Origin of the sequence: Thioalkalivibrio sulfidiphilus HL-EbGr7 (assembly GCF_000021985.1) — a bacterium.
Taxonomy (GTDB): Bacteria; Pseudomonadota; Gammaproteobacteria; order Ectothiorhodospirales; family Ectothiorhodospiraceae; genus Thioalkalivibrio_A; species Thioalkalivibrio_A sulfidiphilus.
The window spans coordinates 736,515-792,651 of record NC_011901.1 but is presented as its reverse complement, the minus strand read 5'-3'; the positions used below and the strand labels follow the sequence as shown (position 1 = coordinate 792,651).

Below are 56,137 nucleotides of genomic sequence, written 5' to 3'. Positions count from 1 at the left end.
GCCGGCCCACGGCGCCGCAGGGGCAGGGACCGTCCACGCCGGTCCAGAGCCATTGCGCACCGGCCTTCGGTATGGTCGAAAAGACCGGCGCGCCCGGCAGGCCGTCCGCCAGCGCCGTCTCACACCCCGCCGCCATCGGTTCGATCACGAAACCGCCCAGACGTTCACCGAGCTGCGCGCCCAGATCCAGCAGCTGTGCCAGGGTCGCGGCATCCGGCGCGCTCTCCACCCGCAGGTAGAACCAGAACTGGGACGGCAGGGACTCCAGCCAGGCCGAGGCCACGGCGCCCCGCCAGTCCGACTCGGGCACCAGCACCGTGTCGAAATGACTGGCGTAGCAGGACAGCCACCATTCCGGCGGGGCATCCTCGGGGTAGAGGGCCTGTACCAGGCGGGGATCGGTCCAGCTGAGGGCGCCGACGGTAAGGGTGCGGGTGGGGGTGTTTGTCATGGGTTCGTTTTTATCGGTTGATCAATCAGGTGTCTGGGATTCGTTAAAAGTAAAAAAATCAAAGGCTTCCGATCCCCGTTGCACGGGGCTCGGGTTACTTTCTTTGCTTGTCCAAAGAAAGTAACCAAAGAAAGGACACCGGTACGGGTTATAGACATCGGTAACACATCAGTCCAAGGACATAGGTAACAGATTACCTATGCTCGGGTCACCGACAGACAGGAGGTGGCCCATGCCTTGGAGAGACCTAAGACCGATGGATGAGAAGATCCTGTTTATTGGCGATCACTTGCGCGGTTTGTACAGCCACAGCGAGCTGTGTGAGCACTACGGCATCAGCCGCAAGACCGGCTACAAGTGGCTGGGCCGCTACCGGGCGCAGCAGCTTGAGGGGCTTCAAGAGCGCAGCCGTCGCCCCTTGTGCAGTCCTGAAGCCACTCCTTACACCGTGCGCAAGGCCATCATCGAGCTACGGCTGCGGGGCCGTGATGCGCCAGGAGCCAAGAAGCTCCAAGCCCTGCTGGCGGAGCGTTTCCCCAGCGAGAAGGTGCCGTCAAAGAGCACCATCTACAACATTCTCAAGGCCGAAGGCCTGACCGAGCCCCGCAGGCGACGCCGGCGAGTCAGTCCCTACCCCCAGCCGTTTGGCCCGGTCCATGAGCCCAACGAGCTCTGGAGCGCTGACTACAAGGGCCAGTTTCGCCTAGGTAACGGTCAGTGGTGTTATCCACTGACCGTGATGGATCACCACAGCCGCTATCTGCTGGGCTGCAGGGGCGAGCAGGCAACCGATACCGCCTCGGCCAGGCGCTATTTCAGGCATCTGTTCCAAGAACATGGCCTCCCCAAACGGATCCGTACCGACAATGGCGTGCCCTTTGCCAGCACCTGTGCGGCAGGGTTGAGTCGTCTGTCGATCTGGTGGATTCGACTGGGTATCGTCCCTGAGCGTATCGAGGCGGGCAAGCCGCAGCAGAATGGGCGTCACGAGCGCATGCACCGCACCCTCAAGCGAGCCGCCACCCGTCCGGCGAGCGCCAGCCTCAGGGGGCAGCAGCGCCGCTTTGACCAGTTTCAGGATCAATACAACCAGCAACGTCCCCATGAAGCCCTGGGCCAGGAGGTGCCTGCGAGCCACTACCGCGACTCACCCCGCGCCTATCCCGAGCGCCTGCCGGATCTACTCTACCCGGGGCATATCCAGGTCAAGGTGGTGAGCCACAGCGGCGTGATCTATGTCCACGGTGGGCAAATCTACCTCTCGCATCTGCTTGAAAGTGAAAGGGTGGGCCTGGAGGAGATCGATGATGGGGTCTGGGAGGTCCACTTTGGTCCTGTGCGCCTGGGGGCAGTGGATCTGCGCAACAAACAAGGCGGCAAAACGCCTTATTGGACGCTGAGACTGTAACCCATGTCCTTGGACTGATGTGTTACCAATGTCCTTGACTCGTACAACCCGGCTATCTCGCCCCTTCGGGGTGCCCTGCGCGCGGGGGCGTTCCGGGGAGGTCGGCTGACAGGCCGTCCATGGCCTGACAGCCGACGCGCCGCGTCCTTGCGGCGCCCCTGTCGGGCTTTAAACCCCGGAACACCCCCGTGCTCGGCGAGAAAACGGTGGGACTTCAAAGACAGCAACCCTTTGACCTGGGTGTGGTTGTTGTCTTTTGTAGGAGCCCCGACCCCGGGGCGATTCTCACCGTTCGCCCCGGGGTCGGGGCTCCTACATTGATAATCCCGGCTCATCAAAGCGGTTTTGATCTACCTCCCCCCCTTTGCCGCACCGAGTAGCGCAGGCTTCGAGGGAAAAAGCCCAAAGGGGCGCCGCAGGGATGCGGCGCGTCGCCTGTCAGGCCATGGACGGCCTGTCAGGCGACCCCCTCGAAGCCGAGCAACGCAGGGCACCCGCGAATAGCGGGGGCGGCAGCGGGGTGTCCTTCTTTTGGTTACTTTTCTTGGACAAGCAAGAAAAGTAACTCGAGCCGGCTGCAAGCCGGATCGAAACGCCTTTGAATTTAGCCTTCGAATTTAGCCTTCGAATTTAGCCTTCGAATTTAGCCTTCGAATTCAGCCTTTGACTTCGCCTTCGATACCGCCTTAGAAACGAACCACACCACCCGCCGAACACCCCACCCCGGAACCATCAGCCTCAACACAAGTCCCAAAGCTTGCAGCCCACCCGCCCAGCCTGCAAGCTTTGCACCCCATGAAATGCGATCTGTTCTACGAGCTGTCCGTGCCTCCGTTCGCCCAGCGAACGGAGGCACAGGTATTCACCGACACCCTGGATGAGCTGGCCCTGGCGGACACCCTGGACTTTGCCACCGCCTGGGTGGTGGAACACCACTTCATGCCCGAATACTCCCACAGCAGCGCCCCGGAGATGTTCCTGGCGGCAGCCACCCAGCGCACCAACAGACTGCGCCTGGGTCACGCCATCGTACCCCTGCCCTATCACCACCCGGTCAGGGTGGCCGAACGCCTGGCCACCCTGGACATCCTCTCCGGAGGACGGGCCGAGTTCGGCTTTGGGCGGGGGTTCTCGCCGGCAGAATACGCAACCTTCAACGTGGACATGGCCGACAGCCGAAGCCTCACCGAGGAGGCCCTGGCGGTGGTGCGCCAGAGTTTCCAGGCCGGCCCGCTGAGTTTCCAGGGCAGGCATTTCAACTACGACACACTGGACCTGGTCCCCCGGGTACTGCAGCGCCCCCACCCGCCCCTGTGGAGCGCGGCGGTCAGCCCGGAGAGCTTTGAACTGGCCGCCCGTCTGGGTGTGGGCGCCCTGGTGGGGCCCTTCAAACCCTGGTTCATGGTGCGCGAGGACATCCGCCACTACCGCGAGGCCTGGCGCACACACCAGGGCGAGAACCCCCCGGCCCCCGGACAGAACAACCGGGTGGCCATGACCGTGGGCATCCTGTGTCTGGAGGACGGCGCCCGCGCCCGGCGCGAGGCCAAGGAACCCTTCGAGTGGTTCTACCGGCGCCTGCTGGGACAGACCCGGCCGGTGCTGGAGAAACTCTACGACAGCTACGAGTACTACCGGCGCATGGGGCGGTTCCGTGGTCTCATGGACCACGCCATCAACCTCAAATTGCTGGACACCCTGGGCATGGCCGTGGTGGGCGATCCGGAACACTGCACCAAACGCCTGCTGGCCCTGAAAGAGGCCGGTGTGGACCATGTGCTGTGCGCCTTTGGCGCCGGCGCCATGGAGACCGGGACCGTGCGCGAGTCCATGGAACTGTTCTCCCGCGAAGTCCTGCCCCGGGTCGCTGGCAGCGACCCGGAACCCTGAGAACCCCATCGTGAACGTACTGCTTACCGGCGCCGCCGGGCGTCTGGCCCGGGTCGTGATCCCCCGACTGCTTGCGGACCCGCGCATCCACCGCATCTACGGGGTGGACCTCAACCCGATCCCCCTGGAACACGAACGGCTGACCGGCATACAGGCGGACATCCGGGATGCCCAGTGCCTGGAGTTGCTGGAGCGCTGTGATGTGCTGATTCACATGGCCTTCGTGCTCATGGGGGGCGGCCTGGGTCGCGCGCGCCATGACCGGGCCACGGTACGATCCCTGAACGTGTCGGGCAGCCAGCTGCTCATGGAGGCGGCGGTGGAGGCAGGGGTGGAACGCATCGTGTTCGTTTCCAGCGCCGCCGTCTACGGTACCTGGCCGGACCTGCCTGATCCCGTGCCCGAGCACCAGCCCCTGCGCCCCCTGCCCGGTTTCGCCTATGGCGAGGACAAGGCGGCGGTGGAGACCTGGCTGGACGGCCTTGAGGCCTCGCATCCCTATCTGCACCTGATCCGGCTGAGGCCCCACGCCATCCTGGGGCCCAATGCCCATCCCATGCTCAATCGCCTGCTGCACCAGCCCCTGGTTCCGGCCCTGGCCAAGCCCCTGCCCCGCACCCAGTGTGTCTGGGAAGACGATGTGGCAGAGGCCATCTACCTGAGCCTTCACAGCGCCGCCCGAGGCGCCTTCAACCTGGCGGCCGATCCGCCCATGAGCCTGCGGGAGATGATTCGTCTGAACCGGGGCTTCACCCTGCCCCTGCCCCTGAGCCTGCTCTCCGGCCTGCATCGACTGGCCTGGCGGCTGACACCCGCCGTGGGCGAACCGGGCTGGGTGACCGGCCTGCGCCACAGCCTGGTGCTGGACACCCGCCGCGCCTGGGATGAACTGGGATGGCAGGCACGTCGGGACACGGCGAGCTGCGCGGCGCAGAAGCATGAAGGCTCAAGGATGAAGGCGGAATAAAAAACATCCCAGGTGTCTCAACCGCTACAATTCCGCCTTCATCCTTCATCCTTCATCCTCCAAAACATGCTCACTTCCCTGTCCGCCATCATCCTGGGCTTTGCCGTACTCATCTGGAGCGCGGACCGCTTCATCTACGGGGCGGCGGCGCTGTCGCGCAACCTGGGCATCTCGCCACTGATCATCGGCCTCACCATCGTCGGTTTCGGCACCTCGGCGCCCGAGATGCTGGTGTCCGCCTTTGCCGCCGCCCAGGGCAATCCGGGCCTGGCCATCGGCAACGCGGTAGGCTCCAACATCGCCAACATTGCCCTGATCCTCGGGGTCACGGCCCTGGTCACACCCCTGGTGGTGGGCTCGCGCATCCTGCGCCGGGAGATGCCCGTGCTGCTGCTGGTCATGGTGTTTGCCGGTCTGCTGCTGCTGAACGGCCACCTGGAGCGGCTGGACGGTGCCCTGCTGCTGCTGGGGCTGGTCATTGTGCTGGCCTGGATCGTCTACGACGGTCTGCGCAGCCGAACCGATGTCTCGGATCCCATGGGCGCCGAATTCGACGCGGAGATTCCCAACGAGGTACCCACCACGCGCGCCCTGATCTGGCTGGCGCTTGGACTGGTGCTGCTCCTGATCAGCGCCCGGATCCTTGTCTGGGGTGCAGTGAACGTGGCCGAGGCCCTGGGGGTCAGCGACCTGATCATCGGTCTGACCATCATCGCCATCGGCACCAGCCTGCCGGAACTGGCCGCCTCGGTCGTCAGTGCCCGGCGTGGCGAACCGGACATTGCCATCGGTAACGTGATCGGCTCCAACATGTTCAATCTGCTGGGTGTACTGGCCCTCCCGGGTCTGATTCATCCCGCCGCGGTGCCCGGCGACGTGCTCACCCGGGATTTCCCCGTCATGCTGGGTCTGACCCTGCTGTTCCTGGTCATGGCCTTCGGCCTGCGGGGCCGGGCCGGGCGCATCGGCCGTCCCGGCGGCCTGCTGCTGGTGGCCTGCTTTGTGGGCTATCTGGTCTGGTTGGGATACAGTATGTAGGTGGGGCTTTGCCCCACCAGTGGCTAGTGACAAGTGGCTAGTGGCAAGGAAACCCGGCTGCGGTTAACGTCATTGCACTCATTAAAATCAGCAAGAAACCTCCTCGATGAAACTACATCCCGATCAAACCCGTCAGCTTGCCATTGCCGTCCTCGATACCGAGGCGCAGGCCATTCTGGATCTCAAGGAACGTATCGACGATCAGTTCATCCGCGCCTGCAAGTTCCTGCTGGGCTGTACCGGGCGGATCGTGGTCACGGGCATGGGCAAGTCGGGGCACATCGGCAGCAAGATCGCCGCCACCCTGGCCAGCACCGGCTCACCGGCGTTTTTTGTTCATCCCGGTGAGGCCAGCCACGGCGATCTCGGCATGATCACCGCCGGCGACGTGGTGCTGGCCATGTCCAACTCCGGCGAGACCGACGAACTGCTCACCATCCTGCCCATCATCCGACGCCTGGGCGTGCCACTGATTGCCATGACCGGCAACAAGGGCTCCACCCTGGCCCGGGAGGCCACGGTGAGCCTGGATATCAGCGTGGCGAAAGAGGCCTGTCCCCTGGGCCTTGCCCCCACCTCCAGCACCACCGCCACCCTCGCCCTGGGCGATGCCCTGGCCGTGTCCCTGCTGGAGGCCCGGGGCTTTACCGCCGATGACTTCGCCCGCTCTCATCCGGGCGGACGGCTCGGTCGCCGCCTGCTGCTGCACGTGGCCGACATCATGCACACCGGCGAGCGCATCCCCCGGGTGGGCGCCGATGCCCCCCTGCGCGAAGCCCTGCTGGAGATCACCCGCCAGGGCCTGGGCATGACCGTGGTGGTGGACGCCGAGGACCAGGTCATGGGCGTCTACACCGACGGCGATCTGCGCCGAACCCTGGATAAGGGTATCGACGTGCACAACACCACCATCGGCGAGATCATGACCCGGCAGTTCAAGCAGGCCCGTCCCGCCATGCTGGCCGTGGAGGCCCTCAAGCTCATGGAAGACCACAAGATCAGCGCCCTGCCGGTGATGGACGATGAGGGCAAACTGATGGGCGCCCTCAACATGCACGACCTGCTGCGCTCGGGCGTGGTTTAAAACCAGTAGCAAGTGGCGAGTGGCAAGTAGCAAGGAAGAACCTCATACTCCTGACCCTATCCACCAGCCACCAGCAACTGCCCTCATGAGCGACCCCTTCGAACTTGCCAGAAACATCAAGCTTGTCCTCTTCGACGTGGATGGCGTGCTCACCGACGGCAGCCTGTTTCTGGGCGACGGCGGCGAGCAATACAAGGCCTTCAACTCCAAGGACGGTCACGGCATGCGCATGCTGGCAGACAGTGGCGTGCAAGTGGGCATTCTGACCGGGCGCAATTCCGATGTGGTGGCCCATCGCATGCGCGATCTGGGCATTGACCTGGTGGTGCAGGGCCGGCGCGATAAACTCAACGCCCTGGACGGTCTGCTCGAGCAGGCCGGAGTGAGCACCGAGCACACCGCCTATGTGGGCGATGATGTACTGGACCTGCCGGTGATGCGCCGGGTGGCCTTCGCCATCGCCGTGGCCGACGCCCATCCACTGGTGCAACAGCATGCCCACTGGGTCACCGCCCTGCCCGGCGGCCGGGGTGCGGCCCGGGAGGTCTGCGAATTCATCCTGCAGTCCCAGGGGAACCTGGAACGCATGCTGGCCCCCTACCTGGCATGAGCCTGCGGCGCGCAAGCATCGTACTCGTTGCCACCACCGTGACGGCCCTGGGCTTCTGGCTGGGCCGGGATGTGGAGCAGCGCCTGGAGGTATTCATCTCCCCGGCCCCGGACACCCCGGAGCTGTACATGGAACAGTTCACCCTCACGGTCACCGGCGCCGACGGCCTGCCCCGTCACAGCATTCGCGGTGAACGCATGGAGCAGTATCAGCTGGACGGATCCAGCCTGGTGGAGACACCGGTCATGGTGATGAACCAGCCCGACGCCCCCGACTGGACCCTGAACGCGGAGCAGGCCTGGGTTTCTCCTGATGGTGAAGAGGTGCGTTTGTACGGGGCCGTGCACATGTCCCGCCCCGAAGGCCCCGCCCACGCCACCGTGGACATTCACACCCGGGACGTGACCGTCTGGCCCGAGCCCCAGCGGGCCGAATCCGAGGCCCCGGTGCAGGTGCGCAGCCCCCAGTATCAGGTGGACGGCACCGGCCTGCGCGCCGATCTACAAACCAGCATCCTGGAGTTGCTGCATGATGCAGATGCCACGTATTTCCCTTAAACGCCCGCTGGTCGCCACCCTGTTCGCAGGCCTGATGCTCGCCCTGATCACGGCCCTGGCCTCGGCCTCTGAACGGGATCTGCCCATCCGCATCCAGTCCGACAGCGCCGAACTGGACGACCAGCGAGGCGTCAGCGTCTACCGGGGCAACGTGGAAGTCACCCAGGGGGACCTGGTGATCCACGCGGACACGCTCACCGTGCACTCACCGAGCCGTGTGCTGCAGCGCATGGAGGCCGAAGGCAACCTGGCCAGGCTGCGCACCCTCACCGAGGACGGCCGCGAGGTGCGCGCCGAGGCGCGGCACATGGAATACCTGGCCGCTGAACGTCGCATGGTGCTGACCCGCGATGCCCGCATCTGGCAGGCACAGGACGAGTTTCGTGGCGCACGGATTGTCTATGACATGGACCGGGAGACACTGGACGCAGCCTCCGGCGACAGCGGTCGCGTGGAGGTCATCCTGACCCCGGCCGAAAACACCCGTGGCGGCGGCAGCGGTTCGAGCCAGTGAGTCGTCTGAGCGCCCAGGACCTGATCAAGCGCTACCGCGGCCGCACCCCGGTCAACGGCGTCTCGGTCCATGTGGACAGCGGCGAGGTGGTGGGCCTGCTGGGGCCCAACGGCGCCGGCAAGACCACCTGTTTCTACATGATCGTCGGCCTGGTGCCCGCCGACGAGGGCCAGATCCTGCTCAACGAACGGGACATCACCGCCTTTCCCATGCACGCCCGGGCACGCATGGGCGTGGGCTACCTGCCCCAGGAAGCCTCGGTATTCCGCAAGCTCTCCGCCGCAGACAACATCCTCGCCGTGCTGGAGACCCGCAGAGACCTCTCGGCCACCGAGCGCCAGCAACACCTGGAATCCCTCCTGGAAGAACTGCAGATCACCCATATCCGCGACAATCTGGGCATCAGCCTGTCCGGTGGTGAGCGGCGCCGGGTGGAGATCGCACGGGCACTGGCCACGGAGCCGGCCTTCATCCTGCTGGATGAACCCTTCGCCGGCGTGGATCCCATTTCAGTGATCGAGATCCAGCGCATCATCACCCACCTCAAGGACCGGGGCATCGGCGTACTCATCACCGATCACAACGTGCGCGAGACCCTGGGCATCTGCGACCGCGCCTATATCCTCAGCGAAGGGCGTATCATCAGCGAAGGCCCGCCCGATCACCTGCTGGCCGACGAAATGGTGCGCAAGGTGTATCTCGGCGAGCATTTCCGACTGTAAGCCTGGGACATCATCTCGCACATCCCGTGCCAAATTTAACCCGGCCTACCCTATAATCGGCCTATGAACCGCCGGGCCATGACAACGCTCCCGCCAGCAAGGGCCGCCATCGGGCCCGGACCTGCCACACACACGCCGGATGCTTTAGAATCTGCGCCCTTTCGGCTGCCAGCCACATTCAAACACTGAATCATGCTTAAACCTTCCGTCCAGCTGCGTCTCGGCCAGAGCCTCACCATGACGCCCCAGCTGCAGCAGGCCATCCGCCTGTTGCAGCTCTCCACGCTGGAACTCCAGACCCAGATCCAGGAAACCCTGGAGACCAATCCGATGCTGGAGGCCCTGGAGGCCGGTGAGGCAGAGGGGGAGGGTGAATCCGCCGAGGCGGATGCCGTGGACCTGGGGACCGGCAACGACTCGGTCACCAATCAGGCCGAGAACAATCGCAACGAAACCACCAACACCCCGGAAGATGCCGACGACCGCGCCCGCGGCGAGGACATCCCCGACGAACTGCCCGTGGACAGCAACTGGGATGAGATCTACGACGTAGCCCCGCCGGGCGCCACCGGCGGTATGCCGGAATACGACGGCCGGGACATGTTCGAGAACCAGAGTGGCGCCGGCGAGTCCCTCCATGAACATCTCATGTGGCAGCTCAATCTCACCCCCATGAGCCCGGAGGACCGGGTCATCGCCATGACCCTGGTGGACGCCATCAACGAGGACGGCTATCTCAGCGAATCCCTGGAGGCCATCCAGGCCAGCCTGTCCAACGACCTGGAGATCGACCTGCCCCTGGAGGAGATCGAGGCGGTACTGCACCTGGTGCAGCAGCTCGACCCGGTGGGCAGTGGCGCGCGGGATCTGTCCGAATGCCTGCTCATCCAGCTCCAGCAGATGCCCGCCGACACCCCCTGGCTGGACAAGGCCCGGGAGCTGGTGCGCTCCCACCTGGATTGCCTGGGCGCCCGGGACTACAAGCAGTTGCTGCGCAGCCTGCATGTCAGCGAGGCAGACCTGCAGGAGATCATCGGCCTGATCCAGGGGCTCAATCCACGCCCTGGCAGCCTGGTGAGCAACATCAACCCCGAGTACATCGTCCCCGATGTGTTCGTGCGCAAGCATGAAGGTCGCTGGCAGGTGGAGCTGAACCCGGACATCGCACCGCGGCTGCGGGTCAATCCGCTCTACGCCAGTTTCGTGCGCCGCGCCGACACCAGCCAGGATAATGTCTACATGCGCAACCAGCTGCAGGAGGCACGCTGGTTCATCAAGAGCCTGCAAAGCCGCAACGAGACCCTGCTGCGGGTGGCCATCGCCATCGTCGAACAGCAGCGCGCCTTCCTGGAACAGGGCGAAGAGGCCATGAAACCCCTGGTGCTGCGCGATATTGCCGAGCAACTGGACATGCATGAGTCCACCATCTCCCGGGTGACCACGCAGAAATTCATGCACACCCCCCGGGGCATTTTCGAATTCAAATATTTCTTTTCAAGCCACGTGGGCACCGCCGACGGTGGCGAGTGCTCCGCCACGGCGATCCGCGCCATGATCAAGAAGCTCATCGCCGAGGAGCCCCAGGGCAAGCCCATGAGTGACAGCAAGATCGCCTCGATCCTGGTGGACCGGGGCATCCATGTGGCGCGGCGCACCGTGGCCAAGTACCGTGAGGCCATGTCCATACCACCTTCCAACGAGCGCAAGCGGCTCATCTGAACGTCCACTGAACATATTCACTTAACGAAAGGAGTCTTCCATGCAAATCAATCTCACCGGCCACCACGTGGATCTCACCCCTGCCCTGCGCGACTATGTGAACGAAAAGTTCGATCGCCTGGAGCGGCACTTCGACAATGTCATCGACGTGCACGTGATCCTTACCGTAGAGAAGCTGCAGCAGAAGGCAGAGGCCACCATGCTGGTGAGCGGCAACAACCTGTTCGCCGACGCAACCGATCAGGACATGTATGCCGCCATCGACGCCCTGGTGGACAAGCTCGACCGCCAGGTGGTCAAGCACAAGGAAAAGCTCAAGGATCACCACCGCGCAGAAGGCTCACACCGCAACCACAGCGAGTAAGCTCATCCCATGAATATCGGTCAACTCCTCGCGCCGGAACGGGTCTCCCGTACCGGGGAAATCAGCAGCAAGAAGCGCGTGCTGGAAACCCTGAGCGAGATGCTCTCAACCAGCCAGCCGGATCTGAGCAGCGGCGAGATCTTCGAAAGTCTGATCTCCCGTGAACGTCTGGGCAGCACCGGTCTGGGCCATGGAGTGGCCATCCCCCACGGTCGCGTGGCGGGAGTGAAAAACGCCGTGGCCGCACTCATCAAGCTGGAGCGGGGCGTGGACTACGACGCTCCCGACCGGGAGCCCGTGGACCTGCTGTTCGCGCTGCTGGTGCCCCAGGAGTCCACCGACGAGCACCTGGAGATCCTGGCCACCCTGGCGCGCATGTTCGCAGACCCCTCCACCCTGGCGAGCCTGCGCTCGGCCGATGACGGCGAGACCCTGCTCGACCAGGTTCGCCATTGGGACGGCAACGGAGACGGCGCCACCCCATGAGCGACTGGCTCAGCGTTCGCTCTCTGGTCGAGGCCATGGACGAACGCCTGGGCCTGCAGTGGGTGGCCGGCCTGCGCGGCAGCGAACGCCGGCTGTCCCGCCACCCCAGCGCCGACGCCGCCCCCTCCCTGGTGGGACATCTCAACCTGATCCACCCCAACCAGATCCAGGTGCTCGGCAACGAGGAGATGCACTATCTCCTGGGGCTGCGCAAGAATTCCCAGCGTGACCTGGTGGAACAGATCACCGACGGCCACGCCGCCATGATCATCGTCACCGACGCCCTGGAGCCACCCCTCGCCCTGCAGGCCCAGGCCGAGACCCGTAACGTGGCCCTGCTGCGCACGCCCCTGCCGGGGCACGAGCTGATCAACATCCTGCGCTACTTCTTCAGTAACAAACTGGCCGAAACCATCACGGTCCATGGCGTGTTCCTGGAGGTACTGGGCATCGGACTGCTGCTCACCGGCAACAGCAGCGTGGGCAAGAGCGAACTGGCCCTGGAACTGATCACCCGCGGCCACCGGCTGGTGGCCGACGATGCCCCTGAATTCGCCCGCATCACCCCGGACACCCTGCGCGGCGCCTGCCCGGCGGTGCTGCAGGATTTTCTTGAGGTGCGTGGCCTGGGGGTACTCAACATTCGCTCCATGTACGGGGACAGCGCCATCAAGGACAGCAAGTACCTGAAACTCATCATCCGCCTGTTCGATCTGGGCAATGGCGAGGAGCAGGAGTTGGACCGGCTGCACGGTGGCCGCCAGAGTCGCACCATCCTGGGTCTGGAGATCCCGGTCATCAGTCTGCCCGTGGCGCCGGGGCGCAACCTGGCCGTGATGGTGGAAGCCGCGGTGCGCAATCATCTGCTGCGCACCAAGGGTTACTATGCAGGCGACGACCTGTCCGAGCGCCAGCGTCGCGCCATGGGAGACAGCGAGACATGAAACTGATCATCGTCAGCGGTCTGTCCGGTTCGGGAAAATCCGTGGCACTCAACGCCCTGGAAGACGCAGGCTATTACTGCGTGGACAATCTGCATCTGGGCCTGCTGTCCGCCTTCGTTCGCCAGCTCATGGCCCCGCGCATGCCCCTCTACGAGCTGGCCGCCGTGGGTGTGGACGTGCGCAGCGGCCTGGAGGAGCTGGATCACTTTGACGACATCATGGCGGAGATCCGGGCCCAGGGTGTGGAGGCGCAAATCCTGTTCCTGCGCGCCGACGAAGACATCCTGCTGCGCCGTTTCAGCGAGACCCGGCGCAAGCACCCCCTGGCCCGCAAGGGCATGCCCCTGGTGGAGGCCCTGCGCCTGGAACGCAGCCTGCTGGCCCGCATCGCCGTACGCGCCGACCTCACCCTGGACACTACCCGCACCAACGTCCACCAGCTCACCCACCTGATCCGCGACCGGGTGGAGCAGGCCGGCGGCGACGCCCTGTCCCTGCTGTTCCAGTCATTCGGATTCAAACACGGCTCGCCTGTGGACTCTGATTTCGTCTTCGATGTACGCTGTCTCCCCAATCCCTACTGGGAACCGCGACTGCGGTCCCTGACCGGGCGAGATCCGGACGTGGGGGCCTATCTCGATGAACACGCGGTGGTACAGGAGATGTTCGACAGCCTGCGGGATTTCCTGGAACGCTGGATACCCTGTTTTGAAGCGGAGCATCGCAGTTACATGACCGTGTCACTGGGTTGTACCGGGGGCCAGCACCGCTCCGTCTATCTGGCCGAACGCCTGGCCGCGCACTTCCGTCAAACCCGAGGCCTGAACGTCAGCACACGCCACCGGGAACTGTCCTGAAATCCGCACATAACGGATCGATCATCCCATGACCGTAGGTTTGCTTATCATCACCCACAACCGCATCGGAGAGGATCTGATCAGCACCGCGCGCTCCATGCTCGGCAAGCTGCCCATGGAGGTGAAATCCCTCGCGGTCTCCCAAGCGGGCGACCCCGATGAGCTGCTGGCCCGGGCCCGGGACTATCACGGCCAGCTTCACCAGGGCGAGGGCGTGCTGGTGCTCACGGACATGTACGGCTCCACCCCCAGCAACATCGCCGCACGCCTGCTGGAGCTGCCCAAGACCCAGGTGATCGCCGGGCTCAACCTGCCCATGCTGGTACGGGTGCTGAACTACCCCAACCTGCGTTTGCATGAACTGGTGAACAAGGCCATCAGCGGCGGACACGACGGTATCGTCCTGTGCGAGACCCAGTGCTGATGATCGAGCGCGAGGTCACCATCATCAACCGCTTGGGCATGCACGCCCGGGCGGCCGCCAAGTTCGTCAGCCTGGCCAGTCAATTCGGCGCCGAGATCGAGTTGGAGAAAGGCACCCGGCGGGTCAACGGCAAGAGCATTATGGGTGTCATGATGCTGGCCGCCAGCCGGGGTTCAACGGTACGCCTGTTCGCTGACGGCGAGGACGCCGAGGATGCCGTGCATGCACTCACCGAGCTGATCGCCTCGCGCTTCGGAGAAGCGGAGTAGTTGAGAAGCAGTGGCAAGTGGCAAGTGGCAAGTGGCAAGTGGCAAGTGGCAAGTGGCAAGTGGCAAGTGGCAAGTGGCAAGTGGCAAGTGGCAAGTGGCAAGTGGCCAAGATGTTGCGCCACCCTCCCCGACCGATCCACTCGCGACGGCCTAATCACTAACCCGAGCCAGGCCGACTATCCCCCGATACGTCCGAACAGTCCGGTGCGTGCTGCGGCCATGACCACCCGGTTGCGTCCCGACTGCTTGGCCTCCAGCAAGGCCAGATCCGCAGCCTCCATGAGCCGCCGCCCGGTCTGTTCGGGCTCATCCCGTGAATCCCAGCGGGCACACACTGCACCGCCCAGGGACACGCTCAGCTCCAGCTCCGGTCCGTCCGCCAGACTTACCGGCCGCTGGGCCACCGCCTGACGCACCCGCTCGGCCACCTCCCGGGTAGCCGCCGCATCCAGTCGGGAGAGCAGGATCACGAACTCTTCGCCGCCGTAGCGCGCCAGCAGGTCAAAGGGACGCACATGGGCTGAAATGCGCTGGGCCACCTCGCGGATGGCCTGGTCACCGGCGGGATGGCCATGGACATCATTGATGGACTTGAATCGATCGATGTCCACAAAAAGGCAGGCCAACGGCCCCTGCTCACGCCGGGCCCGCTGACATTCCATGGGCAACTGCTCGTCGAAGTAACGCCGGTTGCGCAGGCCCGTGAGCGGGTCGGTCAGACCCAGTTCACGCAAGCGGCGCAGGTTCAGGGCATTCTCGATACACACCGCCGTGATGGCCGCCATGCGCTCCAGAAAGAAGCTGTCTACCCCCAGGCCGTAGCGCCCCGGATCCCGGCTGCCGAACACCAGGGTGCCCAGGGGCTCGGACTGCATGTCGGCACTGCGGCGCAGGGGCAGCATGGCGATACTGCCAAGGTCCGTGCGCCCGGCACAGTAGCGGCCATGGCGTTGCGGCTCATAGGGGCCCAGGTAGACCCCCGTGGGCAGACGCACGGGGGGGTTGAGTTCCAGCTGCCCGGGCACCGGGATGATGCCCGCCTCGGCCAGTTCCAGGCCGATCTCGCCGCTGATATCACTGAGCAGGAGCCCCATGTGATCGAGACGCGAGGCGCGCGGCAGGGCACTGGACAACAGACTGATGATCTCCGCCAGACCGGTGGCGGCCACCAATCTGAGTTCCAGGGCCTGGAAACGGTCCAGCTTGCGCTCGTTCTCCCGCGCCTCGCTCAGCAATTCACGCAGCTGCCGGCGCAGCTCGCGATTTTCATTTTGCAGATCCAGCGTCAAGCCACCCTCCCCATGCGGCCTGGCCGCTCAGTCCAGTTCCCGCAACACCCGAAAACCCAGATTGGTATCCAGTTCATCCAGCAGACGCATACGACGTGCGGCGCTGCGGGCCGCCACGGCCGGATCGAACCAGGAACCACCGCGCACCGCGATGCGCGGGTTGTCCCCATCACCGGGTACCTCGCCCCAGGCATCCATCCTGCCATGATTTTCCTGCCATGGCGTAGCAGTCATCTCCTGCACGTTGCCATGCATCTCGTGCAGCCCCCACCGATTGGCCGGCAGGCTGCCCACCTCCACCGCCCAGGGCATCGGTATGCAACGGGGCAGATACCAGCGGCGCTTGTCCCGTTGTTCCTGGTAGGGAAACAGGGCATTGAAGTGCACCTCCCGGCAGGAGACGCTGTCACCAAAGGCAAACGGGCTGACACTGCCGGCCCGGGCGGCGTGCTCCCACTGGGCCTCCGTGGGCAGGCGGTACCGCTGGCCAGTCTCCTGGCTCAGCCATTGGAGGTAGGCGCGGGCATCGGCCGGTCGGATGTTGATCACGGGATAGCGGCCCCGCGCCCAGATCAGATCCCGCCGGGGACGCCAGCCGCTGGCCTGCTGAAAACGGGCGAACTCCTCGGCAGTCACCGCATAGCGGCCCAGGGCGTAGGCACGGGTCAGGGTCACATAACGCTGGGGGGCTTCTGCGGACTGATGGCCGAACTCCCGGGGACTGGACCCCATGAGGAACTGGCCCGCCGGGATGACCTGCAGGGCCGGTCCATGACCGCCACTGCGCAGGGGGTCGGAAAAACCCGTCGCCACGCCGGCGCTGCGGGCAGCCTCGGCCTGGAGTGCCTCCAGGGCCTGGTGATCCAGCTCGTTGACGCAGGGAAACTGGCCTGCTCCGTAACGGGCAGAGGGGTCAAGGGACATGGAACCTGGCCTCGATGAAAACCGCAGGTCTCCATAACAGCTCATCGGGGCCGGCGGTTCAAGTCCCTGTGTGGAAAAATGCCTGTCTCCCGGTGGCTTCACTGGTCATCCCCCGACCCCTGGACTACAAGATAACTGAACACCCCATGTCACGGAGGTGACCCATGAAGGTGGAACGACGGGATGACGAACACCTGAGTCTAAGCTTTGATGTGGAGGAAGGCTTACGCCTGGCCCGGCTCATCAATGCCCGGGCCAGCGGCATGCGCACGGGTTGCCTGGAGCTCTCCAGCCTGCTGGAACAGGCCTGGTACGGTTCCCGCAACCATTTCCGCCAACCACCCCATGCCTTCGATCAGCATGCCCCGAAGGCCCCTTCATCGGGGGGCTGAAGGCTGCGTCGGCCACCGGGACGGGGCAAGCCCGCCCAAGCTAACAACCCGGGTAGCAGCGAGGAGGCAGGCACATGCACATTGAACGGCAAGACAGGGACCAGGTGGTGATCAGCACGCGCCTGGCCAAGGCCCGGGACCTGCTGGACGGGCTCATCGCCTACCGCTCGGAACTGGGCGACCTGGGGCGGGAACTGGAGGAAATGCTGCGCGCCGCGGGTGTGGAACCCTCGGCGCAGGCCGGGCATATCCGCTACGAATACATGCCGCCGACGGATCTTGACCGACACTGAGCCCTTGCCCCGGGAGGCAGGCACCCGCGGTCTCCCGCCCCCTGCCCTATACTGGCGCCATGGCCAAGCCACGCGTCAGCCCAGACCCCCCCCACGCCATCCCGGGCCTGTGGGACTTTGCCTGCGCGACCTATGCCCGACCCGGCATCCGGGAGATCTGCCTGGACTGGCAGACCCGCTACGATGCAGACATCCCCCTGGTACTCGCTCTGTGCTGGCAGGCAGCCCGTGGCGGCCCCATCCCCGACATCCCTGCACTGGACGACCTGCGCCAGTCCCTGGAGCCCTGGCGCAAGGGTGCTGTCATGCCCCTGCGTGCACTGCGGGGTCGTCTCAAACCCATGAGCCCGGCGCACAGTCGGGCCGCCCGGCTGCGCGGGGCGATACTCACCGCGGAGCTGGCCGCGGAGCGGGTTCAACTGGAATATATGGCCCGGCTGCTGCCTGACGCCGTCAGGCAGACCCAGGGTGCGGCCCAGGCTACGACTCTGGCACACCAGGCACTGGATACCTATCTGGCACTGCTCAAGGTCAGTCCCGGGGACCGCCACCTGGGCATCGGCGCGTGGGACAAGGCCATGGGCGGGACACCCCCGGGTTCCTGAAACACCGCAGCGCGCGGCCTGCATGGCCCCGGGCTTTGGCGCTCATGTGGACTGTTACTTACTCCAGGCTGCGACTGGCGATTTCGTAAACATCCCGGGACAGGCCGTGGGTCTCAACGATGCGCTTGAGCGCCTGCTTCATGCGTTTCTGGCGGGCATTGTCGTAGCGTTTGAATCGGCTCAATGCCTTGACCAGCCGGGCGGCCACCTGGGGGTTGAGCGAATCCAGGGCCAGCACCTGTTCGGCCAGGTAGTCATAGCCCGATCCATCCAGGGCATGGAAATGCACCGGGTTGGCGCTGGCAAAGGCGCCGATCAGGGCCCGCACCCGGTTGGGATTGCGCAGATTGAAGCCCGGGTGGTCCATGAGCCGCTTCACCCGGTCAAGGGCACCGGGCAGGCTGGAGGCCGCCTGCAGACTGAACCACTTGTCCAGCACCAGGGGCTCCTCCTTCCAGCGTGTCTCGAAGGCGCCCAGGGCCGCCTCGCGCTCCTCGCAGGGGCAGTCCATGAGGGCGCGCAGGGCGGCCATGGATTCGGTCATATTGCGGGCCTCCCGGAAGCGGGCATAGGCCAGGGCCCGGCCCTCGCTGCGTCCCGCAGCCACCAGGTAGCCCAGGGCCAGGCCGGCCAGGCGGCGGCGTCCCATGGCACCGGCGCCCAGGTCCGCGGGATCGGTGTCCCGGTACCGGTCGTAGATGGCCCGCCAGCCGTCGGCCAGTTGTTCCCCGAGACTGCGACGCAGAAAGTTTCGGGCTTCGTGAATGGCATCCACGTCCACGGCGTCCATCTGTTCCGCCAGGTAGCTCTCCCCGGGCAGGCTCAGGGCCTCGGCCACCAGGGCAGGATCCAGATCCGGGTCCCGCAGCACCCTGGCCGCGGAGGCCACGAAACGTTCGTCCGCCTCAAGGGCACGCCCGGCCTGGATTTCCCTGACCAGGCCCAGGAGGATGCGCACTGCATACTGCTGGCCCGCCTCCCAGCGGTTGAAGTCGTCACCGTCGTGGGCCATGAGGAAGGCCAGCTGCTCGTCGGTGTACGCAAAGCGCAGCTTCACCGGCGCGGAGAAGTTGCGCAGCAGCGAGGGCACCGGCGCCTCGGGCACATTCTCGAACACGAACACGTGATCCGGCGCGGTCAGCTCCAGGACCCTTTCCCCGGACTGCCCGCCAGCCGTCTTCGCCTCGCCCTCCAGGCGCAGGGGGATCTCGCGCCCCTGGCTGTCCAGCACGGCCATGGCCAGGGGGATGTGCAGGGGCAGTTTGTCCGGCTGCCCGGGGGTGGCCGGGGTGGACTGGCGCAGGGTGAGCCGATAGCGGTGATTGGCGGCGTCGTAGTCCCCGGCCGCCTCGATCACCGGCGTACCGGCCTGGTCGTACCAGCGGCGGAACTGGGAGAGGTCCCGGGCGGTGGCGTCCTCCATGGCGCGCACGAAGTCATCGGTGGTCACCGCCTGGCCGTCGTGGCGCTCGAAGTACAGGTCCATGCCCCGGCGAAAGCCCTCCCGGCCCAGCAGGGTCTGGATCATGCGCACCACTTCGGCGCCCTTCTCGTAGACCGTCATGGTGTAGAAATTGTTGATCTCCATGTAGGACTGGGGCCGCACCGGATGGGCCATGGGGCTGGCGTCCTCGGGGAACTGCAGGCTGCGCAGACGCTGTACGTCATCGATGCGCTTGACCGCCCGCAGGCTCTGATCCGCGGTGAATTCCTGATCCCTGAACACCGTGAGACCTTCCTTGAGGGAGAGCTGGAACCAGTCGCGACAGGTGATGCGGTTGCCCGACCAGTTGTGGAAATACTCGTGGGCAATGACGCTCTCGATGGCCACGAAGTCCTCGTCGGTGGCCGTATCCTGGCGCGCCAGCACGTACTTGGAATTAAAGACGTTGAGCCCCTTGTTCTCCATGGCGCCCATGTTGAAGTCATCCACCGCCACGATCATGTAGACGTCCAGGTCGTATTCCCGGCCGAACACCTGCTCGTCCCAGCGCATGGACTTGATCAGCGAACCCATGGCGTGGTCACACTTGTCCAGGTTGTGGCGCTGCACGTAGATGCGCAGGTCCACCTCGCGCCCGGAGGCTGTGGTGAAACGGTCCTCCTGGCAGGCGAGATCGCCGGCCACCAGGGCGAACAGATAACTGGGCTTGGGGTAGGGGTCGTGCCAGACGGCATAGTGCAGGCCATCGGACAGGTCGCCGGAGTCAATGAGATTGCCGTTGGACAGCAGCACCGGGAAGGCGGCCCTGTCCGCCTCCAGGCGCACCGTGTACTCGGCCATCACATCGGGACGGTCCGGGAACCAGGTGATGCGCCGAAAACCCTCCGCCTCGCACTGGGTACAGAAGTTGCCGCCGGAGACGTACAGGCCTTCCAGGGCGGTGTTCTGATCCGGGTGGATGAGGGTCTGAATCTCCAACTCGCAGCGGTCGGGCAGGCCCTGGATCCACAGCTGCTCACCCTCGATGCGCCAGGCCCGGGCGTCCAGGGGGCGGCCGTCCACGGCCAGGGACAGCAATTTCACGTCCTGACCGTTGAGCATCAGGGGCTGCCCGGCACTCCCGCCGGCCCGCTCCAGGGACAGACGCGAACGCACCCGGGTCTGGGCCGGATCCAGATGAAAATCCAGGGCCACCGCGCTCACCCGCCAGACAGGGGCGGCATAGTCCTTGAGGTGAATGGTGCGGGGGGCAGCGTCTTTCATGGAGGGTGATCCTGACGGGGGCGCGGGCATAGACACACGCACCGGGTTGGCGGCCCCCGATCATAGCGCCCGGAGCATGGGCTGGCCAATACGGCCCTCAATCACAAGGAGGACCGTCTATCGGCGTTTACGCACCGCGGACAGGACATCCCTGACAAACGGTAGAAAACACGCCTCTAACCGTGCATGGATCACATTTCCAAGCCAATCCCATTCAACTAGTCTTGTTACCAAGGCCGCAGAGGTCTTGTAGATAAGCCGCATGAAAAGGGTGATTGACTGACAATTCCCTGAACGCACCACAAAAAATAATAATTACCCGTACAACCGATTGGAGAACACCCATGAAACTGATGTCCCGACTGAGCCTGATGCTCCTGTGCCTGCTGCCCTTCGCCGCCCTGGCCAACTACGCCTCCCCCGAGACGGTGCCCGGCACCACCTACGTCAGCCCCGCTGACGCCAAGGCCCTGTTCGACCGCGGCGTGATCTTCGTGGACGTGCGCACCAGCTCCGACTTCGAGGCAGGCCGTATCCCCGGCGCCGAGAACCTGACCGTGGAACGCGACCAGTCCAAGAGCAAGATCACCGAGCAGTCCCTGCTGGAACTCATCGGTGCCAAGGACACCGAGGTGGTGTTCTACTGCAACAGCACCAGCTGCTGGCGCACCGCTGCCGCCTCCGAGCGTGCCGTGGAATGGGGTTTCACCAATGTCCACTACTACCGCCTGGGCTTCCCCTCCTGGCGTGACGCCGGCTACCCGGTGGAGTAAGACCTGCGAGGGTCTTGTCGGGTCGCCCGCCGGGTGATCCGGTCTTACCCGGGGCGCGCACGGCCGAAGCAATACACGGTCCCTGCGCGCCCTTTTTTATGCCTGTTATGATTTTTCATGGCCCAGGCCCTGGAACGCTCAAGTTTTCAGGCCACCAGCCGACTCTTTAGCCAGGATAACGATAAAAAAACCAGGCCGGCCGCCACGGACCGAGCTGCCCGACCGGATTTCTCAGAGGAGTAGATCATGTCTCTCAAGATGCGACTGACGTTGCTGGCCCTGGGTGCCCTGCTGTTTGCCTCCATCGCCCTGATCAGCACCGCCCGCATGGCCCAGAACGAGGCGGAGCAGCGTTTCGAATCACTGGTGATGAGCAGCAAATCCCAGCTCTGGGAGAAGATCATCCGTACCGAGATGGAACGCATGCGCACCGGCATGCAGGGCCTGACCCGGGACCGCAACACCCTGGCGGCCATGGCCTCCGGCGACCGCGCCGCCCTGGCCGACAACGCCCGGCCCACCTTCAACCGCCTGAGCGCCTCCGAGACCATCTCCCGCCTGCAGCTCACCGACACCCGGGGCCAGATCCTGTTCTCCGCCCCCGGCGAGTTCAGTGGCGAGACCCGCAAATCCCTGGTTGCACAGGCCCTCGAAGAACGCGCCGTGGTACAGGGGGTCCAGCGGGACGAGGACGGCACCCTGGTCTCGGTGCTGGCCTTCCCCATGTACCAGCGCGGCCAGCTGGCGGGCGCCGGTGTATTCATGCGCACCCTGGACACGGCCCTGGCCGACCTGTCTGCCGCCGATGAATCCCACAACTACGTGGTCAGCCCCCGTCAGGGCACGGAATACTCCACCGACGAGGACGAACAGTTCTATGGGAGCCTGGGCCTTGAGCTGCCGGCCCTGGGCAGCGAACTGGTCACCCGGGCCCACCACGACGGATTCGGCTACTCGGTGTTGGTGCGCCCCATCAACGCCCCGGACGGCCAGCCCCTGGCCCACCTGGTGAGTGTCAACGACTTCACCGAAAGCTTCTCTCAGCAATCGCGCATCAATCTCATGGCCATCGTCATCACCGTGGTGGTGATCCTGGTCCTGGGTCTGCTCATCTACTGGTACACCCACCGGGCCTTCGCCCCCCTGCTGGCCGCCGTGGACACCCTGGACGCCATCGCACAGGGCGATCTGACCCACGACCTGCCCGAAGTGAACCGGCGCGATGAGACCGGGCGCCTGATGACCGCCATGCGCACCATGCTCCTGCGCCTGCGGGACATGATCAACGAGGTCAATGCGGCCACCGGCCAGGTGGCGGCGGCGGCGGAACAGATGTCCGCCACCACCCAGGAGACCAGTGCCGGCATCCAGCGCCAGCGCAGTGAAATCGAACTGCTGGCCACCGCCATGACCGAGATGAGCCAGACCACCCAGGATGTGGCCCGCAACGCCAACGAGGCCGCCGACTCAGCCAACTCAGCCAAGGACGAATCATCCAGCGGCGAGAAGGTCGTGCGCCAGACCATCGGTGCCATCGAGGACCTGGCCAGTTCCGTGGAGGAGACCGCCCAGGTCATTCACCGCCTGGAGAGCGACACCGACAACATCCGCGTGGTGCTGGACGTGATCCGCGGCATCGCCGAACAGACCAACCTGCTGGCCCTCAATGCCGCCATCGAGGCGGCCCGGGCCGGCGAACAGGGCCGCGGCTTCGCCGTAGTGGCCGACGAGGTGCGCACCCTGGCCACCCGCACCCAGGATTCCACCCAGGAGATCCAGCGCATCATCGAACAGCTCCAGGGGGGTGCCGGGGAGGCGGTCAAGGCCATGGAAGGTGGACGCAGCAAGGCCCAGAAGACGGTGGAAGAGGCCGCCCTGGCCGGAGAATCACTCACGCGGATCCGTGCCGCCGTGGACACCATCACCGACATGAACCACCAGATCGCCAGCGCCGCAGAGGAACAAAGCGCCGTGGCCGACAACATGAACCAGAGCGTGGTTACCATCAACCACGTGGCCGAGGAGACCAGCGCAGGCGCCCTGCAGACCGCCAACGCCTCCGAAGAACTGGCCCAGCTGGCCCTCAGGTTGCAGCAGCTCGCCGGACATTTCCGCACCTGATGTCCTGTTGAAAAATACCTGCTGGGGACCATACTCCGGGTAGACACACCGAATCCGGGGAGGTCCCCATGTTCGTCAAAGACCGCAATAACGGCCATCTGGTAGAAGTGATCGACAGCGCGTCCCTGATGGACCCCGCCCAGGCCCGCTTCAAGGGCCGCTACAACTGGGGCGAAGAACTCCCGGAACCCGAGGCCTTCGCCAAGGCCGACATGATCTTCCCCTCCGGCGAATCTCTGCCCCGCTGCTGGCTGGACGTCCACTACCGCGACAACGAACTGCGCCGCTGACACAACCCCGCGAGTCGTGTGCTTGAAACCACGGCCTGCGGCGGCGAAGATGGCTGTGCGACTTCTGCCGTGCAGGCACAGAGGAAAAGCAATCGGACAGGATGAACAGGGGTTTTTCGGATGTACAGGATTCAATCCTTGAAAGAACGGAATCTTTTCTTCTCATCCTGTTAATCCAAAAAAATCCTGTTCATCCTGTCGATTGCTATCAGTTCTCTGCGGACAATTAAGGAATCCAGCCAAGCATGAACATCCAGACCGACATCGAGCGCAAGCTGCGCGAGGCCTTCGACCCCGTTCACCTGGAAGTGGAGAACGAGAGTGCCAATCACAACGTGCCGCCCGGCTCGGAATCCCACTTCAAGGTCACCATCGCCAGCCAGGCCTTCGAGGGCGAACGGCTGGTGGGGCGCCACCGCAAGGTGAACACCGTGCTGGCCGAAGAGCTGGCCGGACGCATCCACGCCCTGGCCCTGCACACCCTCACGCCGGATGAATGGTTCGCGCGCGCCGGCAAGGTCCCCGACTCGCCCCCCTGCCTGGGCGGATCCAAGGGCGGCTGAACCCCATGGGAGACGTGGTCCGCTTCAAGCGACCCAAGGCCTCGGACAAGCACAAGGGCAAGACCCTGTGCCGCTCCAACTTTCACAAATGGGAAGTGCTCACGGAAAACCGATTCGACGTCAAACAGGGACGCCTGGTGACCATCGAGCGTTGCGCCCGCTGCGGCGAGACGCGTAGCCGGCGCACCTGACCTGAATACATTAACCACGAAGCTCACGAAGGCCACGAAGGTATTTTTCAACAAGAAGCTTCGTGCTCTTCGTGAGCTTCGTGGTTAACAGGCTTTAAACGTTATTCACCCGGCACGTCGCATTTGCCGAAGAAGTCAAAGTGATCCATTCCCTCGCTGATGCCGCCCGCATGGCCGCTTTCGGCGAAGTAGATACGCTGGAAACCCTTCAGACGCCGCAGTTCCGGATGGTGGTTGCCCACCACCACGCCCAGCGTGCTGCCGCGCAGCATGTCCTCGTCGTTGCCTGAGTCCCCCGCCACCAGGATGCGCTGCAGCTCGATGCCCCACTTGTCGGCGAAGTAGCGCACGGCGAAGCCCTTGGAGGCACGGGAAGGCAGCAGGTCCAGGAAGCGATCGTGGGAGTAGATGATGTTGGCATGCAGGTCCTGCTGATGCAGCAGGCGTTCAATCTCCTGCATGGAGGGCGCCTTCTCCGGGTCCACGAAGAAACTGAGCTTGTGGCGCCGCTGATCCACCTTGGGCTGCAGCTCGACGCCCGGAAGATCCAGCAACTGCTCCCTGAGCCCGTCCGGGTCCCAGCGATGGTCGATGTGCTGTTCCCAGCCCCGATCCTGGGTGATCTCGGGACCATAATGAATCTCCGAACCCACCGAGGTAATGAGCAGGTCGGGTGTTGGCACGCCCCATTCCTTGAGCACCTGCAAGGCGGAATCCAGACGCCGGCCGGTGGCGATGCCGAAGGCGACCCCCTGACCTTCGTCCTTGATGCGCTGCACCAGGGCACGCAGGCTGTTGCGATCACCCAGCAGGGTGTTGTCGATATCCGAGATGATGGCCCGGTCCGCCTTGGCCAGCTTGCCTGACAGGCGCTGCTGACCACGCCGGATGCGGCTTGCCTCCCGACGCAGGGACTTCACCTGTTTGACGTACTTCTGCGCATGCCCCTCCCAGGCGTAGTGCTTGCGCACGCCCTTGAGGCCACTGTCGGAGAGTTTCTTCCATTTCTCCCGGTCGTTGACGATGGCCCAGATGGCCTCGCCCATGGCCCTGGCGTCCAGGGGGTCCACGAGGGTGCCGTTATGGCAATGCCGAACGATGTCATGGGGACCGCCGTCCCGGGTGGCGACGATGGGGGCGCCACAGGCGGCGGCCTCGATCAGGGTCAGCCCAAAGGGTTCGGTGAGTGCCGGGTTGACGAATACGCCCCGGGTGCGTGCCACCAGGCGGTAGAAGTCCGGCACATCATCGGCGTTGTGGTGTTTGGGGTAGGCCACCTGTCCATAAAGATCGAACTCATCGATGCGCATGAGCACCTCGGTGAGCACCTCCCGGGAGCCCTTGTCCAGGTCGCGGATCACGTCGCGGTTGCCGGCGATGATCACCAGGTTGGCATGACTGCGCAGTTGCTCATGACCGGCGAAGGCCTCTACCAGGGTGGGGATGTTCTTGCGCTCATCCGGGCGGGACAGGGCCAGCACCATGGGCAGGTCGGGCTTTTTCAGAAACCGGGCCAGTTCCTGCCAGACGGCCGGCCGGCGTTCCCGGGGTCTGGGCGGGGAGAAGCGTCCCAGGTCGGTACCCGGCGGCACCACCACCATGCGTTCGGGCCGGTAGTGGTCGTAGAGGGCGTATTGCTCCTCCACTTCCTGCTGGGTGCTGGCCACCACCATGTAGGCGTTGCCCAAGGTCTCTTCCTCGGCCTCGATGCGCCGGGACATGGCGTAGCGGGACTCGATGTCTTCATCCTTGAGGCCCTTCTCCAGCAGACGTTCCCGCTTGACCCGCCCCAGGGAATGGCCAGTGTGTACCAGGGGGACACCCAGGAGGTTGGCCAGCCGTGTGCCCACATGGCCCGCATCGGCGTAGTGGCTGTGGATCACGTCCGGCATCAGGCCCACCTGGCGCACGTGACCCAGGGCGTTATCGGCAAAGCAGTCCAGATAGGGCCAGAGGGTTTCCTTGCGCAGGTAACGGCGCGGTCCGCAGGGCAGACGGATGATCCAGGCGTTGTCCCCCAGGGATTCCTCGGGCCTGGCGTAATCATCGGAGACCTTGCTGTCGATCACCTGGCGGGTAAGCAGATCCACCCGGCCCACCTCGGGATGGGCCGCCAGGGCCCGGGCCAGCTCAACCACGTACTTGGTCTGCCCGCCGGTATCCGCATCGCGGCCCAGCTCCAGTTGCTCGCCGCGAATCAGTCCATGCACGCTGATCAGGACGATGTACAGGCCCTCACCCCGACGTGCCTTGCTCTGGGTCTTTTTCATGCCGTTTCTTCCCTATCCTCCAGTCGCAACAGGTCCAGACGACCGGGATCCTCGATGAACTTCTGTGCCAGGATCAGTGCCGCCGCGGACCAGGTCTGATTGTAATTGGCACGTCGGCCGATAAGCCGGCCGTTGCGCCCGTCGTAGTATTCAGGCCATCCATCCCGGGCCAGGCGATGCATGGCCACCTGCTGAACCCGCTCGGCCATGTCTGTGCGCCCGGTGCGCAGCGCCGCTGCCACCAGCGCCCACAGAAGGGCCGGCCAGTTCCCCCCGTTGTGGTAGGACCAGGGGATGTTCTTGGGATCGGAGCCGGTGAGCAGACGCCACTCCTCCCCCTCCATGGCGGGATAGCAGATCTTCACCGGCATCATGCCCACCAGGTCATCCCAGCGTTTCTGGAACACGTCCACGATGTGACCGGACTGGCGTTCGTCGGCCAGGCCGAACAGCACCGCGAGCAGGTTGCCGAAAGAGAAGAAGCGAAAGTCCATGCGCCCCGGCCCCAGGTTGCCCACCAGGTAGCCGGCCTCCTCCGGGAGCCAGTCGGTGACCCAGTCGGGAATGCTCTCGGGGTAGATGTTGAGGGTGTTCTCGATGTCGTGGCCAAACAGCTCCGTACGCGCCCGGTGGATGTGGTTGAGCTTGGCCAGGTCCAGCCAGTAATAGTTGCGCACGTACTCGGTCAGTTGCGCGAGCCGCTTGACCGACTGCCTGATCACCTGCTGATTGTCCGCATCCGCGGGGTCGAGCATGGCAATCCCCGCCTGCAGGGAGCCGAAGAACAGGGCCTGGATCTCCAGGGGGTGACCGAACACACCCATGCGCCGGTCGATCATGAAGGAGCCGTCGGGCACCAACAGGGTGGGAAACACCTCGAAGCGGTCCTGGAGGCAGATATTGAGGATCATGCGGATGCCCCGCTGACACTCGGGCGTGCGCGCGTAGGCGCTGTCGCCGGTGGCGCGCACGTAGGCACGCAGCAGGATCAGCCACCACATCATGGAATCCACCGGCGCCACCCGGCCGATGGCCCGGTCGCCGAAATCCGCGTGCAGTTCCTCGCTGCCGTCTTCCCGACCCAGGACCCGGAAACTGGCGGGCATCACCTTGGGCAGGGATCGGTGACCCTCCATCTCCTCCTGCTGATCCCGAAGGCGCAGCACGATCCCGAGGAAATTGCGCACGATCTCGGGGCGACCATCCAGCAGGAACACCAGGGCGGAGGGCACGAAGTCGCGAATGAAGCAGTCGGAGTAGTTGTCAGCCGGCGCATGGGCGTCGAGGCTGGCGATGGTACCCACCGCCCGGCCGTGATAATGCACGAGAGAGGCCTCGAGCAGCCGGTAGGCGGAAGCAATGGGGTCGGTCACACCGGTTTCCCTGGAGATAGACGAATGGCTACGGAAGTTCTGCCCCATGGTAACGGATCGGGGCGGGGGAGACACCTTGGAAGGATGAAGGTTGAAGGTTGAAGGATGAATCAGGAAAACCTCCATTCATTCTTCAACCTTCAACCTTCATCCTTCCGGCCACGCCGGCACCGGTGGCGGTGTTGCGGGTCTGGCAAAAAGGTAACCCTGCACGAAGTGCACACCGGTCTCCTTCAGCCACTGCCATTCCTCTACCAGCTCAACGCCCTCGGCGATGGTCTGAATACCCAGGTCCTGGGCCATTTCCACCAGCTTGCCCAACACCTTCTGCTTGAAGCTGTCCTCATGGATACCCGAGACCAGTTCCCGGTCGAATTTCACGAAATCTGGTTTGAGCTTGGCCAGCAGGTTCAGCGAGGCGTAACCGGCGCCCAGGTCGTCCAGGGCCACCCGGAAGCCGCAATCCCGGTAGTAATTGATGATGCGCAGCAGATGGGGCACATCGCCCACGTGCTCACTCTCCACCACCTCGAACACGAACTGGTTGGGATCGGCCCCCACCTTCTCTGCCTCCTTGACCGTGGTCTGCAGACAGAAGGAGGGTTCGTAGATGGTGGTGGGATTGAAGTTGATGAATACCGCCGTGGTCAGGCCGTGCCCCATGGCCTGGCGAATCGCATTGATACGGGCCGCCCGGTCCAGGTGAAAGGTCAGCTCCGAGGCCCGGGCCTGGGCGAACAGGCGGTCCGGGTAGACCACCTCGCCATCCTTCATGCTGCCCCGGATGAGGGCCTCGTAGGCGAAGGGTTCCCCGGGATTATTGATGGGCACGATGGGCTGGAAGTGGAAGCTGAGTCGTTCCTCGTCGATCATGTCCATGAGCCAGTCGCTGCTCAGGCGGGAGAGCAGCGTGGACAGGGGCTGGGTCTCCATGAGCTGGGCGATGCCGAAGGCCTCGCCCCGGGGCAGGAACACCGCCCGACACCCCTCCACCTCGGCCTCGTTCATCAGCTGCGTGAGCAACTCGCCCAGGGCGCGGATGCCCTCCTCGCTGACCGGCACACCCAGCACACCTGGCGCAGGGGCTTCCACCAGCAGGCCCTTTTCGTCCAGGCGCTTTTGCAGGGTCTGGTAGGTGTGGGTCAGGAAGGGGGCCAGGAACAGCGTGCCCGGACCATTTTCCGGACGGCGGATGGTTTGACAGTCTTTACAGGCCATGGAATGACGCCTTGATGTAGGATGATGGGGCGCGGGACCGGCCGCGCCTGTGACCAGCATACCCAAGACCCCAGCCCCGGTTAAGAGGAGGTCTCATTCCATGAGCAACAATCAGGACAGGCCAGGGCAGATTACCGACGAAAGCCTGCGCGAGCGGCTGAGTCCCGAGGCCTATGCGGTGACCCGGCGCGCCGGCACCGAGCCGCCCTTCAGCGGCCGCTACTATGACCACCACGAGACCGGCATCTATCACTGCATCTGCTGTGATGCGCCGCTGTTCAGTTCCGAACATAAATTTGACTCCGGCAGCGGCTGGCCCAGCTACTGGCAGCCGGTCTCCGGCGATGCCCTGAGCGTAGTGCGCGACACCAGCCACGGCATGATCCGCGAGGAGGTGCGCTGCGCCCGGTGCGATGCCCACCTGGGCCACGTATTCCCGGACGGACCACCTCCCACCGGTCTGCGCTACTGCATCAACTCCCTGTCGCTGGACTTCAAGGCCGCCCACAAATAAGGCCGGACGGCTTACAGGCCGGACTAGGTCCGTGCCTCGCCGTGCAAGGCCTCCAGTTCTTCGATGCGCTTGCGGGTATCGCCCGGCGAGCCGCTGTGCCGCGCCAGTGTCTGGTAGGCCACAGGCACTACGAACAGGGTGAAGAAGGTGGCAAACAGCACGCCGGAGAACACCACGGTGCCGATCACGAAACGGCTCTCGGCGCCGGGGCCGCTGCCCAGGATCAATGGCAGGGTGCCCATCACCGTGGTCACGGCGGTCATCAGCACCGGGCGCAGACGCAGACGGGCCGCATCCATGAGTGCGTCATGGAATTCAATACCCTGGTCACGCAACTGGTTGGCGAACTCCACGATCAGGATGCCGTTCTTGGCCGCCAGGCCGATGAGCATGACAATGCCGATCTGACTGTAGATGTTGAGTGTCTGCCCCGTGACCCACAGCCCGAACAGGGCGCCGGCGATGGCCAGCGGCACCGTGAGCATGATCACCAGGGGATGCACGAAACTCTCGAACTGGGCGGCCAGCACCAGGAACACCACCAACAGGGCCAGGGCGAAGACGAAGATCACCGCACCACCGGCCTTGCGAAACTCCAGGGAATCCCCCTTGTAGTCGATACGCGCGGTCTCCGGCAGCAATTCCGCGGCAATGCCGTCCAGGTACTCCAGTGCCTCGCCGAGGGTATAGTCATCGGCGAGCCCTGCGGTAATGGTCACCGAGCGCATGCGGTTGTAGCGATTGAGGCTGGCGGCGTCGGCCTGCTCCACGAAACTCACCAGGTTGGACAAGGGAATCAACTCGTCGCTGCGCTGGGAGCGCACATAGATATTGCTGATGTCATTGGGCGTGCGCCGCTGCTCGGGCTCACCCTCCAGGATCACGTCGTATTCCTCGCCCCGGTCGATGTAGGTGGTTACCCGGCGCGAGCCCAGCATGGTCTCCAGGGTGCGGCCGATGCTTTCCACCGACACGCCCAGATCCGCGGCCCGGTCCTTGTCGATGGTCACCAGCAACTGCGGCTTGGTCTCCTTGAAATCGGAATCCAGGCCCCGCAGACCCGGGTTACTGGAGGCCCGATCAATGATGATGTCCCGCCACTGGGCCAGCTCCTCGTAGCTGGGCCCACCCAGCACGAACTGCACCGGCTGGCCCGCACGTCGCCCGCCCAGACCCTGACGCATCACGGTCACCGCACGCACGCCGGGGATCTGGTTCAGCTCCGGCTGCAGGGCGCTCATGATCTCGCTGGCCGATCGGGACCGCTCGTCCCAGTGCTGCAGCACCACGATGCCGATGCCGTCATTGACCACCTCGGAGTTGCCGAAGCTGCGCGGCGTGCGCGCCAGCACCCGGATGGCCTCACCACTTTCCAGCAGTGGCAGCAGGCGCTTTTCCACCTCACGCATGTGCCCCGTCATCGCCGGATAACTGGTGCCTTCCGGCGCAGAGGCAAACACGAAGAACGCCCCCCGGTCCTCCCGGGGGGCGTATTCGTTGGGGATCACCTGGATCAGGATGGCGATGACCGCGAACAGGGCAATCAGCACCACACCGGTCACCACCGGCACCTTCAGGGAGAGGGACAGGATTCGGGCGTAGAAATTACCCAGCCGCTCGAAGGCCACGTGCATGACATGGCTCAGGCCCGTCTTCTGGTTGTCGGCACGAATCAGGCGGGCACACATCACCGGCGAGAGCGTCAGCGCCACCAGGCTTGAGAAGGCCACGGCCGCCGCCATGGCCAGGGCGAATTCCGTGAACAGCCGCCCGATGTTGCCCTGCAGAAAGGCCAGGGGCACGAACACGGCGATGAGCACCAGGGTGGTCGCCACCACCGCAAAGCCCACCTGGCGCGCGCCCCGGTAGGCCGCCAGCAGGGGCGGCTCACCCAGCTCGATACGCCGGTGAATGTTCTCCAGCACCACGATGGCATCGTCCACCACCAGACCGATGGCCAGCACCAGGGCCAGCAGGGTGAGCAGGTTGACCGTAAAGCCCAGGGCATACAGCGCCGTGAAGGCAGCGATCAGGGACACCGGCACGGTGACCGCCGGGATCAGCATGGCGCGCAGATTACCCAGGAACAGGTAGATCACCAGGATCACCACCGCCATGGCAATGAACAGGGTGGTATACACCTCCTTGATGGCGCCCTCGATGAACACCGAACTGTCGTAGCTCATGTTGAGCGTGACACCCTCGGGCAGGCTGGGACGAATGCGCTCTGCCTCGATCTTGACCGCCTGGGCCACCTCCAGGGTATTGGCAGTGGACTGCTGGATGATGCCCAGTCCCACCATGGATTCGCCGTTGCCCCGCAGCTCCGTGCGTTCATCGGCGGGCCCGATCTCCACCCGCGCCACCTCCCCCAGACGAATCAGATGTCCGTCATCGCCCCGGCGCACCACCAGGCGCGCGAAATCCTCGGGCGTTGAATAGGCACGGGCCACACGCACGTTGAATTCCCGTGTCACGGACTCCACCCGACCGGCAGGCAGCTCCACGTTCTCCCGACGCAGGGCCGCCTCCACGTCCTCCACGGTCAGGGACCGTGCGGCCAGTGCCTCCCGGTCCAGCCAGATGCGCATGGAATAGGTCAGCGAGCCGCCCACCCGTACCAGGGCCACACCATCCACCACCGACATGCGGTCCACCAGGTAGCGCTCGGCGTAATCGGTGAGCTCCATGCGGTTGAGCCGGGTGCTTGAGAGGTTCAGCCACAGGATCACGTCGGCGTTGGTGTCTGCCTTGAACACCATGGGCGGGTCCGCCTCGTCGGGCAACTGACGCACCACCCGGGAGACCGCCTCGCGCACATCGTTGGCTGCAGCATCGATATCCCGACTGACATCGAACTCCACGGTGATACGCGAGCGCCCGTCGGTACTGTCGGACTGGATCCACTGGATGCCCTCGATGCCGCTGACCCGGTCCTCCACCAGCTGGGTGATCTTGGTCTCCACAATGGCGGCATTGGCACCGGGATAGTCCGTGAGGATGGTCACCACCGGCGGGTTGATGTCCGGATATTCCCTCAGCGGCAGGCGATCATAAGAGATGATGCCGAAGGCGATCAGCAGCAGGCTGATCACCACGGCGAATATCGGCCGCCGGTTGGCCACATCCGAGATGATCATTGGGCGCTGACCTCGGCCTCGACCCGTATCCCGGGACGCACGCGGTTGGTGCCTTGCACCACGACCCGGATGCCTTGCTCAAGGCCTTCCAGCACTTCGACCCGGCCCGGTGCCCGCCGACCGGTCACGATGCGCAGGCGCTCGACACGCTCGTCATCATTGACCACGAACACGTACTGCTCGTCCCGCATGGGCACCAGGGCCGCCTCGGGGATGGACAGGGATTCGGTCTCCTGCTTGAGCAGGCGCACCGTGAGCAGCATGCCGGGGAACAGGACACTGTCGGGATTGGGGATCTCTGCCCGCACAATGCCGGCCCGGGTGCCCGGATCCACACGGGAATCCACCGAGGTCACCCGACCCCGGAATTCGCGACCAGGATAGGCGGCACTGCGGGCGGTGATGTTCTGCCCCACCTCGATCCCGGGCAGGAATGTCTCGGGCACGGTGAAGTCCAGCTTAATGACACTGACATCGTCCAGGGTGGTGATCAGGGTGCCAGGATTCACCAGGGCGCCGACGCTGACCCGCCGCAGCCCCAGCACCCCACCGAAGGGGGCATGGACACTGCGGTCATCCAGCCGGGCACGGGCCGCTTCCAGGCGCGCCTGGGCCTCGCTCAAGCGGGACTCCTGCTCGTCCAGGCGCTGGCGGGGCAAGGCCCTGTCGGCCACCAGGCCCCGGATGCGATCCACCTCCCGGCGCTGCTCGGCAAGCCGGACCTCTGCCTCCTGCAGATCGGCCCGCTGCTCGGCGGTGTCCAACTGCGCCAGCAGATCCCCGCGGCGCACCCGCTGACCGTCACTGAAATTGAGCGCCTCCACGCGACCCGTGACCTTGGCGGCCAGGTCCACGGATTCGTTGGAGCGGGCCGTGCCCAGGGATTCCAGGGTGGTGACATAGGTGGCCAGGCCCACTTCGGCGACCACCACCGGGATGGGGGCGCCACCGCCACCCCCCGCGGATGCCTGGGGCGCGCTGGCCTGTTGCTGGAAGTGATAGACCGCGCCCACCGCGATGATCGCGGCGAGCACCAGCACCAGGGGCGCCACAAGCTTTTTCACGTCTTTACGTCCTCGACAAAAACACGGTTTCGAATCCGGCCTCTGGCCCGGCGATCTCACCGGGTCGCGGTACCAGACGCATAATTCACGTTCGCAGGCTCAGTTCAGGCCTTCGCGATCGTGGGGGGCGCGGAAATCCAGTTCCGGGCCCCGGGGCACGATACCGCTCGGATTGAGCTGGGCGTGACTACCGTAATAATGGGTCTTGATCTGTTCAAGATGCACCGTCTGCGCAATCCCTTCCATCTGGTAGAGCTCACGGGTGTAGGCCCACAGCTTGGGATAATCCATGAGACGGCGCTGGTTGCACTTGAAGTGGCTGTAGTAGACCGCATCGAAGCGCACCAGGGTAGTAAACAGGCGCCAGTCGGCCTCCGTCAATTGCCCCCCCACCAGATAACGCTGCCGTGACAGCCTGTCTTCCAGCCAGTCGAGGGTCTCGAACAGGTCCTCATAGGCCCGCTCGTAGGCCGCCTGGGTGGTGGCGAAGCCGCATCGATAGACACCGTTGTTGAGGCGCTCGTAGATGCGCTCGTTAACCTCATCGATCTGCCCACGCAGGGCTTCGGGGTAGTAATCCTGGTGGCGCTGCGTATGGGCCTCGAAGGCGCTGTTGAACATGCGAATGATCTCGGCCGACTCGTTGTTGACGATGGTGTCGCGCTGCTTGTCCCACAGCACGGGCACCGTAACGATGCCGGTGTACTGCGGATCTGCACGGCTGTAGAGCTCGTGCATGTACCGCACACCATGCAGGTGGTCGGGGGTGGAACCGGGGTGGGGTTCGAAGGTCCAGCCGGGCTCGTGCATGAAGGGGTTGACCACCGAGACACTGATCAGATCCTCCAGCCCTTTGAGCTGACGAAAGATCAGGGTGCGATGGGCCCAGGGACAGGCCCAGGAGACGTACAGGTGGTAGCGGCCCGGCTCGGCGGCAAAACCGCCCTCGCCGCTGGGACCCGGGGATCCGTCAGGGGTGACCCAGTGGCGAAACTGGGAATCCTGGCGTACGAATTCACCGGCCTCGGTCTCCGCCTCAAGCCAGTCTTCGTCACGTAATTTCCCGTTGATCATGAGACTCATGGATGTGCTCCGTTGGATGCATCCGCGGGCCAAAAGGAATGGAACCGCCCGGTGGCGCATCGTTGTTAGGACAGGCGGACGGCGGCGGGAGTTCATCCCGGGCCGCCCGCAGGTGAATGGCAGGCCTTCTGGACCCTGGCGGGCCCGGCTCAGCCGCCGCGACGGGCGTCGATGCTCCAGGCGCCGGCACCGTGGGCAAAGACGTAGAGCAGGCCGCCGGTGATGGCCAGGTTCTTCATGAACAGGATCTGCTGCATGCCGTCGGAGAAGTCCAGGTGAAAGATCAGCGCCGCCAGGAGGGTGAAGCCGGCCAGCAACAGGCCCGCCCAACGTGCCCACAGGCCGATGATCAGGGCCAGGCCACCCCCCACCTCCAGCAGGATGACCAGGGGCAGGAGCATGCCCGGCACGCCCATGGCCTGCATGTAGCCCTGGGTGCCGTCGAAACCACCGATCTTGTCCAGACCGGCCAGCAGAAACATCACGCCCAGCAGCACGCGGCCGGCCAGGGTGGAAACGGGTTGCAATGCATTCATGTGCTTTTCCTCTGGGTTGTTGGTGTCGTTGAGGACCCATTATCTACAGTTAAATTAGATATAAAAGCGCAAAATATTGACTTATTTGATCTATATTTTAGATACATTAGGACGGAAACCCCATGAAGGCACCCCGCGTCACCCTCGAACAATGGCGTGTACTCCAGGCCGTGGTGGACCAGGGCGGCTTTTCCCAGGCCGCTCGCCACCTGCACCGCAGCCAGTCTTCGGTGAGTTACGCCGTGGCTCGCCTGCAGGAGCAGGTGGGCATCCCCCTGCTGCGCATCGAGGGGCGCAAGGCCGTGCTCACCGAGGCAGGCGAGGTGTTGCTGCGCCGCTCCCGCGCCCTGCTCAGGGATGCCGGCAGCCTGGAAGGCCTGGCCCATACCCTCAGCGAGGGCTGGGAGGCGGAGGTTCGCCTGGTGGTGGATGCCGCCTTCCCCTCGGATCTGCTCATGGCTGCCCTGGTCGAGTTCATGCCCCTGAGCCGGGGCACCCGGGTACAACTCCAGGAGGTGGTGCTGTCCGGGGCCGAGGAGTCCCTGCTGTCCGGGGAGGCGGACCTGGTCATCGGCACCCACGTGCCCGCCAGCCATCTGGGTGACCCGCTCATGGAGGTGCAGTTCCTGGCCGTGGCCCATCCGCACCACCCCCTGCACCGCCTCGAACGCCCCCTCACGGGCCACGACCTGAAGGATCACATGCAGGTGGTGGTGCGGGATTCGGGCACCCTGCATCGCACCGACTTCGGCTGGCTGGACGCCGAGCACCGCTGGACCGTCACCAGCCTGGACACCGCCGCCGCCGCCGTCGGCGCCGGGCTGGGCTTCGGCTGGCTGCCCCTGCACCGCATCCGGGAGGCCCTGGACCAGGGCAGACTCAAGGCCCTGCCCCTGACCGCCGGCCTGCAACAAAGCGCCAGTCTCTACCTGATCTTCCAGGATCCGGACAACGCCGGCCCCGCCACCCGGGCCCTGGCCCGGGTCCTGCACCAGGCCTGTCATGCCACCGACACATCGAACACCCCCCCGCCACAAGCGTCGGGTTTACCGATAAACGGGTATGCAAGTGCCGAGGATCCGGGGAATAATGGGCCACGCTAAGAACAAGAAACGGCTGTCACCCTGCGGGTAGACATCCAGGATGACCAGACCACCGGGGGGGGAGGAGACCGTGACACAGATCGGCGAACACAGCGATTACCCGACCGCCAGACGGTGGTCAGGGCACGGCCGATCGGACGCACCGTCTCCCCGGCGCAGCAGCAAAGGACGCCCAGACAGCCCATGCCAGTGACCGGCTCCGACAAAACCATGGTGGCGCCCCCTCCCGACAACACACGGGATACGGTCGCCCTGTCCGGACTGTCCGCACAACAACGTCAACGCCGGCCGCTGCGCCTGCGCGGGCGTGACCTGCACCGCCTGCTGGTGGCTGCATTTCTGATCATCATCCTGGCCCTCTCCTACGCCCAATGGCCCCGCAGCCTGGATCACCTGGCCTACGACCTGGCCACCCGCATGGTGCCTGGGGAAGCGGACCTCTCCTCCGTGGCCTTCGTGGACATGGGCCCGGCGCAAAGCACCGCGGACCATGACACCCTGAACCGCGCCCTGGCCGCCCTGCAATCCCAGGGAGTCCAGGCCATCGGCGTCTATCTGCCCCTGAACCAGCCCCAGTCCCCATCGGATCTGCAGCGCCTCATGCAGGCCGCAGAACAGGGCGAACGCGGCGCGCCGGACCCCCGCTGGCTGGTCCAGCTGGACCGGGACGGGCGTCTGGCCACCACCCTGCGCCGCCATGGCAACGTGGTGCTGGCAGCGCCGCCAGCCACGCTGCCCGCCGCCACCCCTGGCTCCACACTCAGCCCCGTGGCCGAGGGCTTCAGCGGATGGCAGGCCCACCCCTGGCTCGCCCCCCTGATGTATGCACCGGGGACAAATTTCAGCGCCCTGCCCCTGGCCGAACCCATTGCCCCCCTGGCCAGCGCCGCCCGGGCCGTGGGGGCCGCCCTGCCCGTGACCCCCGGTCGAGGCGTGCCCCTGGCGGTGGCCCATGAGGACGGTTACCGGTCCGGGTTCCTGCTGCCCCTCCTGGCCCAGGGGGGGATGCCAGAACTGGAGCCCGGTCGAGGCCTGCGCCTGGGCGCTCAACTGATCCCCCTGGGACCGGGGCTTGCCGCCCACCCCCTGCCGCCGAGCCGGGATCTGCGTCGCGGCGGCGTGGAGACCGTCAGCCTGGACATGGTGCTGGGCCGGGGCGCCTCCGTCACCGAGCGCCTGGCAGGACGCACCGTGATCCTCGGTCCCGGCGCAGCCAGGGGCCATACCGGGCAACCCGCCGACACCGTGCCCGAGGCCCTGTGGCAGACCTATGTCCTGGGCAGCCTCCTGGACGGGGCCTGGGTGCGGGTACCTGCCTGGACCCATGGCCTGGAACGGCTGCTGTTGCTGCTGGTCTGTCTGTACCTGCTGGTCATGCCGGCCCGGCTCATGGGCCGATCCAGCGGGCTGCTCATAGGCCTGTTGCTGGGCGTGGTGGTCTTCAACGCCGGCCTGCTCCTGCTGCTGGTACAGCAACTGTGGCTGCCGGTGACCCTGCCGATCGTGGCCCTGCTGCTGGGCCATGGCCTGATCTGGGGCGGCCTGCGCTATGCCGACGCCAACGAGCGGGACCGTCTGGATGCCTCCAGGGCCCATCGCAAGCTCGGTGCCATGCTGCGCGCCCAGGGCGATCTCGAGTCGGCCTTTGAGCACCTGGTCCAGGCCCGGGTGGTGGATGACGGGCTGCGCGAGGAGCTCTACCAGCTGGGCCATGACCTGGTGCGCCGCCGCCAGTACGCCCGGGCCCGGGAGGTCTACGGGCACCTGGAGTGGCTGTCACCCCACTACCGTGACGTGCCGGTGCGCATCGAGCGACTCAAGGGTCTGGCGGGCCAGGGCCGTGCCCGACTGGGCACCGAGCATTCCACCGCGGACAGCAATCTGATCGTCGACGGCGACACCCTGGAAAAACCCACCCTGGGCCGATACCAGGTCGAGTGCCAGCTGGGGCGGGGCTCCATGGGGGTGGTCTACCTGGGCGTGGATCCCAAGATCGGGCGCAAGGTGGCCATCAAGACCCTGGCCCTGAACCAGGAGTTCGAGTCCGAGATGCTCGAGCAGGTCAAATGGCGCTTCTTCCGGGAAGCGGAGGCCTCCGGGCGCCTCAATCATCGCAACATCGTGACCATCTACGACGTGGGCGAGGAACATGACCTTGCCTTCATCGCCATGGACTACCTTGAGGGCAGCTCCCTGGAATCCTACGTGCACCGGGATGCCCTGCTGCCCGTGGCCGAGGTACTGGAGATCTGCGCCCAGGTGGCCGAGGGCCTGGCCTACGCCCACGACCAGCATGTGATCCACCGGGACGTGAAGCCGGCCAACGTGATCTATGACCGAAGCCGCCACTCGGTGAAGATCACCGACTTCGGCATCGCCTGTCTCACCGACAACAACCGCACCCGCACCGGCACCATTCTGGGCACACCGGCCTTCATGTCCCCGGAGCAGGTCTCCGGGCAGCCGGTGGACGGACGCTCCGACCTGTTCGCCCTGGGCGTGACCCTGTATCAACTGCTGACCGGGCAGCTGCCCTTCACCGCCGACACCATGGCCGGGCTGGTCTACCAGATCACCCAGACCCGGCACCAGTCCATCTCCGAACTGCGCCCGGAGTTGGGTCCCCTGGTGGCCCTGATCGTCAACCGCGCCCTGGAGAAGGATCCCGCGCGTCGCTACCAGAGCGGCACCGAACTGGCCAAGGGCCTGCGCGACTGTGCCGTGGCCATGAAGCGGGGCCCCAAACCCGGCCAGTTCACCGGCCACCAGGCCGCCACCCCCTGAGCCCAGCCCGGATATTTCACCAAGGATCGTGAATGATTGTGGTCTCTGGGCCTGTCTCGCGCCGTCGTCTTCCCGCAGAAGCTTAGCCATAGGGCCGTGCCCGCCGTCAGCAGGCGGCCATGGGTCAGGCGGCCATGGGCCGCCCTATGAGCCAGCGAGACAGGCCCAGAGGCCGCACGCATCACGATGGCTCGGCGGCGTGGTGAAATATCTGGGCCAGCCCGATTCCTGCTTGAACACGGTTGCCGGGGGATCGACAATGTCCCCATGGAGACGAGGGATCAGCGCGAATCCACGCGCATGCTCAGGGTGCAGGTCGATGACCTGAAAAAGGGCATGTACGTCTGCCAGCTGGACCGTCCCTGGCTGGACAGCCCGTTCCTCCTGCAGGGCTTTCCAATCCGCACGGACCGAGAGCTGGAGGCCCTGCGCCAGCTCTGTGTGTACGTGTTCATTGACCCGGAACGGGGCCATGGCGCCCCGGCACGCACCACCCCCAAGCACACTCCTGCCACTGCACCGAGCCTCGAGGTTCGAGAAAATCCTGCCCTGCTTTCTGCGCCCCCCACGGAACCGACACGCTTTCGCCAGCAGCTGGACCGTGCCGCGCGAGTGCGGGACCGCAGCCACGACTACCTGCGCCGGACCATGGAGCAGGTCCAGCTGGGTCAGGGGGTGGATACCGACGAGGCCCGGGAGATGGTCTCGGACCTGGTGGAACAGGTGGTGGAGGCCCCCAGCGCCATGGTCTGGATGACCCAGTTACGCAAACGCGATGCCTACACCTCCATCCACAGCGTCAACGTCTGCATCCTGGCCCTGACCTTCGGCCGCTATATGGGACTGGATACGACCCAGCTCAACACCCTGGGCCTGGGGGCGCTGCTGCACGACATCGGCAAGCTGCGCGTGCCCCTGGAGGTGCTCAACAAGCCCGGGGCCCTGAACCCGGAAGAATTCGAACTCATGAAAACCCACCCCGTGCAGGGCCACCGACTGCTGCTGGAGGACCCCAACATCCCCCCGGCGGCCCTGGACGCGGTGCTGCACCATCATGAACGCAACGATGGCCGCGGCTACCCGGACCGCCTCGGCGAAGGCCAGATCCCCGTGATGACCCAGATGGTGTCCATCGTCGATATCTACGACGCCCTGTGCAGCCACCGGGCCTACCACGACGGCATCTCCGCCCAGGAGGCACTGAGCCGTCTGTACAACATGGCCGGCACGGGCCTGGACCGGGAACTGGTACAGGCCTTCATCCGCTGCGTGGGCATCTACCCCATCGGCGCCGTGGTGGAACTGACCACCGGCCAGGTGGCGGTGATCGTGGGTCTCAACGAGAACCAGAAACTGCGCCCCGTGGTGATGCTGCTGCTGGAGGCCGATCACCACACCCCCTGCGCCAGGCAGCTGATGAACCTGGGCAGCGATGTCTGGCGTCAGCACAAGGACGCCCCGGCGGTACGCCGGGTGCTCGACCCCGACGAACTGCACCTGGACATGGCCGGCTTGATCCGCGAGCAGATCAGCCGGGACAATGGCCGGCCCCACGCACCCGCCGATCTCGAGGAACTCAAGCTGTGACAGACCCGGTAGCCGAGAGCTACGACCAGATCCCCTACGAAAGCCACCCCATCACCGAGACCCACCCGGACCGTCTGGCGGCCATCGCCGGGCTGTTCGGCATCGCCGCCCCCGACCCGAGCCGCGCCCGGGTACTGGAACTGGGCTGCGCCGCCGGCGGCAACCTGATCCCCATGGCCTGGTATCTGCCCGAGGGCCAGTACCTGGGCGTGGAGCTATCCGGTGCCCAGGCGGCCCATGGCCAACGCATGGTGCAACACCTGGGGCTCGGCAACGTGGAGATCCGCCACGCCGACATCATGGACCTGCCCCTGGACGGCGAACCCTTCGACTACATCATCGTCCACGGAGTGTTCTCCTGGGTGCCGGATTTTGTGCAGACCCGCATCCTGGAGATCTGTGCCCGGCGCCTGTCACCAAGCGGGGTGGCCACCATCAGCTACAACACCCAGCCCGGCTGGGGCCTGCGGGGCATGGTCCGGGAGATGCTGCTGCACCACACCCGGGGCATCGAGGGGCCGGCCGCACGGCTCGCCGCCGCCCGGGAACTGCTGGACTTTCTCGCCACCCCCATGGATCACCCGCCACCGGGTCACGAGTGGCTGCAAAAGGAAGTCGCCTATTTGCAAAAGGCCCGGGACAGCTACCTCTATCACGAGTACCTGGAAGACTCGAACAGCCCCATGCTGTTTTCCGCTTTCATGGCCCGGGCAAAGTCCGCCGGGCTTCAGTATCTGGCCGACGCGCAACTGCACACCATGTTCCCCAGCACCCTGGGCGATGCGGTGGCCCAGCGCTTCGAGACCCTGGACGACCTGGAACGGGAAGAACAGTACCTGGACTTCCTGCGCCTGCGCCCCTTCCGCCAAAGCCTGCTGTGCAGGACCGATGTCAGCATCCAACGGGAGATCGATCTGGACTGGCTGGCAGGGCAACGGCTCTACAGCGCCCTGCAGGCCGACCGGGACGAACGGGGGCGCACCCTGTGGCGCAGCCCCGGCGGCACCGGCTTTCACGTACTGCACCCCCAGGCCCACCGCATGCTCGGCGCCCTTTCCGAGGCCTACCCCCGCGCACTGACCATGACAGAGGCCCTGGGCAAGGCACGGGCCGATGGCGAACTCCTGGGCGAGTTGTTCAACCTGTTCATCTCCGGCGCCGTGAACACCACGGGCCTGGGCAATCCGGACCTGCCCCGCGCCCGCCCGGCACGCCCCGGGATCTCGGCCCTGGGCCGGATGCAGGCGCAGATGGGCGAGGGCCACCTGGCCAGTTTTCGCCACGAAAGCCTCGGTCTGGACCCGGTATCCACGAAACTGGTCTCACTGCTGGATGGCACCAGGGACCTGGATACACTGACCCAGGCCCTGATTCAGGAGGCCGGGGAAGACGCCGCCCTGGCCCAGGCCATGGGGATCGACGCGCAGCCTGCGGACAAGCCCCGGCAGCGTCTGGTCAGGGCCAATGTGGAACGACTGCTGACCCTGCTTCATCGCCACGGCCTGCTCGAGCAGGCGGCCAGCTAACAGGGACTACATCTTCAGGCCTGGGCGAAATAACGTCGCAGGTATTCGGGGAAACTGCAGTCGTCGGCCGCTTCAATGGCCTGCTGCCGGGCCAGGGAGTCCCGCGCCTCGGCCTCAAGCTGCGCTTCCCGCTCCGGGCTCAGGCCCCGCCCCCGGAAATAGGCCTGATGCTGCACCGACAGGCGACGGGCAAAGCGATAGAAGCCCTCTTCGCGCTCGGACATCTCCGCCAGCATGCGTGCGGAGGGCGTCAGGGACGGATCGGCCACCTTCTCCTGCTGACGGGCCAGGGAGCTGCTGTAGGGCCGGGCGGGATCGTCTCCATCCAGGGCCGCGCACAGGGGTGCCATGGCCACCAGCACCTCATCGGCCCAGTCGCGCAACAGGATCTCGTCGCCGTTGCGCAGCAGCCTGAGAGACGGATCCCTGCCCCGGTGGGCCGCGGCGCTCTGGTTGCGATCGATCTGCAGACGTTCCACCTCACCGATCACCGGGCTGTCCATGAGCAGACAGGTGAACATAAAGGCCTCCAGGAAGCGCAGCTGGGTCTCGCACACCCCCAGGGGCTCGAAGGCATTCACGTCCAGGGAGCGCAGTTCCACGTAGCGCACGCCCCGCTTGCGCAGGGCCACCACGGGCTTCTCGTTGCCCTCGACGATGGGCTTGGGGCGTACCGAACTGTAGTACTCGTTTTCGATCTGCAGGATATTGGCGTTGAGCTGACGGTATTCCCCGTCCACCACCACGCCGAGCTTTTCATACTCCGGTGACGGTGTGCCGATGGCGCAGGCAAGGCTGTCGGTGTAGGCCTCCAGGCTGTCGTAGGAGGCCTTGATGCCGGTCTCCTCCTCCTTGCGGTTCTGGTAGCCGATATCCCCCATGCGCAGGCTGGTGGCATAGGGTTCGTAATAGGTGTTTTCGTTGAACTCCGGCATGTGCGTGGGCTTGCCCGCCAGGAAGGACTTGCACACCGCCGGTGAGGCGCCGAACAGGTAGGGCACCAGCCAGCCCAGACGCTGCAGGTTGCGGATCATGGCGAAATAGCTGGCGTCGGTGAACTCGCGCAGGCTGCCGCTGTGGCCTTCCAGTTTCTGGAACACCGGCCAGAAGGCCTCGGGGACGGAGAAATTGAAATGCACCCCGGCGATCACCTGCATCACCCGCCCGTAGCGATGGCCCAGGCCCAGTCGATAAACGGTCTTCATGCGCCCGGCATTGGAATCGCCGTAGCGGGCCACCGGGATCGCATCTTCCCCGGCCACCACGCAGGGCATGCTGGTGGCCCAGAGGAACTCCTCGCCCATGCGCGGGTAGGTGAAGGTCTGCAGGTCGCAGAGAAACTCCAGGGCCTGGCGGGGGTCGGCGAAAGGCGGCGTGATGAACTCCAGCAGCGCCTCGGAATAATCGGTGGTGATCCAGGGGTGTGCCAGGGCCGAGCCCAGGGCCGGCGGATGGGGCGTGCGGGCAATGCCGCCCTCCGGGTTCACCCTCAGGCTTTCCTTCTCCAGCCCCATCAGGGCGCCATGGAGTAGTGGCAGGTGACCTGCGTCCTGGAGACGCTGGAGACGGGCTTTGAGGGACTGGGTCAACGGGCGGGGCTCCGGGGAAAATCGGGTCAAGATACCCGTGATCTGCCACCGCCGACAAGTCAGACCACTGACATGGGTCCGGGCCGTCCTTGGGCCATCATAGACCGGGGGGCCATAATGGGCCGGGCACTATACCCTGCCCTGAAACCCGACACAGCCCATGCTCAATCGATTCAAGGTCTGGCGCGAGCGGCGCATTCTGGAAAACGAGCCCATCGACCCGGCCCTGTGGGATGCCGGCCTGCGGGCCCTGCCCATGCTCGCCCGCCTGTCAGACGAGGAGACCGCGCGCCTGCGCCGCCTGGCCACCCTGTTCCTGCATCAGAAACGATTCCTGGGCGTGCGGGGGCTGCAGCTTGACCCGGCCATGGCCCTGGACATCGCCCTGCAGGCCTGTCTGCCCATCCTCAACCTGGGCCTTGAGTGGTACGAGGACTGGGTGACCATCATCGTCTACCCCGATGATTTCCTGACGGAACACGAATATATCGACGAGGCCGGCGTGGTGCACCGGGAACAGGGACCTCGCAGCGGCGAGGCCTGGGAACGGGGTCCGGTGCTGCTCTCCTGGGCGGAGGTGGCCCACGGCGAGGCCCTGGTGGTGCACGAGTTCGCCCACACACTGGACATGCGCAACGGCCAGGCCAATGGCATGCCGCCCCTGCACCGGGACATGTCCGTAGACACCTGGTCCAGGGTCATGAACGAGGCCTTCGAGAACCTGAACCAGTACCTGGATCACGGCGCGGAGCCTCCCCTGGACCCCTATGCAGCCACCGACCCGGCTGAATTCTTTGCCGTGGCCAGCGAATATTTCTTTGCCGATCCAGGTACCCTTGCCCGGACCTATCCCGCGGTCTACGCGCAGTTCTGTGGCTTCTACCGCCAGGACCCGCTGGGTCGCTTTCCCGCGCCCGACTGACCTACGGCGGGAAAATCCGGACCGGGTCCCGCCCCGGCACATCCCTTTGGGGGCTACAATGAACGCGCACCGCTGCTGAACCCGTGGGCGTTGGCGCAGTCACAAGGGTGTTACCACACGTCCCGGCAATCGATCTGGAATCCTGAACCATGCGACACATGTTTCCCTGGCGTTCGACCCTCGCCATCCTGTTCTTGTGCTCCCTGCTGGTGCCGGTCAGTGCCGCCCAGGAAAGTTTCCGTCCCTACATCGCCCTGGACCCGCCCCTGGTGGTGAACCTGGCCAATCCGACCCGCGCCCAGTACCTGCAGATCGTTGCCGAACTGCAGGTGGAATCCCCTGAAGATGCCGCGGCGGTACAGACCCACATGCCGGTGATCCGGGATACCCTGCTGGTGTTTTTCGGTGGTCGTGACCCCGCCGAGGTGAGGCCCGTGGAGAATCGCGAGGAATTGCGCGCCGAGGCCCTGGGCGCCATCCGCGCCGCATTGGAGACCCACTCCGGCCGTCCGGCCGTGGATGCCCTGTATTTCACCAGCTTTTTGATTCAGTAAGGCTGTTCTTTGTGCTTGGTACCTGGTGCTTTGTACAAAGAACAAAACACCAGGCACTAAACACAGCCGTAAAGAACAGCCTTATCCTCCCAGCCCCAGTCCCACCCGCACCCCATCCAGGATGAACTGCACCGCCAGGGCGCTGAGGATCAGGCCCAGCATGCGGTTGACCACGTTGATCCCCGTCTCCCCGAGGCCTCGCACGATCACCGGCGCAAACCACAGGGCTATGAGCGCCAGGGCCAGCACCAGGAGCACCACGCCCATCAGCCCCGTGAGCACCAACGCGTCATGGCCTGAGGAGGCCATGAGCAGCACCGTGGTCATGGCACCGGGGCCCGCGATGAGGGGAAAGGCCAGCGGGAAAACGGAGATATCCTGACTGCGCACGGCCTCTCTCTGCTCCTTGAGCGTGGTCGCCCGCAGCCCGGACTGGCGCGCAAAGATCATGTCCAGGGAGAGGATGAACAACAACACCCCGCCGGCCACCCTGAAGGCGGGAATACTGATACCCAGCATGGCCAGCAGGCCGTTGCCCAGTAGCATGAAGGTCAGCAGGATCCCCGTGGCCAGCAGCACCCCATTGCGTGCAATGCGCTTTTGCTCACGCCGATCGGCACCCTGGACCAGGGCTGCATAAATGGCTGCCACACCGATGGGGTCCACCACGATGAACAGAAGCACAAAGGCCGCCAGCAGGGTCTCGAACATGCGTGCAGTATAGCGGGCAACGGAAGGCGGAAGGCGGGAGGCGGGAGGCGGGAGGCGGGAGGCGGGAGGCGTCCAAAGTATTATGTGCAAGCCGGACATGGTTTACAGATTAAACCGGGCACATGGTTTACACCTTGGGATCACCATGCCAGCCCCTGGCTGGGGTGATCCGGTCGTTTTGCTCGTTCAAAAGCCCAAGCGGGTGAAACCGGTAGCGTAGCTCCCAGAGCCCGTCCCCGGCCGGTTCAAGCGCCACCGGCTCACCGATCAGCACCTCACTGAGGTAGATCAGCCGCCCGCGCCACTTGATCTCGCCATTGTTTCGTACCCGGCGCACCTCGACCCCTTGATCATAGTCCGGCGGCTCGATGCACGGCGGATAGGGCCGGGGCGAGGCGGCGTACAGGCTGCCTGGCGTGCGCCTGCTCAGCGCCTCGTGACTGCGCTCCCAGTTGTACTCTGCCCGAAAGGCCTCCAGGCGCCGCTGCTCGGCCTCAAGGCCCTGGGCCGGCGTCCCGAGCCAGCCCTTGAGGCTGCGATGCATGCGCTCGTGGCGCCCGTTCTGATCGGGCCGCCCGGGGCGGATACGCTCCGGGTGTATCCCCAGATCGATCCACCACTTCGACAACGCACTGAGTCCGCCCACCGCCCGCGAGGCAAACGGCGCGCCGTTGTCGCTGCGTATCGCCTGGGGCAGGCCGTACTCACGAAACGCCCATTCAAACCAGGGATGCACCGCAGCCCCGCTGGGGCGCGCCAGCCCCCGACACAGCAACAGATACCGGCTGAAACTGTCGCTGAGCGTCAGTGGATAACAGCGCCTACCCTCGCCCAGGCGATAATCGCCCTTGAAATCCACCGCCCACACCGCGTTGGACTGCTCACAGTCGGCAAACGGCGCCTCATGGGGCGGCACAACCCGGCGTCGGCGCCGGGGCTTGACCAGCCCGGCACGGCGCAGGATCTCCCCGCCCGTGCTATCGGCCGGCCAAACCACCTCGGGCTCCCTGGCCCGTAGCCAGTCGAGCACCTTCTTCGGGCCCCAATCCTGATGCGCAAGCTTGGCCTGCACAATGCGCTCGCACAGCGCTTCGCTGATCCTGTTGGGCTGGTTGTGCGGCGCACGGGAGGACTCCTTGAGTCCGTCCACACCCACAAGCGCGTGGCGCCTGATCCACTTGTCGCCCGTGGGACGCGAGATCCCGAAATGGCGACATAGCGCACTCTTGCTATAGCGCCCGCTTAGCCAGGCACCGATAAATTGCACTCTCTGATCCATGGCACAGGTCTCTTTCCAGGGCATCGGCTCGTTCCTCCTCGCCGACGCAAGTTACCTGTAAACCATGTGCCCGGTTTAATCTGTAAACGATGTTACCGGTCTGTACCTTAATCCCCTCCCCCTCACGGGGGAGGGCTAGGGAGGGGGTGGGGGGTCTGCGTCACCCCTCACCTGCGGTTGAAACATCCGACGAATTTACTAGGATTAAAGGCAGGCACTTCATTCAGCCCACCCGTGAACAAAGGAGGCTTTCCATGGCGAACACTTCCACCACTCACGAGAAACTCAACCGCCGTTGTGTGGACTTATTCCAGAACCCCGATGTTCAGCTCCACTGCTGGCACCCGCGTATGTTCTGGGAAACCCGCATGAAGGAGAATCCCGCCCCGGAGGAGCTGACCACCCCCAAAGTGGATCTGAGGGAGCTCGAGGTGCTGCTGGCGGAGACGGCCCATGTGCCCTCCCAATGCGCCGAGGAACTCAACCAGGAAGCACCAGGCAGGGTGGATCTGATCCGCCACATGGTGCATCGGGGTGAGATGCCTTATCTGCACCGGCCTCACTGACACATGAGGGGGGAAGGCGATTTGAACTTCGCCTTCCCCCTTCAACCTTCAACCTCCCCCCCTTCCAGCTTCGCAAGCGCTTCCATCCACTCCCCTTCCACTGACGCCAACTCTGCAGCCAGCGCGCCCTGGCGGGCGAGCAGGTCCTGCAGCTTCGCCTTGTTGATCTCATCGTAAATGGCCGGGTCCGCAAGACTGGCCTCGATGCGCGCCTGCTCCGTCTCCAGTTCACCGTGACGCCTCTCCAGGCGCTTGACCGCGTCATGCAGGGGCTTGAGCCGCTGGCGCGCCTGGGCCGCCTCCCGGCGCTGGGCGCGACGATCCTGGGTAGGGGTGGCGACTGACACAGCTTGTGCAGCGTCGGTGTTCGCTGCCGGGGCCCGATCCTGCCGGCTGAGCCACTGGCGGTAATCCTCCAGATCCCCCTCAAAGGGCCGGGCCTCGCCCCCGGCCACCAGCCACAGGTCATCGCACACGGACTCCAGCAGATGTCGGTCATGGGAGACCACCACCAGGGCACCTTCGTATTCCTGCAGGGCGATCTCCAGGGCCAGGCGCATCTCCAGGTCCAGGTGGTTGGTGGGCTCATCCAGGAGCAGCAGATTCGGCCGCTGGTAGACCAGCATGGAGAGCACCAGGCGGGCCTTCTCGCCGCCGGAAAAAGGGGCCACCGGGGAAGTCGCGGCATCACCGGCGAAACCGAAGCCACCCAGGAAATTGCGCAGGGCCTGTTCCGTGGCCCGGGGATTGATGCGCTGCAGATGCAACAGCGGCGTGGCCTGGGCATCCAGCTGCTCCAGCTGGTGCTGGGCGAAATAACCCACCGCCAGGTCCGGGGCCGCATCCCGCTCACCGGACAGGGGGGGCTGGGCACCAGCCAGCACCCGGATCAGGGTGGACTTGCCGGCGCCATTGGGCCCCAGCAGGCCGATGCGGTCGCCGGGACGCAGGGCCATCTGCACGCCCTTGAGCACCGCCTTGTCCCCGTAACCCGCCTGCACCTGCTCCAGCTGCAACAGGGGGTTGGGCAGGCGCGCCGGGGCCGGAAAGGTGAAATGAAACGGCGAGTCCACGTGGGCCGGGGCCACCAGGGTCATGCGCTCCAGGGCCTTCACCCGGCTCTGGGCCTGGCGCGCCTTGCTGGCCTTGGCCTTGAAGCGGGTGATGAAGGCCTCCATGTGTGCCACCTCCCGCTTCTGGCGCTCATGGAGCGCCTGCTGCTGTGCCAGGGCCTCGGCGCGCTGCAGTTCGAAGGCGCTGTAGTTGCCCGTGTAGAGGCTCACCCGTTGCTGCTCGATGTGCACCACGTGGTCCACCACCGTATCCAGGAATGAGCGGTCATGGGAGATGAGCATGAGGGTGCCGGGGTAGCTGGTGAGCCACTGTTCCAGCCACAGCACGGCGTCCAGGTCCAGGTGGTTGGTGGGCTCATCCAGGAGCAGCAGATCGGATCGACACATGAGCGCCTGGGACAGGTTCAGGCGCATGCGCCAGCCACCGGAGAAATCCGAAACCGGCCGCCCCAGATCCGCGTCCGTGAAGCCCAGGCCATGCAGCAGACGTCCCGCCCGGCTCTCGGCCCGATAGGCGTCGATGGCATCCAGGCGGGCATGGAGGGTGCCCATGAGGGTACCGTCCTCGGCCGCCTCGGCCTCGGCAAGCTCGGCCTGCAGGGTGCGCAATTCCACGTCCCCGTCCATGGCGTAGTCCAGGGCGGAGCGGGAGACGGCGGGGGTTTCCTGGGCCACGGTGGCGATCACCCAGTCCGGCGGCAGGGCGCAACTGCCGCTGTCCGGGGACAGCTGGCCACGAATCAGGGCAAACAGGCTGGACTTGCCGGTGCCGTTGGCGCCGGTGAGTCCCACCCGCCAGCCGGCGTGCACGGCCAGGTCCGCGTCCTGGAACAGGATGCGGGGGCCGCGGCGAAGGGTCAGATCGGTGAGTTGGAGCATGGGCGCGAAGTGTAGCAGCGAGGGGCCCCGGGACTCACGACACGGTTTTCTGACGCCTGCCGCCCCAGGGCGTCCTGGGGCCTCCCACCAAGCGTCATTATCCCGGCACACCCACGAGCAATGTAATTTAATTATCTGTTTTTATTTGATTTTTATGGGTGGCACGAATCTGGCTTAGAAAAGCACATCACGCCAGGGAGATCCCAGGATCATGAAAACGAAGTTCCTCAACACGCTGCTGATGAGCCGCCAGGCCCCCCAGGCCGGCAACGCACCTGCCCTCGGTACGGGCCCCACAGCCGCGCCCCTCAGCCCCACGGAACTGGCCCAGCGCCTGCAGACCAGCCTGGAGCTGGAGCGCACCCTGGAACTGTTCACCCAGGCCATTCAGTGGGCCTTTCCCCATGACGGCATGACCTACGACCACCCGGGTCTGGGCCTGCACCTGTCCTGGGGACGGCTGTCACGGCACAGCTGCTGCTACAACCTGGTGGTGGAACGCGAAGAGATCGGTGAGCTGCGCTTCCTGCGCGGACGCAAGTTCCGGGAAGAGGAACTGACCGAGGTGGAGAACCTGCTCAGCGTGCTGATCTATCCCCTGCGCAACAGCCTGCTCTATCGCCAGGCCGTGGAGGCCGCTCAGACCGACACCCTCACCGGACTCTACAACCGCGCCGCCCTGGATCACCTGCTGCCCCGCGAACTGGCCGCCCTACGCCGTGGTCAGCAGCACCTGGCCCTGCTGGTGGTGGACATCGATCACTTCAAGCGCATCAACGACACCCTGGGACATTCCGCCGGCGACCAGGTGCTCAAGGCCGCCGCAGACTGTCTGCAGGAGGCCACCCGGGAGAGCGACATGCTGTTCCGCTATGGCGGTGAAGAGTTCGTGATGCTCATGAGCACGGAAAGTCCCGAGGACGCCTTACTGGCGGGCGAGCGCATCCGTCGCGTGCTGCGCAATTGCGAGGCGCTGCAGTCCGCCGCCCCGGGTTTCACCCTGACCGCCAGCATCGGGGTGGCCATGGCCCGCCCAACGGATAGTGCTTTTAGCCTGTTCGACCGTGCCGACCAGGCCATGTACACCGCCAAACAGGCTGGACGGGACAGAGTCGTGAGAAGCGAGGAGTGAGAAGTGAGAAAAGAGGCCACTTCTCACTTCCCAATTCCCCCCCCTCCCACTTCATCGACACATGGCACTGGTGCCGGGGACGCAATCGCCCTCGGCCTGGCTGCTGCGGTAGAGATCGGTGAGCATCCGGTACTGTTCTGCGGTGAGATTCTCGCGCACCGCCTGTACACAGTTCATGCGCATGTTCACCAGCTGGGTCTCAAGCTGCCCGATCTGCTCGGCGATGGCCTCGCGATCGGACAGGTCCGCACCGGTCAGCACGTTTGCCCGCAGCTGCTGACGCAGCTTCAGCTGCTCCTGCTCCACCGCCTGACGACGGGCCGGAGCCGTAGCGCGCCATTCACCCACCCAGGCCCGCTGGGCCTCTGTCAGCCCCAGGGCGTCGGCATGACGCACCAGCAGTGGCATGAAGGCCACAATGGGACGGGAAAGCTCGCGCTCAACACCACCCTGGGCCAGGGCATTTCCGGTGCCGAGCAGCAACAGCAGGGCTACAGCGAATAAAGACTTACGCATGATCAGATCTCCGTTGTTTCAAGTGAAGCGTTAGGGGTTAGGAGTTAGGAGTTAGGAGTTAAGGTTTTCTTCTCACTTCTCACTTCTCACTTCCTCATTCCCCTTCCCATTTCAACGTGTGTAGTAATCCGCCAGGGCGCGGATCTCCTCGTCGGTCAGATCCCAGGCGAACTGGGCCATACCCTGGTGCACGTCGTTGTGCCGGGTGTTGTCACGGAAGGCCTTGAGGGTGCGCACCAGGTACTCGGGGCGCTGGCCGGCCAGCGAGGGGGTCTCGTTGCGTCCGCCCTGCCCCTCCACGCCATGACAGCTGGCGCAGGGGGTGATCAGGCGCTGGGGATCGCCGCGACGCACCAGGTCGTTCACCGGGTGTCCCTTCTTGAGTGGTGCGCTGCCCGGCAGGGGCTGGGCGGCATAAAAGGCGGCCACGTCGGCCATGTCCTGCTCGGTCATCATGCGCGCCAGCACCACCATCATCTCGGCCCGGGCGTCTTCGTGGCGCAGACCGTCGCGATAGTCCAGCATCATCTTGTAGGTGTAGGGCGCGCGCTGACCGGAGAGCGCCGGCCAGTGGCGGCTCAGGGATTCGCCCCGCTCGCCATGACAGGAGGCGCAGAACAGCGCGGCGTGCAGTTGCGCACCCCGCTCGACATCGCCCTCGGGCATGGCGGCCAGCGCGGCGTGCAGGCGCACCGGCGTCCAGGACTCGGCAGTGCCGTGCTTCGGTTCGGCGAAGGCCTGACCGCCGAGCAGAGACAGCAGCAGGATCAGCAAGAGGTGTTTCTTCATGGTTCTTTCCCCTACGCGAAGCAGTCTTCGGTGAAGGTGCGCATCCAGTTCTGCTGGTACAGGGCACCGATGCGGATCTGGGCGCGGGAGGCATCCAGGGGCAGGAAGCGTGGCCCCTCCGTGCGTGTGATGCGCCCATCCACCAGGCGGAAGATGTCGGCCACGTACAGGCCGTACTCGGTGCCGGCCAGGGCATAGCAGGTGTTCTCCCACAGGGGCACCTGGGTGTCGCGCCCGGCCAGCAGATCCACCACGGCCCGGGCCGCCACCTTGGCCTGGGTATTGGCGGAAAAGCCGGATTTGGGCATGGCATCGGCCACGCAGGCATCGCCGATCACGTGGATGCCCGGGTGGCGGGTGGACTCGTGGGTGCGGCGGTCGATGGGGCAGTAGCCGGTACCATCCACCAGATCCAGATCGAAGGCCACGCGGCCGGCCACCATAGGCGGCACGATGTTGAGCACGTCCGCCTGGAAGCGCCCGGCCTCGGTCTCGACGCTGAGCGCGGCAGGATCCACGGACAGCACCCGGCCGCCGTCGCGCCCGGCCACCCACTCCAGCATGCCCGGCTCCTCGTGGGCCTTCATAGGCCATTCTCCCTCGGTGGGCATACCCTCCCGGAAGCGCTCCGGCACGTTGTAGCCGTACAGCCGGTTCCAGCCCAGCAGCATGCTGGGACCCGGCACGAAGTTGTCCTTGGAATCCAGGATGATCACCTTGGCCGTGGGATTGTGGACCTTGAACCACTCCGCCATCAGCGCGCCGCGCTCGTAGGGCCCGGGCGGGCAACGATAGGGGTTGGGCGGGGCCACGATCACGAAGGTGCCGCCCGGGCGCATGGCGTGCAGCTGGTCGCGCAGCAGGCGGGTCTGGTGGCCCGGGATCCAGGCACTGGGGATGCGGCTCTCGGCCACGGATGCGCTGTAGCCTTCGATGCGATCGTAGAGCAGCTGGATGCCGGGCGAGACGATCATGCGGTCGTAGTTGAGCTGCACGCCGCCGGCGGTGCGTACCGTACGTGCCAGGGGGTCCACACCGATGACCGTATCGAACAGGAACTCGATGCCGTAGCGGTCCCGCAGGCGATCGTATCGGACCTCCAGTTCCGTCATGCCGATGTGGTCGTTGAGCACCTCGCTGGAACCGTAGGGACGGATGTAGACCGGGTTCTTTTCGATCACCGTCACGCGGATATTCGGGTCGGCGAGCTTCAGGTACTTGGCCGCCGTGGCGCCACCCACCCCGCCGCCCACGATGACCACGTGGGGTGTGGCACTGGCGAACACGCTCTTGATGGAAAGACCCGAGGCCAGCATCGCGCCGGCGCCCAGGGCCTTGAGAAAATCACGTCGCTGCATGGTCTCTACTCCTCGATTCGCTGGGCGGCGAAGAACTCGGCCATGGCCTGGTATTCCTCGTCGCTAAAACCCACCGCCACGCTGTGCATGAGCGTGGAGGGACGGCTGCCGTCACGGAAGGCACGCATGGCGCGCACAAACTCTTCCGCCGCCATGCCCGCCAGGGGCACGAAGGCGGCGCTGCCGAGGCGCCCATGGGTGCCGTGGCAGGCGGCGCAGGTGTTGCCCATCATCTCGCCCGTGGGCCGCTCGCTCTGTTGTGTCTCGGACGCCTGGGCATGGACCGTGGCAGCGAACAGCGCCACGATCAGGGCGAGTGCGTAAGCGAACTTCTTCACGGTCTTCTGCCTCCTCATCACAGCGCCCACCAGACAAAGCCGAGCACGAAGTAATGCACGATCCACAGCACCAGCATGGCGATGGCGATGTTGCCCATGCGGTCCACCACGGCGCTGGCGGTGTACACCCCCTGCGTCTGCCCGGCACGCCAGGCCACAGTCAGGTAATAGGCCAGCACGCCGGCGCCCATGACGCCGAAGGTGACGAAGAAGGTGAGGGTGCTGTACCAGTCCATGTTGATGGGGTAATCCAGGGCGTTGTAACCGTGCACGCCGTGGAGCTTCGCCCAGCGCAGGGCCTCCCGGGCCACCGCCACCAGGATGATGGCCACGGTGCCCACGCCGAGCACGGCATAGGCCCAGGGGCTATTGCCCTTGCCACGCACCCAGTGGGCGAAGCCCACGAAGCCCAGTAGACCGGCGGCTGACACCCACACCCAGGGGGAGAAGGCAAAACCTGCCACCGCTTCCGGCAGGGTCGCCATCCACACCGCGCCCAGCACCAGGGCCACCACGCCGCCCACGTTGATCAGCCGATAGGCGAGGTCACGCACCCAGTCCAGATAGGCGGGCTCCACGTCGTCCCGGGCGCGGAAGTAGCGCTGGTAGGCCACCAGCAGCGCACCGGTGACCGGCGCCGACAGGGAGATGAAGAACAGGAAGCGCCAGGGATGGAAGGCGTGCAGGGCCGTGCCCCGGGTCTCCAGGTCGCCATTGGGGGCATACCAGCTCATCCACTGCTCCGGCTGCAGCATCTGCTGGGAGAGCACATGCATGATGAAACCCACCACCAGCAGCAGCGCGATGGAGGCCACCATGGCGCCGGGACAGCTGGGCTTGCGGGCGGTGTCCGCCAGGTGGTGGTTGCGCCAGTAGAAGACGTACATCAGCGTGTAGCCCACCAGCAGGATCAGGATGAAACCGATCACCCACCAGGCGGAGAGCACGTTGGCGGTGTACCAGAACGGGTCGTAGATCACCTGCACGAACAGCAAGGGCGCGACCCCCAGCACGATGGCCACCGACACCATCACCTTGGCCACGTTGATCATGGACTGGGCCAGGCGGCGGCGGTGGGCGTCGCGGCTGAACGCGCCCCACAGGGTCAGGGTCGAGGCGCCGAGCATCATCTGCACGGCAGCGATGTGCAGCGCGAAGGTCAGCACCCCCAGCACCAGGAAGATCACCGGGTGGGAAGGGATGCCGGCCGGGTCGCGCAGGGCATAGAGCAGTTCGGTTTCCATGGTCTTACTCCTTCATGGAGACGGATGCGGGCGAGTTATCCGCCCGGGCGATGCCGGCGCGCTGCGCGGCGTAGCGCGCCGGCACCTGCGGGTCGTTGAGGCTGGCCATGTACACGGCCAGGGCCTCGGCCTCGTCGTCGGTGAGCGGGATCAGGGGCATGTACAGGGTGTTGCCCGTGGTGAGCGCGCCCTTGAGGTAGGTCTTGATGCGCGCCACGTCGGTGTGCCCGCCCAGGTAGTTGCGCAGCGGACGCATGCCGGTGTCGGTGACGCTGTGGCAGTTGGAACACATGGACAGGGCGATGGCACGGCCTACCCGAGCGGCGTTCTCGCCGGTCACCTCGCGCAGCTCCTCGGGCAGGAACACGTGGGTCTTGAGCAGCCCGTGTTCCTGGAGCACCGGAATCTCGGAGCGGATGCCCATGCCCGGCACGTCACGGCCGATCACCTGGTTGGAGTAGACGTACTCGCCGGCCACATAGGGCTTGCGGATGGACTCGCGCGCCACTTCCTCGGGCCACAGGCCGAACACCAGGA

At 65.2% G+C, this 56,137-nt stretch carries 54 protein-coding genes (2 of these 54 only partly in view); 33 read left to right on the top strand and 21 right to left on the bottom strand.

Annotated elements, in window-relative coordinates:
- A protein-coding gene (locus TGR7_RS03640; protein ID WP_012637316.1) for a DUF72 domain-containing protein crosses the window boundary here: on the bottom strand, positions 1-451 show its 5' portion. It extends 158 nt beyond the left edge of the window; the window shows 451 of its 609 coding nt (coding positions 1-451); its start codon is at positions 449-451; its stop codon lies off the left edge, out of view.
- Between the two features lie 232 nt (positions 452-683).
- Here TGR7_RS03640 and TGR7_RS03635 point away from each other — a divergent pair, with 232 nt between their 5' ends.
- The 16 genes from TGR7_RS03635 to TGR7_RS03560 all read left to right on the top strand — a co-directional run bounded on the left by TGR7_RS03635 (position 684) and on the right by TGR7_RS03560 (position 14,304).
- Complete coding sequence (locus tag TGR7_RS03635) at positions 684-1,859, top strand: integrase core domain-containing protein (protein WP_012637315.1); 1,176 nt, start codon at positions 684-686, stop codon at positions 1,857-1,859.
- Positions 1,860-2,654: 795 nt separating this feature from the next.
- Positions 2,655-3,749, top strand: a complete 1,095-nt coding sequence (locus TGR7_RS03630) for an LLM class flavin-dependent oxidoreductase (protein WP_012637314.1) — start codon at positions 2,655-2,657, stop codon at positions 3,747-3,749.
- A gap of 10 nt (positions 3,750-3,759) precedes the next feature.
- Complete coding sequence (locus TGR7_RS03625; RefSeq protein ID WP_012637313.1) at positions 3,760-4,716, top strand: NAD-dependent epimerase/dehydratase family protein; 957 nt, start codon at positions 3,760-3,762, stop codon at positions 4,714-4,716.
- A gap of 66 nt (positions 4,717-4,782) precedes the next feature.
- Positions 4,783-5,754 carry a calcium/sodium antiporter gene (locus tag TGR7_RS03620; protein ID WP_012637312.1) on the top strand — a complete coding sequence of 324 codons (972 nt, stop codon included), beginning with the start codon at positions 4,783-4,785 and terminating at the stop codon, positions 5,752-5,754.
- A gap of 106 nt (positions 5,755-5,860) precedes the next feature.
- Entirely contained in the window at positions 5,861-6,838 is a 978-nt protein-coding gene (locus TGR7_RS03615; protein WP_012637311.1) for a KpsF/GutQ family sugar-phosphate isomerase, read from the top strand.
- Between the two features lie 85 nt (positions 6,839-6,923).
- A complete protein-coding gene (kdsC, locus tag TGR7_RS03610; RefSeq protein ID WP_012637310.1) occupies positions 6,924-7,448 on the top strand; it encodes a 3-deoxy-manno-octulosonate-8-phosphatase KdsC in 525 nt (174 codons plus the stop codon).
- Positions 7,445-8,005 (top strand): LPS export ABC transporter periplasmic protein LptC, encoded by a 561-nt coding sequence (lptC, locus tag TGR7_RS03605; protein WP_012637309.1) that lies wholly within the window; start codon positions 7,445-7,447, stop codon positions 8,003-8,005. Before kdsC ends, lptC begins: the two co-directional genes overlap by 4 nt.
- A complete protein-coding gene (lptA, locus tag TGR7_RS03600; protein ID WP_012637308.1) occupies positions 7,977-8,519 on the top strand; it encodes a lipopolysaccharide transport periplasmic protein LptA in 543 nt (180 codons plus the stop codon). The genes lptC and lptA overlap by 29 nt, the downstream gene beginning before the upstream one ends.
- On the top strand, positions 8,516-9,241 hold the full coding sequence (lptB, locus tag TGR7_RS03595; protein ID WP_012637307.1) for an LPS export ABC transporter ATP-binding protein: 726 nt from the start codon (positions 8,516-8,518) through the stop codon (positions 9,239-9,241). Before lptA ends, lptB begins: the two co-directional genes overlap by 4 nt.
- Before the next feature lie 192 nt (positions 9,242-9,433).
- The gene (locus TGR7_RS03590; protein WP_012637306.1) at positions 9,434-10,960 is read left to right on the top strand and encodes an RNA polymerase factor sigma-54; all 1,527 of its coding nucleotides are present in this window, start codon (positions 9,434-9,436) and stop codon (positions 10,958-10,960) included.
- A 40-nt stretch (positions 10,961-11,000) separates the two neighbouring features.
- Complete coding sequence (hpf, locus tag TGR7_RS03585; RefSeq protein ID WP_012637305.1) at positions 11,001-11,324, top strand: ribosome hibernation-promoting factor, HPF/YfiA family; 324 nt, start codon at positions 11,001-11,003, stop codon at positions 11,322-11,324.
- 9 nt (positions 11,325-11,333) lie between these two features.
- Positions 11,334-11,810, top strand: coding sequence for a PTS sugar transporter subunit IIA (locus TGR7_RS03580; RefSeq protein ID WP_012637304.1), 477 nt, complete (start codon positions 11,334-11,336; stop codon positions 11,808-11,810).
- A complete protein-coding gene (gene hprK / locus TGR7_RS03575; protein WP_012637303.1) occupies positions 11,807-12,754 on the top strand; it encodes an HPr(Ser) kinase/phosphatase in 948 nt (315 codons plus the stop codon). Before TGR7_RS03580 ends, hprK begins: the two co-directional genes overlap by 4 nt.
- Positions 12,751-13,611, top strand: a complete 861-nt coding sequence (rapZ, locus tag TGR7_RS03570) for an RNase adapter RapZ (protein ID WP_012637302.1) — start codon at positions 12,751-12,753, stop codon at positions 13,609-13,611. Before hprK ends, rapZ begins: the two co-directional genes overlap by 4 nt.
- Positions 13,612-13,639: 28 nt before the next feature.
- On the top strand, positions 13,640-14,035 hold the full coding sequence (locus tag TGR7_RS03565) for a PTS sugar transporter subunit IIA (RefSeq protein ID WP_012637301.1): 396 nt from the start codon (positions 13,640-13,642) through the stop codon (positions 14,033-14,035).
- Complete coding sequence (locus TGR7_RS03560; RefSeq protein ID WP_012637300.1) at positions 14,035-14,304, top strand: HPr family phosphocarrier protein; 270 nt, start codon at positions 14,035-14,037, stop codon at positions 14,302-14,304. Before TGR7_RS03565 ends, TGR7_RS03560 begins: the two co-directional genes overlap by 1 nt.
- A 176-nt stretch (positions 14,305-14,480) precedes the next feature.
- Here the strand turns inward: TGR7_RS03560 and TGR7_RS03555 are convergent, their stop codons facing one another.
- Positions 14,481-15,593, bottom strand: coding sequence for a GGDEF domain-containing protein (locus TGR7_RS03555; protein ID WP_012637299.1), 1,113 nt, complete (start codon positions 15,591-15,593; stop codon positions 14,481-14,483).
- 27 nt (positions 15,594-15,620) lie between these two features.
- Complete coding sequence (locus tag TGR7_RS03550) at positions 15,621-16,517, bottom strand: formylglycine-generating enzyme family protein (protein WP_012637298.1); 897 nt, start codon at positions 16,515-16,517, stop codon at positions 15,621-15,623.
- A gap of 164 nt (positions 16,518-16,681) precedes the next feature.
- On the opposite strand from TGR7_RS03550, the gene TGR7_RS03545 reads away from it, so the two are divergent.
- The 3 genes from TGR7_RS03545 to TGR7_RS16730 all read left to right on the top strand — a co-directional run bounded on the left by TGR7_RS03545 (position 16,682) and on the right by TGR7_RS16730 (position 17,807).
- Positions 16,682-16,909 carry a hypothetical protein gene (locus TGR7_RS03545; RefSeq protein WP_012637297.1) on the top strand — a complete coding sequence of 76 codons (228 nt, stop codon included), beginning with the start codon at positions 16,682-16,684 and terminating at the stop codon, positions 16,907-16,909.
- A 74-nt stretch (positions 16,910-16,983) separates the two neighbouring features.
- Positions 16,984-17,202: a hypothetical protein gene (locus tag TGR7_RS03540; protein ID WP_012637296.1), complete on the top strand. Its 219-nt coding sequence runs from the start codon at positions 16,984-16,986 to the stop codon at positions 17,200-17,202.
- A 59-nt stretch (positions 17,203-17,261) separates the two neighbouring features.
- Complete coding sequence (locus TGR7_RS16730; RefSeq protein ID WP_012637295.1) at positions 17,262-17,807, top strand: TIGR02444 family protein; 546 nt, start codon at positions 17,262-17,264, stop codon at positions 17,805-17,807.
- Between the two features lie 58 nt (positions 17,808-17,865).
- Here the strand turns inward: TGR7_RS16730 and pepN are convergent, their stop codons facing one another.
- Positions 17,866-20,514 (bottom strand): aminopeptidase N, encoded by a 2,649-nt coding sequence (pepN, locus tag TGR7_RS03530; RefSeq protein WP_012637294.1) that lies wholly within the window; start codon positions 20,512-20,514, stop codon positions 17,866-17,868.
- A gap of 344 nt (positions 20,515-20,858) precedes the next feature.
- Between pepN and TGR7_RS03525 the strand changes: the two genes are divergently transcribed.
- The 5 genes from TGR7_RS03525 to TGR7_RS03505 all read left to right on the top strand — a co-directional run bounded on the left by TGR7_RS03525 (position 20,859) and on the right by TGR7_RS03505 (position 24,452).
- Complete coding sequence (locus TGR7_RS03525) at positions 20,859-21,287, top strand: rhodanese-like domain-containing protein (RefSeq protein WP_012637293.1); 429 nt, start codon at positions 20,859-20,861, stop codon at positions 21,285-21,287.
- Positions 21,288-21,533: 246 nt separating this feature from the next.
- Entirely contained in the window at positions 21,534-23,408 is a 1,875-nt protein-coding gene (locus TGR7_RS03520) for a methyl-accepting chemotaxis protein (protein ID WP_012637292.1), read from the top strand.
- A gap of 68 nt (positions 23,409-23,476) precedes the next feature.
- Complete coding sequence (locus tag TGR7_RS03515) at positions 23,477-23,698, top strand: hypothetical protein (protein WP_012637291.1); 222 nt, start codon at positions 23,477-23,479, stop codon at positions 23,696-23,698.
- Between the two features lie 245 nt (positions 23,699-23,943).
- Complete coding sequence (locus tag TGR7_RS03510; protein WP_012637290.1) at positions 23,944-24,261, top strand: BolA family protein; 318 nt, start codon at positions 23,944-23,946, stop codon at positions 24,259-24,261.
- A gap of 5 nt (positions 24,262-24,266) precedes the next feature.
- Positions 24,267-24,452 (top strand): hypothetical protein, encoded by a 186-nt coding sequence (locus TGR7_RS03505; protein WP_012637289.1) that lies wholly within the window; start codon positions 24,267-24,269, stop codon positions 24,450-24,452.
- 101 nt (positions 24,453-24,553) lie between these two features.
- Here TGR7_RS03505 and TGR7_RS03500 read toward each other — a convergent pair whose 3' ends face one another.
- The 3 genes from TGR7_RS03500 to TGR7_RS03490 form a co-directional block, all read right to left on the bottom strand.
- Entirely contained in the window at positions 24,554-26,722 is a 2,169-nt protein-coding gene (locus TGR7_RS03500) for an HAD-IIB family hydrolase (RefSeq protein ID WP_012637288.1), read from the bottom strand.
- Positions 26,719-28,143, bottom strand: coding sequence for a glycoside hydrolase 100 family protein (locus TGR7_RS03495; protein ID WP_012637287.1), 1,425 nt, complete (start codon positions 28,141-28,143; stop codon positions 26,719-26,721). Before TGR7_RS03495 ends, TGR7_RS03500 begins: the two co-directional genes overlap by 4 nt.
- A gap of 99 nt (positions 28,144-28,242) precedes the next feature.
- On the bottom strand, positions 28,243-29,313 hold the full coding sequence (locus tag TGR7_RS03490; protein ID WP_012637286.1) for an EAL domain-containing protein: 1,071 nt from the start codon (positions 29,311-29,313) through the stop codon (positions 28,243-28,245).
- A gap of 100 nt (positions 29,314-29,413) precedes the next feature.
- Here TGR7_RS03490 and msrB point away from each other — a divergent pair, with 100 nt between their 5' ends.
- Positions 29,414-29,827, top strand: a complete 414-nt coding sequence (gene msrB / locus TGR7_RS03485; protein ID WP_012637285.1) for a peptide-methionine (R)-S-oxide reductase MsrB — start codon at positions 29,414-29,416, stop codon at positions 29,825-29,827.
- A gap of 23 nt (positions 29,828-29,850) precedes the next feature.
- Here msrB and TGR7_RS03480 read toward each other — a convergent pair whose 3' ends face one another.
- From TGR7_RS03480 to TGR7_RS03465, 4 genes are all read right to left on the bottom strand, one after another.
- Positions 29,851-32,967 carry an efflux RND transporter permease subunit gene (locus TGR7_RS03480; RefSeq protein ID WP_012637284.1) on the bottom strand — a complete coding sequence of 1,039 codons (3,117 nt, stop codon included), beginning with the start codon at positions 32,965-32,967 and terminating at the stop codon, positions 29,851-29,853.
- Positions 32,964-34,031, bottom strand: a complete 1,068-nt coding sequence (locus tag TGR7_RS03475; protein ID WP_012637283.1) for an efflux RND transporter periplasmic adaptor subunit — start codon at positions 34,029-34,031, stop codon at positions 32,964-32,966. The genes TGR7_RS03480 and TGR7_RS03475 overlap by 4 nt, the downstream gene beginning before the upstream one ends.
- A gap of 99 nt (positions 34,032-34,130) precedes the next feature.
- The gene (locus TGR7_RS03470) at positions 34,131-35,114 is read right to left on the bottom strand and encodes a glutathione S-transferase family protein (protein ID WP_012637282.1); all 984 of its coding nucleotides are present in this window, start codon (positions 35,112-35,114) and stop codon (positions 34,131-34,133) included.
- 149 nt (positions 35,115-35,263) lie between these two features.
- Positions 35,264-35,650 (bottom strand): DoxX family protein, encoded by a 387-nt coding sequence (locus tag TGR7_RS03465; protein WP_012637281.1) that lies wholly within the window; start codon positions 35,648-35,650, stop codon positions 35,264-35,266.
- Between the two features lie 122 nt (positions 35,651-35,772).
- On the opposite strand from TGR7_RS03465, the gene TGR7_RS03460 reads away from it, so the two are divergent.
- The 4 genes from TGR7_RS03460 to TGR7_RS03445 all read left to right on the top strand — a co-directional run bounded on the left by TGR7_RS03460 (position 35,773) and on the right by TGR7_RS03445 (position 42,650).
- A complete protein-coding gene (locus TGR7_RS03460; protein WP_012637280.1) occupies positions 35,773-36,753 on the top strand; it encodes a LysR family transcriptional regulator in 981 nt (326 codons plus the stop codon).
- Between the two features lie 183 nt (positions 36,754-36,936).
- Positions 36,937-39,537, top strand: coding sequence for a serine/threonine-protein kinase (locus tag TGR7_RS03455; protein ID WP_012637279.1), 2,601 nt, complete (start codon positions 36,937-36,939; stop codon positions 39,535-39,537).
- 267 nt (positions 39,538-39,804) lie between these two features.
- Positions 39,805-41,124: a cyclic di-GMP phosphodiesterase gene (locus tag TGR7_RS03450; RefSeq protein ID WP_012637278.1), complete on the top strand. Its 1,320-nt coding sequence runs from the start codon at positions 39,805-39,807 to the stop codon at positions 41,122-41,124.
- Positions 41,121-42,650 carry a methyltransferase regulatory domain-containing protein gene (locus tag TGR7_RS03445; RefSeq protein ID WP_012637277.1) on the top strand — a complete coding sequence of 510 codons (1,530 nt, stop codon included), beginning with the start codon at positions 41,121-41,123 and terminating at the stop codon, positions 42,648-42,650. The genes TGR7_RS03450 and TGR7_RS03445 overlap by 4 nt, the downstream gene beginning before the upstream one ends.
- A gap of 14 nt (positions 42,651-42,664) precedes the next feature.
- Here TGR7_RS03445 and gshA read toward each other — a convergent pair whose 3' ends face one another.
- A complete protein-coding gene (gshA, locus tag TGR7_RS03440) occupies positions 42,665-44,239 on the bottom strand; it encodes a glutamate--cysteine ligase (protein WP_012637276.1) in 1,575 nt (524 codons plus the stop codon).
- Positions 44,240-44,399: 160 nt separating this feature from the next.
- Here gshA and TGR7_RS03435 point away from each other — a divergent pair, with 160 nt between their 5' ends.
- Positions 44,400-45,161 (top strand): M90 family metallopeptidase, encoded by a 762-nt coding sequence (locus TGR7_RS03435; protein WP_012637275.1) that lies wholly within the window; start codon positions 44,400-44,402, stop codon positions 45,159-45,161.
- Positions 45,162-45,310: 149 nt separating this feature from the next.
- On the top strand, positions 45,311-45,715 hold the full coding sequence (locus tag TGR7_RS03430) for a flagellar basal body-associated FliL family protein (protein WP_012637274.1): 405 nt from the start codon (positions 45,311-45,313) through the stop codon (positions 45,713-45,715).
- A gap of 81 nt (positions 45,716-45,796) precedes the next feature.
- Here TGR7_RS03430 and TGR7_RS03425 read toward each other — a convergent pair whose 3' ends face one another.
- Both TGR7_RS03425 and TGR7_RS03420 read right to left on the bottom strand, forming a co-directional pair.
- Positions 45,797-46,426 (bottom strand): MarC family protein, encoded by a 630-nt coding sequence (locus tag TGR7_RS03425; protein ID WP_012637273.1) that lies wholly within the window; start codon positions 46,424-46,426, stop codon positions 45,797-45,799.
- A 127-nt stretch (positions 46,427-46,553) separates the two neighbouring features.
- Positions 46,554-47,729 carry an integrase core domain-containing protein gene (locus tag TGR7_RS03420; protein ID WP_012637272.1) on the bottom strand — a complete coding sequence of 392 codons (1,176 nt, stop codon included), beginning with the start codon at positions 47,727-47,729 and terminating at the stop codon, positions 46,554-46,556.
- Between the two features lie 230 nt (positions 47,730-47,959).
- On the opposite strand from TGR7_RS03420, the gene TGR7_RS03415 reads away from it, so the two are divergent.
- Positions 47,960-48,271 carry a hypothetical protein gene (locus TGR7_RS03415; protein WP_012637271.1) on the top strand — a complete coding sequence of 104 codons (312 nt, stop codon included), beginning with the start codon at positions 47,960-47,962 and terminating at the stop codon, positions 48,269-48,271.
- A 41-nt stretch (positions 48,272-48,312) separates the two neighbouring features.
- Here the strand turns inward: TGR7_RS03415 and TGR7_RS03410 are convergent, their stop codons facing one another.
- Positions 48,313-50,223, bottom strand: a complete 1,911-nt coding sequence (locus TGR7_RS03410; RefSeq protein ID WP_012637270.1) for an ATP-binding cassette domain-containing protein — start codon at positions 50,221-50,223, stop codon at positions 48,313-48,315.
- A 211-nt stretch (positions 50,224-50,434) separates the two neighbouring features.
- Between TGR7_RS03410 and TGR7_RS03405 the strand changes: the two genes are divergently transcribed.
- A complete protein-coding gene (locus TGR7_RS03405; protein ID WP_012637269.1) occupies positions 50,435-51,355 on the top strand; it encodes a GGDEF domain-containing protein in 921 nt (306 codons plus the stop codon).
- A gap of 51 nt (positions 51,356-51,406) precedes the next feature.
- Here the strand turns inward: TGR7_RS03405 and TGR7_RS03400 are convergent, their stop codons facing one another.
- From TGR7_RS03400 to TGR7_RS03375, 6 genes are all read right to left on the bottom strand, one after another.
- Positions 51,407-51,871: a hypothetical protein gene (locus TGR7_RS03400; RefSeq protein ID WP_012637268.1), complete on the bottom strand. Its 465-nt coding sequence runs from the start codon at positions 51,869-51,871 to the stop codon at positions 51,407-51,409.
- A 111-nt stretch (positions 51,872-51,982) separates the two neighbouring features.
- Positions 51,983-52,660: a c-type cytochrome gene (locus tag TGR7_RS03395; RefSeq protein WP_012637267.1), complete on the bottom strand. Its 678-nt coding sequence runs from the start codon at positions 52,658-52,660 to the stop codon at positions 51,983-51,985.
- 11 nt (positions 52,661-52,671) lie between these two features.
- Complete coding sequence (locus TGR7_RS03390; RefSeq protein ID WP_012637266.1) at positions 52,672-54,018, bottom strand: NAD(P)/FAD-dependent oxidoreductase; 1,347 nt, start codon at positions 54,016-54,018, stop codon at positions 52,672-52,674.
- A gap of 5 nt (positions 54,019-54,023) precedes the next feature.
- Positions 54,024-54,356, bottom strand: coding sequence for a c-type cytochrome (locus TGR7_RS03385; protein ID WP_041442456.1), 333 nt, complete (start codon positions 54,354-54,356; stop codon positions 54,024-54,026).
- 17 nt (positions 54,357-54,373) lie between these two features.
- A complete protein-coding gene (locus TGR7_RS03380) occupies positions 54,374-55,600 on the bottom strand; it encodes a hypothetical protein (RefSeq protein WP_012637264.1) in 1,227 nt (408 codons plus the stop codon).
- 4 nt (positions 55,601-55,604) lie between these two features.
- A protein-coding gene (locus TGR7_RS03375; RefSeq protein ID WP_012637263.1) for a c-type cytochrome crosses the window boundary here: on the bottom strand, positions 55,605-56,137 show its 3' portion. Its footprint extends 889 nt past the window's final position; only the last 533 of its 1,422 coding nucleotides appear in the window; its start codon lies off the right edge, out of view; its stop codon occupies positions 55,605-55,607.

What these genes read in the sequence shown, in the direction of transcription:
- TGR7_RS03635 (WP_012637315.1), top strand. Translation starts at nt 684, where the DNA reads ATGCCTTGGAGAGACCTAAGACCGATGGATGAGAAGATCCTGTTTATT.
- TGR7_RS03400 (WP_012637268.1), bottom strand. Translation starts at nt 51,871, where the DNA reads ATGCGTAAGTCTTTATTCGCTGTAGCCCTGCTGTTGCTGCTCGGCACC.
- TGR7_RS03425 (WP_012637273.1), bottom strand. Translation starts at nt 46,426, where the DNA reads ATGTTCGAGACCCTGCTGGCGGCCTTTGTGCTTCTGTTCATCGTGGTG.
- TGR7_RS03520 (WP_012637292.1), top strand. Translation starts at nt 21,534, where the DNA reads ATGTCTCTCAAGATGCGACTGACGTTGCTGGCCCTGGGTGCCCTGCTG.
- hprK (WP_012637303.1), top strand. Translation starts at nt 11,807, where the DNA reads ATGAGCGACTGGCTCAGCGTTCGCTCTCTGGTCGAGGCCATGGACGAA.
- TGR7_RS03495 (WP_012637287.1), bottom strand. Translation starts at nt 28,143, where the DNA reads ATGGGGCAGAACTTCCGTAGCCATTCGTCTATCTCCAGGGAAACCGGT.
- kdsC (WP_012637310.1), top strand. Translation starts at nt 6,924, where the DNA reads ATGAGCGACCCCTTCGAACTTGCCAGAAACATCAAGCTTGTCCTCTTC.
- TGR7_RS03465 (WP_012637281.1), bottom strand. Translation starts at nt 35,650, where the DNA reads ATGAATGCATTGCAACCCGTTTCCACCCTGGCCGGCCGCGTGCTGCTG.
- TGR7_RS03405 (WP_012637269.1), top strand. Translation starts at nt 50,435, where the DNA reads ATGAAAACGAAGTTCCTCAACACGCTGCTGATGAGCCGCCAGGCCCCC.
- TGR7_RS03430 (WP_012637274.1), top strand. Translation starts at nt 45,311, where the DNA reads ATGCGACACATGTTTCCCTGGCGTTCGACCCTCGCCATCCTGTTCTTG.
- hpf (WP_012637305.1), top strand. Translation starts at nt 11,001, where the DNA reads ATGCAAATCAATCTCACCGGCCACCACGTGGATCTCACCCCTGCCCTG.
- pepN (WP_012637294.1), bottom strand. Translation starts at nt 20,514, where the DNA reads ATGAAAGACGCTGCCCCCCGCACCATTCACCTCAAGGACTATGCCGCC.
- TGR7_RS03580 (WP_012637304.1), top strand. Translation starts at nt 11,334, where the DNA reads ATGAATATCGGTCAACTCCTCGCGCCGGAACGGGTCTCCCGTACCGGG.
- TGR7_RS03395 (WP_012637267.1), bottom strand. Translation starts at nt 52,660, where the DNA reads ATGAAGAAACACCTCTTGCTGATCCTGCTGCTGTCTCTGCTCGGCGGT.
- TGR7_RS03620 (WP_012637312.1), top strand. Translation starts at nt 4,783, where the DNA reads ATGCTCACTTCCCTGTCCGCCATCATCCTGGGCTTTGCCGTACTCATC.
- TGR7_RS03460 (WP_012637280.1), top strand. Translation starts at nt 35,773, where the DNA reads ATGAAGGCACCCCGCGTCACCCTCGAACAATGGCGTGTACTCCAGGCC.
- TGR7_RS03390 (WP_012637266.1), bottom strand. Translation starts at nt 54,018, where the DNA reads ATGCAGCGACGTGATTTTCTCAAGGCCCTGGGCGCCGGCGCGATGCTG.
- TGR7_RS03380 (WP_012637264.1), bottom strand. Translation starts at nt 55,600, where the DNA reads ATGGAAACCGAACTGCTCTATGCCCTGCGCGACCCGGCCGGCATCCCT.
- TGR7_RS03560 (WP_012637300.1), top strand. Translation starts at nt 14,035, where the DNA reads ATGATCGAGCGCGAGGTCACCATCATCAACCGCTTGGGCATGCACGCC.
- msrB (WP_012637285.1), top strand. Translation starts at nt 29,414, where the DNA reads ATGAGCAACAATCAGGACAGGCCAGGGCAGATTACCGACGAAAGCCTG.
- TGR7_RS03500 (WP_012637288.1), bottom strand. Translation starts at nt 26,722, where the DNA reads ATGAAAAAGACCCAGAGCAAGGCACGTCGGGGTGAGGGCCTGTACATC.
- TGR7_RS03515 (WP_012637291.1), top strand. Translation starts at nt 23,477, where the DNA reads ATGTTCGTCAAAGACCGCAATAACGGCCATCTGGTAGAAGTGATCGAC.
- TGR7_RS03525 (WP_012637293.1), top strand. Translation starts at nt 20,859, where the DNA reads ATGAAACTGATGTCCCGACTGAGCCTGATGCTCCTGTGCCTGCTGCCC.
- TGR7_RS03420 (WP_012637272.1), bottom strand. Translation starts at nt 47,729, where the DNA reads ATGCCCTGGAAAGAGACCTGTGCCATGGATCAGAGAGTGCAATTTATC.
- TGR7_RS03505 (WP_012637289.1), top strand. Translation starts at nt 24,267, where the DNA reads ATGGGAGACGTGGTCCGCTTCAAGCGACCCAAGGCCTCGGACAAGCAC.
- TGR7_RS03470 (WP_012637282.1), bottom strand. Translation starts at nt 35,114, where the DNA reads ATGAGTCTCATGATCAACGGGAAATTACGTGACGAAGACTGGCTTGAG.
- TGR7_RS03490 (WP_012637286.1), bottom strand. Translation starts at nt 29,313, where the DNA reads ATGGCCTGTAAAGACTGTCAAACCATCCGCCGTCCGGAAAATGGTCCG.
- TGR7_RS03455 (WP_012637279.1), top strand. Translation starts at nt 36,937, where the DNA reads ATGCCAGTGACCGGCTCCGACAAAACCATGGTGGCGCCCCCTCCCGAC.
- lptC (WP_012637309.1), top strand. Translation starts at nt 7,445, where the DNA reads ATGAGCCTGCGGCGCGCAAGCATCGTACTCGTTGCCACCACCGTGACG.
- lptA (WP_012637308.1), top strand. Translation starts at nt 7,977, where the DNA reads ATGATGCAGATGCCACGTATTTCCCTTAAACGCCCGCTGGTCGCCACC.
- TGR7_RS03630 (WP_012637314.1), top strand. Translation starts at nt 2,655, where the DNA reads ATGAAATGCGATCTGTTCTACGAGCTGTCCGTGCCTCCGTTCGCCCAG.
- TGR7_RS03480 (WP_012637284.1), bottom strand. Translation starts at nt 32,967, where the DNA reads ATGATCATCTCGGATGTGGCCAACCGGCGGCCGATATTCGCCGTGGTG.
- TGR7_RS03410 (WP_012637270.1), bottom strand. Translation starts at nt 50,223, where the DNA reads ATGCTCCAACTCACCGATCTGACCCTTCGCCGCGGCCCCCGCATCCTG.
- TGR7_RS03540 (WP_012637296.1), top strand. Translation starts at nt 16,984, where the DNA reads ATGCACATTGAACGGCAAGACAGGGACCAGGTGGTGATCAGCACGCGC.
- TGR7_RS03615 (WP_012637311.1), top strand. Translation starts at nt 5,861, where the DNA reads ATGAAACTACATCCCGATCAAACCCGTCAGCTTGCCATTGCCGTCCTC.
- TGR7_RS03450 (WP_012637278.1), top strand. Translation starts at nt 39,805, where the DNA reads ATGGAGACGAGGGATCAGCGCGAATCCACGCGCATGCTCAGGGTGCAG.
- TGR7_RS16730 (WP_012637295.1), top strand. Translation starts at nt 17,262, where the DNA reads ATGGCCAAGCCACGCGTCAGCCCAGACCCCCCCCACGCCATCCCGGGC.
- TGR7_RS03590 (WP_012637306.1), top strand. Translation starts at nt 9,434, where the DNA reads ATGCTTAAACCTTCCGTCCAGCTGCGTCTCGGCCAGAGCCTCACCATG.
- TGR7_RS03550 (WP_012637298.1), bottom strand. Translation starts at nt 16,517, where the DNA reads ATGTCCCTTGACCCCTCTGCCCGTTACGGAGCAGGCCAGTTTCCCTGC.
- TGR7_RS03435 (WP_012637275.1), top strand. Translation starts at nt 44,400, where the DNA reads ATGCTCAATCGATTCAAGGTCTGGCGCGAGCGGCGCATTCTGGAAAAC.
- TGR7_RS03565 (WP_012637301.1), top strand. Translation starts at nt 13,640, where the DNA reads ATGACCGTAGGTTTGCTTATCATCACCCACAACCGCATCGGAGAGGAT.
- TGR7_RS03545 (WP_012637297.1), top strand. Translation starts at nt 16,682, where the DNA reads ATGAAGGTGGAACGACGGGATGACGAACACCTGAGTCTAAGCTTTGAT.
- rapZ (WP_012637302.1), top strand. Translation starts at nt 12,751, where the DNA reads ATGAAACTGATCATCGTCAGCGGTCTGTCCGGTTCGGGAAAATCCGTG.
- TGR7_RS03415 (WP_012637271.1), top strand. Translation starts at nt 47,960, where the DNA reads ATGGCGAACACTTCCACCACTCACGAGAAACTCAACCGCCGTTGTGTG.
- TGR7_RS03510 (WP_012637290.1), top strand. Translation starts at nt 23,944, where the DNA reads ATGAACATCCAGACCGACATCGAGCGCAAGCTGCGCGAGGCCTTCGAC.